Annotated in this window: 56 protein-coding genes (1 of these 56 running past the window's edge); 24 read left to right on the top strand and 32 right to left on the bottom strand. The window is 66.3% G+C overall.

The genetic code is table 11. The features are described from left to right. Positions 1–436 carry the start of an AmpG family muropeptide MFS transporter gene (locus N0K08_RS11780; RefSeq protein ID WP_261500547.1) on the bottom strand. The gene continues 926 nt to the left of window position 1, outside the view, so only the first 436 of its 1,362 coding nucleotides appear in the window; its start codon is at positions 434–436; the stop codon falls past the left edge of the window. A 140-nt stretch (positions 437–576) separates the two neighbouring features. On the opposite strand from N0K08_RS11780, the gene N0K08_RS11775 reads away from it, so the two are divergent. Beyond that, positions 577–1,473 (top strand): M48 family metallopeptidase, encoded by an 897-nt coding sequence (locus N0K08_RS11775; protein ID WP_261500546.1) that lies wholly within the window; start codon positions 577–579, stop codon positions 1,471–1,473. Positions 1,474–1,520: 47 nt separating this feature from the next. On the opposite strand, the gene N0K08_RS11770 is transcribed toward N0K08_RS11775, so the two are convergent. The 4 genes from N0K08_RS11770 to azu all read right to left on the bottom strand — a co-directional run bounded on the left by N0K08_RS11770 (position 1,521) and on the right by azu (position 4,842). Further along, on the bottom strand, positions 1,521–2,159 hold the full coding sequence (locus N0K08_RS11770) for an MBL fold metallo-hydrolase (RefSeq protein ID WP_261500545.1): 639 nt from the start codon (positions 2,157–2,159) through the stop codon (positions 1,521–1,523). Positions 2,160–2,221: 62 nt separating this feature from the next. Continuing rightward, positions 2,222–3,679, bottom strand: coding sequence for a metal-dependent hydrolase family protein (locus N0K08_RS11765; RefSeq protein ID WP_261500544.1), 1,458 nt, complete (start codon positions 3,677–3,679; stop codon positions 2,222–2,224). Between the two features lie 80 nt (positions 3,680–3,759). Then, positions 3,760–4,140 (bottom strand): hypothetical protein, encoded by a 381-nt coding sequence (locus N0K08_RS11760; protein WP_261500543.1) that lies wholly within the window; start codon positions 4,138–4,140, stop codon positions 3,760–3,762. Positions 4,141–4,392: 252 nt separating this feature from the next. Then, positions 4,393–4,842 carry an azurin gene (gene azu / locus N0K08_RS11755; RefSeq protein ID WP_261500542.1) on the bottom strand — a complete coding sequence of 150 codons (450 nt, stop codon included), beginning with the start codon at positions 4,840–4,842 and terminating at the stop codon, positions 4,393–4,395. 375 nt (positions 4,843–5,217) lie between these two features. Here azu and N0K08_RS11750 point away from each other — a divergent pair, with 375 nt between their 5' ends. After that, positions 5,218–6,612, top strand: coding sequence for an SGNH/GDSL hydrolase family protein (locus N0K08_RS11750; protein ID WP_261500541.1), 1,395 nt, complete (start codon positions 5,218–5,220; stop codon positions 6,610–6,612). Between the two features lie 16 nt (positions 6,613–6,628). Here the strand turns inward: N0K08_RS11750 and N0K08_RS11745 are convergent, their stop codons facing one another. The 12 genes from N0K08_RS11745 to N0K08_RS11690 all read right to left on the bottom strand — a co-directional run bounded on the left by N0K08_RS11745 (position 6,629) and on the right by N0K08_RS11690 (position 20,123). Next, positions 6,629–7,906 (bottom strand): aspartate aminotransferase family protein, encoded by a 1,278-nt coding sequence (locus N0K08_RS11745; protein ID WP_261500540.1) that lies wholly within the window; start codon positions 7,904–7,906, stop codon positions 6,629–6,631. After that, positions 7,899–8,999, bottom strand: coding sequence for a phosphotransferase (locus N0K08_RS11740; RefSeq protein WP_261500885.1), 1,101 nt, complete (start codon positions 8,997–8,999; stop codon positions 7,899–7,901). Before N0K08_RS11740 ends, N0K08_RS11745 begins: the two co-directional genes overlap by 8 nt. Then, entirely contained in the window at positions 8,999–10,027 is a 1,029-nt protein-coding gene (locus N0K08_RS11735) for a histone deacetylase family protein (protein ID WP_261500539.1), read from the bottom strand. Before N0K08_RS11735 ends, N0K08_RS11740 begins: the two co-directional genes overlap by 1 nt. A gap of 73 nt (positions 10,028–10,100) precedes the next feature. After that, positions 10,101–10,793: a GntR family transcriptional regulator gene (locus tag N0K08_RS11730; RefSeq protein WP_261500538.1), complete on the bottom strand. Its 693-nt coding sequence runs from the start codon at positions 10,791–10,793 to the stop codon at positions 10,101–10,103. 10 nt (positions 10,794–10,803) lie between these two features. Further along, positions 10,804–12,183 carry an aspartate aminotransferase family protein gene (locus N0K08_RS11725; protein WP_261500537.1) on the bottom strand — a complete coding sequence of 460 codons (1,380 nt, stop codon included), beginning with the start codon at positions 12,181–12,183 and terminating at the stop codon, positions 10,804–10,806. Positions 12,184–12,203: 20 nt separating this feature from the next. Next, the gene (locus N0K08_RS11720; protein ID WP_261500536.1) at positions 12,204–13,115 is read right to left on the bottom strand and encodes a 2-hydroxyacid dehydrogenase; all 912 of its coding nucleotides are present in this window, start codon (positions 13,113–13,115) and stop codon (positions 12,204–12,206) included. Next, complete coding sequence (locus N0K08_RS11715) at positions 13,112–14,752, bottom strand: dipeptide ABC transporter ATP-binding protein (protein ID WP_261500884.1); 1,641 nt, start codon at positions 14,750–14,752, stop codon at positions 13,112–13,114. The genes N0K08_RS11720 and N0K08_RS11715 overlap by 4 nt, the downstream gene beginning before the upstream one ends. Before the next feature lie 2 nt (positions 14,753–14,754). Then, complete coding sequence (locus N0K08_RS11710) at positions 14,755–15,597, bottom strand: ABC transporter permease (RefSeq protein WP_261500535.1); 843 nt, start codon at positions 15,595–15,597, stop codon at positions 14,755–14,757. A 10-nt stretch (positions 15,598–15,607) separates the two neighbouring features. Then, a complete protein-coding gene (locus N0K08_RS11705; RefSeq protein ID WP_261500534.1) occupies positions 15,608–16,582 on the bottom strand; it encodes an ABC transporter permease in 975 nt (324 codons plus the stop codon). 12 nt (positions 16,583–16,594) lie between these two features. Next, positions 16,595–18,157, bottom strand: coding sequence for an ABC transporter substrate-binding protein (locus N0K08_RS11700; RefSeq protein WP_261500533.1), 1,563 nt, complete (start codon positions 18,155–18,157; stop codon positions 16,595–16,597). A 37-nt stretch (positions 18,158–18,194) separates the two neighbouring features. Beyond that, on the bottom strand, positions 18,195–18,989 hold the full coding sequence (locus tag N0K08_RS11695) for a class II aldolase/adducin family protein (protein ID WP_261500883.1): 795 nt from the start codon (positions 18,987–18,989) through the stop codon (positions 18,195–18,197). Positions 18,990–19,319: 330 nt separating this feature from the next. Then, positions 19,320–20,123, bottom strand: coding sequence for an exodeoxyribonuclease III (locus N0K08_RS11690; RefSeq protein ID WP_261500532.1), 804 nt, complete (start codon positions 20,121–20,123; stop codon positions 19,320–19,322). Between the two features lie 10 nt (positions 20,124–20,133). Between N0K08_RS11690 and pyrE the strand changes: the two genes are divergently transcribed. Then, positions 20,134–20,844 carry an orotate phosphoribosyltransferase gene (gene pyrE / locus N0K08_RS11685; RefSeq protein ID WP_261500531.1) on the top strand — a complete coding sequence of 237 codons (711 nt, stop codon included), beginning with the start codon at positions 20,134–20,136 and terminating at the stop codon, positions 20,842–20,844. A gap of 18 nt (positions 20,845–20,862) precedes the next feature. After that, the gene (locus N0K08_RS11680; RefSeq protein ID WP_261500530.1) at positions 20,863–21,504 is read left to right on the top strand and encodes a DUF4124 domain-containing protein; all 642 of its coding nucleotides are present in this window, start codon (positions 20,863–20,865) and stop codon (positions 21,502–21,504) included. Positions 21,505–21,506: 2 nt separating this feature from the next. On the opposite strand, the gene N0K08_RS11675 is transcribed toward N0K08_RS11680, so the two are convergent. The 7 genes from N0K08_RS11675 to gatC form a co-directional block, all read right to left on the bottom strand. Beyond that, positions 21,507–21,869, bottom strand: a complete 363-nt coding sequence (locus tag N0K08_RS11675; protein ID WP_261500529.1) for a hypothetical protein — start codon at positions 21,867–21,869, stop codon at positions 21,507–21,509. Positions 21,870–22,030: 161 nt separating this feature from the next. Beyond that, positions 22,031–23,167: a GTP pyrophosphokinase gene (locus tag N0K08_RS11670; RefSeq protein WP_261500528.1), complete on the bottom strand. Its 1,137-nt coding sequence runs from the start codon at positions 23,165–23,167 to the stop codon at positions 22,031–22,033. Between the two features lie 140 nt (positions 23,168–23,307). Further along, positions 23,308–23,544, bottom strand: a complete 237-nt coding sequence (locus tag N0K08_RS11665) for a hypothetical protein (RefSeq protein ID WP_261500527.1) — start codon at positions 23,542–23,544, stop codon at positions 23,308–23,310. 121 nt (positions 23,545–23,665) lie between these two features. Beyond that, entirely contained in the window at positions 23,666–24,775 is a 1,110-nt protein-coding gene (locus N0K08_RS11660) for an HPP family protein (protein WP_261500526.1), read from the bottom strand. A 168-nt stretch (positions 24,776–24,943) separates the two neighbouring features. Beyond that, a complete protein-coding gene (gene gatB, locus N0K08_RS11655) occupies positions 24,944–26,392 on the bottom strand; it encodes an Asp-tRNA(Asn)/Glu-tRNA(Gln) amidotransferase subunit GatB (RefSeq protein ID WP_261500525.1) in 1,449 nt (482 codons plus the stop codon). Positions 26,393–26,416: 24 nt separating this feature from the next. Continuing rightward, on the bottom strand, positions 26,417–27,919 hold the full coding sequence (gatA, locus tag N0K08_RS11650; RefSeq protein ID WP_261500524.1) for an Asp-tRNA(Asn)/Glu-tRNA(Gln) amidotransferase subunit GatA: 1,503 nt from the start codon (positions 27,917–27,919) through the stop codon (positions 26,417–26,419). Positions 27,920–27,931: 12 nt separating this feature from the next. After that, positions 27,932–28,231, bottom strand: coding sequence for an Asp-tRNA(Asn)/Glu-tRNA(Gln) amidotransferase subunit GatC (gene gatC, locus N0K08_RS11645; protein ID WP_261500523.1), 300 nt, complete (start codon positions 28,229–28,231; stop codon positions 27,932–27,934). 211 nt (positions 28,232–28,442) lie between these two features. Here gatC and N0K08_RS11640 point away from each other — a divergent pair, with 211 nt between their 5' ends. From N0K08_RS11640 to mrdA, 4 genes are all read left to right on the top strand, one after another. Further along, a complete protein-coding gene (locus N0K08_RS11640; RefSeq protein WP_261500522.1) occupies positions 28,443–29,486 on the top strand; it encodes a rod shape-determining protein in 1,044 nt (347 codons plus the stop codon). 101 nt (positions 29,487–29,587) lie between these two features. Beyond that, positions 29,588–30,598: a rod shape-determining protein MreC gene (gene mreC, locus N0K08_RS11635; protein ID WP_261500521.1), complete on the top strand. Its 1,011-nt coding sequence runs from the start codon at positions 29,588–29,590 to the stop codon at positions 30,596–30,598. After that, positions 30,595–31,113, top strand: a complete 519-nt coding sequence (mreD, locus tag N0K08_RS11630) for a rod shape-determining protein MreD (protein WP_261500520.1) — start codon at positions 30,595–30,597, stop codon at positions 31,111–31,113. The genes mreC and mreD overlap by 4 nt, the downstream gene beginning before the upstream one ends. 64 nt (positions 31,114–31,177) lie before the next feature. Then, positions 31,178–33,256, top strand: coding sequence for a penicillin-binding protein 2 (gene mrdA / locus N0K08_RS11625; protein WP_261500519.1), 2,079 nt, complete (start codon positions 31,178–31,180; stop codon positions 33,254–33,256). A gap of 2 nt (positions 33,257–33,258) precedes the next feature. Here the strand turns inward: mrdA and N0K08_RS11620 are convergent, their stop codons facing one another. The 5 genes from N0K08_RS11620 to N0K08_RS11600 form a co-directional block, all read right to left on the bottom strand. Continuing rightward, positions 33,259–34,002, bottom strand: a complete 744-nt coding sequence (locus N0K08_RS11620) for an amino acid ABC transporter ATP-binding protein (protein ID WP_261500518.1) — start codon at positions 34,000–34,002, stop codon at positions 33,259–33,261. Continuing rightward, positions 33,999–34,781, bottom strand: coding sequence for an amino acid ABC transporter permease (locus N0K08_RS11615; protein WP_261500517.1), 783 nt, complete (start codon positions 34,779–34,781; stop codon positions 33,999–34,001). The genes N0K08_RS11620 and N0K08_RS11615 overlap by 4 nt, the downstream gene beginning before the upstream one ends. 15 nt (positions 34,782–34,796) lie before the next feature. Continuing rightward, positions 34,797–35,567 carry an ABC transporter substrate-binding protein gene (locus N0K08_RS11610; RefSeq protein WP_261500516.1) on the bottom strand — a complete coding sequence of 257 codons (771 nt, stop codon included), beginning with the start codon at positions 35,565–35,567 and terminating at the stop codon, positions 34,797–34,799. Between the two features lie 223 nt (positions 35,568–35,790). Then, positions 35,791–36,549 carry a TSUP family transporter gene (locus N0K08_RS11605; RefSeq protein WP_261500515.1) on the bottom strand — a complete coding sequence of 253 codons (759 nt, stop codon included), beginning with the start codon at positions 36,547–36,549 and terminating at the stop codon, positions 35,791–35,793. 316 nt (positions 36,550–36,865) lie between these two features. Then, a complete protein-coding gene (locus tag N0K08_RS11600) occupies positions 36,866–38,626 on the bottom strand; it encodes a GMC family oxidoreductase (RefSeq protein ID WP_261500514.1) in 1,761 nt (586 codons plus the stop codon). Positions 38,627–38,954: 328 nt separating this feature from the next. Here N0K08_RS11600 and N0K08_RS11595 point away from each other — a divergent pair, with 328 nt between their 5' ends. The 6 genes from N0K08_RS11595 to N0K08_RS11570 all read left to right on the top strand — a co-directional run bounded on the left by N0K08_RS11595 (position 38,955) and on the right by N0K08_RS11570 (position 43,268). Further along, positions 38,955–40,076 carry an MlaE family ABC transporter permease gene (locus N0K08_RS11595; protein ID WP_261500513.1) on the top strand — a complete coding sequence of 374 codons (1,122 nt, stop codon included), beginning with the start codon at positions 38,955–38,957 and terminating at the stop codon, positions 40,074–40,076. 4 nt (positions 40,077–40,080) lie between these two features. After that, positions 40,081–40,908, top strand: coding sequence for an ABC transporter ATP-binding protein (locus tag N0K08_RS11590; protein ID WP_261500512.1), 828 nt, complete (start codon positions 40,081–40,083; stop codon positions 40,906–40,908). Then, the gene (locus N0K08_RS11585; protein ID WP_261500511.1) at positions 40,908–41,885 is read left to right on the top strand and encodes an MlaD family protein; all 978 of its coding nucleotides are present in this window, start codon (positions 40,908–40,910) and stop codon (positions 41,883–41,885) included. The genes N0K08_RS11590 and N0K08_RS11585 overlap by 1 nt, the downstream gene beginning before the upstream one ends. A gap of 11 nt (positions 41,886–41,896) precedes the next feature. Then, a complete protein-coding gene (locus tag N0K08_RS11580; protein ID WP_261500510.1) occupies positions 41,897–42,559 on the top strand; it encodes an ABC-type transport auxiliary lipoprotein family protein in 663 nt (220 codons plus the stop codon). A 155-nt stretch (positions 42,560–42,714) separates the two neighbouring features. After that, a complete protein-coding gene (locus N0K08_RS11575) occupies positions 42,715–42,933 on the top strand; it encodes a CsbD family protein (RefSeq protein ID WP_261500509.1) in 219 nt (72 codons plus the stop codon). 77 nt (positions 42,934–43,010) lie between these two features. Further along, complete coding sequence (locus N0K08_RS11570) at positions 43,011–43,268, top strand: hypothetical protein (RefSeq protein WP_261500508.1); 258 nt, start codon at positions 43,011–43,013, stop codon at positions 43,266–43,268. Positions 43,269–43,275: 7 nt separating this feature from the next. Here N0K08_RS11570 and N0K08_RS11565 read toward each other — a convergent pair whose 3' ends face one another. Continuing rightward, complete coding sequence (locus N0K08_RS11565; protein ID WP_261500507.1) at positions 43,276–43,911, bottom strand: MarC family protein; 636 nt, start codon at positions 43,909–43,911, stop codon at positions 43,276–43,278. Positions 43,912–44,109: 198 nt separating this feature from the next. On the opposite strand from N0K08_RS11565, the gene N0K08_RS11560 reads away from it, so the two are divergent. Next, complete coding sequence (locus N0K08_RS11560; protein WP_261500506.1) at positions 44,110–44,799, top strand: dienelactone hydrolase family protein; 690 nt, start codon at positions 44,110–44,112, stop codon at positions 44,797–44,799. Between the two features lie 160 nt (positions 44,800–44,959). On the opposite strand, the gene N0K08_RS11555 is transcribed toward N0K08_RS11560, so the two are convergent. After that, positions 44,960–46,060, bottom strand: a complete 1,101-nt coding sequence (locus tag N0K08_RS11555) for a magnesium transporter CorA family protein (protein WP_261500505.1) — start codon at positions 46,058–46,060, stop codon at positions 44,960–44,962. 188 nt (positions 46,061–46,248) lie between these two features. After that, a complete protein-coding gene (gene hemB, locus N0K08_RS11550; protein WP_261500504.1) occupies positions 46,249–47,262 on the bottom strand; it encodes a porphobilinogen synthase in 1,014 nt (337 codons plus the stop codon). 97 nt (positions 47,263–47,359) lie between these two features. Between hemB and N0K08_RS11545 the strand changes: the two genes are divergently transcribed. From N0K08_RS11545 to N0K08_RS11505, 9 genes are all read left to right on the top strand, one after another. Beyond that, a complete protein-coding gene (locus tag N0K08_RS11545; protein WP_261500503.1) occupies positions 47,360–47,788 on the top strand; it encodes a CopD family protein in 429 nt (142 codons plus the stop codon). 23 nt (positions 47,789–47,811) lie between these two features. Then, positions 47,812–48,909, top strand: a complete 1,098-nt coding sequence (locus N0K08_RS11540; RefSeq protein WP_261500502.1) for a VanZ family protein — start codon at positions 47,812–47,814, stop codon at positions 48,907–48,909. A gap of 11 nt (positions 48,910–48,920) precedes the next feature. Next, positions 48,921–49,277: a (2Fe-2S) ferredoxin domain-containing protein gene (locus tag N0K08_RS11535; protein ID WP_261500501.1), complete on the top strand. Its 357-nt coding sequence runs from the start codon at positions 48,921–48,923 to the stop codon at positions 49,275–49,277. A gap of 10 nt (positions 49,278–49,287) precedes the next feature. Beyond that, complete coding sequence (locus tag N0K08_RS11530) at positions 49,288–49,989, top strand: alpha/beta hydrolase (protein WP_261500882.1); 702 nt, start codon at positions 49,288–49,290, stop codon at positions 49,987–49,989. 90 nt (positions 49,990–50,079) lie between these two features. Further along, complete coding sequence (locus tag N0K08_RS11525) at positions 50,080–51,249, top strand: D-alanyl-D-alanine carboxypeptidase family protein (RefSeq protein WP_261500500.1); 1,170 nt, start codon at positions 50,080–50,082, stop codon at positions 51,247–51,249. 249 nt (positions 51,250–51,498) lie between these two features. Beyond that, entirely contained in the window at positions 51,499–51,876 is a 378-nt protein-coding gene (rpsL, locus tag N0K08_RS11520; protein WP_159911512.1) for a 30S ribosomal protein S12, read from the top strand. 162 nt (positions 51,877–52,038) lie between these two features. Then, complete coding sequence (gene rpsG, locus N0K08_RS11515) at positions 52,039–52,512, top strand: 30S ribosomal protein S7 (protein WP_261500499.1); 474 nt, start codon at positions 52,039–52,041, stop codon at positions 52,510–52,512. Between the two features lie 146 nt (positions 52,513–52,658). Continuing rightward, entirely contained in the window at positions 52,659–54,767 is a 2,109-nt protein-coding gene (gene fusA / locus N0K08_RS11510) for an elongation factor G (RefSeq protein ID WP_261500498.1), read from the top strand. Between the two features lie 152 nt (positions 54,768–54,919). Next, the coding region (locus N0K08_RS11505; RefSeq protein ID WP_261500497.1) for an elongation factor Tu at positions 54,920–55,646 on the top strand (727 nt) is incomplete at its 3' end.

Raw genomic sequence — 55,646 nt, 5'->3', positions numbered from 1 at the left:
AGGCCACGGCCAGTGCGCACCAGACGATGGGCCGCAGGCTGGTCAGCGGATCGTTGAACGCCATGCCGACCAGTCCGGCCATGACCAGCAGCTGCGACAGCAGCAGCCAGCTGCGCCGCCGCCCCAGCCAGCGCGTGAGCAGCGGCAGCGGCAGGTGGTCGACCAGGGGCGACCACAGCCACTTGAAGGCATAGACCAGGCCGACCCAGCTCAGATAACCGATGGTGGCGCGGTCTATGCCGGCTTCGCGCAGCCAGAACGACAGCGTGCCCAGCACCAGCAGCAGCGGCAGTCCGGCCGAAAACCCCAAGGCCAGCATGCGCCAGCTGGCCGGCTCGCGGTAGACGCGCCAGGTGTCACGCCAGCTGCGGCGCGGGGGCGTGTCTTTGGCGGCAGACGGGGCGGATACGGCTTGGGAAGAGGAGATGTGGGTCATTTGAAAGAGGGCAGGCTGCCGGGCCATTATCCGCATGCGACGCATCGGTCCCAGCGATCTTTCCCGGTGTCTTGGGTCGGCGGGGGGGATGGCAACCATGTTCCATGGCAGGAGTGCGCAGAACGGCTAGACTTTTGCGCATGCAGCACACCGATCTTCCCCTCATTCCTTCTGAAAATGCGGGCACCTGCCTGCATTGCCGCAGTGCCGGCGCGGGCGCCTGGCAGGCGCGACGGGCGTTCCTGCGCCTGGGGACGGCGGCCGTGCTGGCCACCGGCGGGGCCTCGGCGCTGGCCCAGGTCAACGTGGGCGGCGGTTCGCGCCTGCGCCAGCTGGTGCCGGCGCAGACGCTGGAAGAGGCGGCCGCCGAGCAATACCAGCAATTGCTGGCCAAGGCCAAGGCCCAGGGCGCGCTGGCCCAGCCCGGCAATCCACAGCTCAGGCGCCTGCACGCCATTGCCCAGCGGCTGATTCCGCACGCCGCCCAGTGGAACGAGCGCGCGCGCTCCTGGCGCTGGGAAGTCAATCTGATCGGCAGCAAGGAAATCAATGCTTTCTGCATGCCCGGCGGCAAGATCGCTTTCTACACCGGCATCCTCGACCAGCTGCAGCTCACGGACGATGAAGCCGCCATGATCATGGGCCACGAAATGGCCCATGCGCTGCGCGAACATTCGCGCGAGCAGCTCGCCAAGAGCCAGGCCACCAACCTGGGCCTGTCGCTGGGCGCGCAATTGCTGGGCCTGGGCGATCTGGGCAATATGGCCGTGAAGATGGGCGCGCAGCTGCTGACGCTGCAGTTCAGCCGCTCCGACGAAAGCGATGCCGACCTGGTGGGCCTGGAACTGGCCGCACGCGCGGGCTACAACCCCCAGGCCGCCGTGAGCCTGTGGCAGAAGATGGGCCGCGCCACCGGCGGCGGCGGCCAGGGCCTGGCCTTCCTATCGACCCATCCCAGCGGCCCGGAGCGGATCCGCGAGCTGGAACGCAACGTGCCCAAGGTCGAGGGCTTGTACCGGCAGGCTGGAGGGCGATAAGCGCCTCTTTGCCCCGTTCATCCTGAGCTTGTCGAAGGAGGGTCTGTTCAGGTCCCGCCCACGTAGGGGTTGCTCAGGCGCTCGCGCCCCAGCGTGCTTTCCGGCCCGTGGCCGGGAATGAACACCGTGCTGCCGCCCATGGGCCACAGGCGCTCGGTGATGCTGGCGATCAGCTGTTCGTGATTGCCCTGGGGGAAGTCGGTGCGGCCAATGCTGCCGGCAAAGATCACGTCACCGACAAACACCCGCCCGATCTGCGGCGCGTGGAACACCACATGGCCGGGCGTGTGGCCCGGGCAGTGGCGCACCTGCAGCGTTTCCTGGCCGATCTGCACCGTGTCGCCGTCGTGCAGCCAGCGCGTGGGCGTGAAGGTCTGCGCGGGCGGAAAGCCGAACATGGCGCTTTGCTGCGGCAGGCCGTCGATCCAGAACTGGTCGCCTTCGTGCGGGCCGATGATGGGCAGGTCCAGCTGCTGCGCCAGCTCGCCCGTGCCGCCGGCATGGTCGATGTGCGCATGGGTCAGCCAGATGGCCTTCAGCGTCAGGCCCAGGCGCTCGATGGCGGCCAGGATGCGCGGCAGATCGCCACCGGGATCGATCACGGCGGCATCGCGGCTTTCGTCGCACCAGACCAGCGAGCAGTTCTGCTGGAAGGCGGTGACGGGGATGGTGAGGTATTCAAGCATGGGGCAGCGAGAGAGGAAGCGAGGAATAAAGTGCCAGAGTGTGCTTCATTCCTGGACACGGCTTACAGCGTGTTCTTGTGAATCTTGCCGTCTTTCATGATCAGGTGCAAATTCCGCTCGGGATCGGCCAGGAAGTCGAGGTTGGCCGCGGGGTTGCCGTCGGCGATCAGCAGGTCGGCCCAGGCGCCGGGAACAATACGCCCCAGCACGCCGGGATAGGGGCTGCGCTCGCCCGACAGCGCCAGCAGTTCCCCATTGGTGCCCGTGGCCTGGCCCAGCAGCGTCAGCGGGTCGTAAAAGCGCGTCAGCTTCGCCAACTGCCGGCCCTGGGTGGCGGTGTTGCGGGGATTGAACAGGATGTCCGTGCCCCAGCCGGTCTTGATGCCGTATTTCTGCGCCAGGGCGTAGGCTTTTTCTGTGCCTTCGGCCACTCTTTTCTGGTTGGCGCGTTGCCCGGGATCGGCGTAGACATTGCTGTCCTCATCCTGCAGGAACGGCTGCAGGCTCCACCACACGCCTTCGTCGCGCATCATGCGCACGCTGGCCTCGTCGGCCAGTTGTCCGTGCTCTATGCATTTCACGCCGGCACGGATGGCCCGCTGTATGCCCTTGGGCGTGTAGACATGCGTCATGACGTAGGTGTTCCAGTCGCTGGCCGCCTCCACGCCGGCCCGCAGCTCGCGCTCGGTGAATTGCGTGCTGTCCAGCGGGTCATACAGCGAAGCCACGCCGCCGCCGGCGAGCATCTTGACCTGCGAGGCGCCGAGCATCAGCTGCTCGCGCACGCGGCGCAGCACTTCGGCCTCGCCATCGGCAATCATCGCCACGCCCAGGCTTTCGGTCAGGCTCAGCGGCCCGTTGGGCGCGCGGGGGATGTCGCTGCGCAGGCGGAAGTCGCCATGGCCCGAAGTCTGTGAAATCATGGCCCCGCTGGGGAAGATGCGGGGTCCGGGGACCAGCCCTTCGTCGATCGCGCGTTTGAGCGCAAAGGCCGGGCCGCCGGCGTCGCGCACCGAAGTGAAGCCGCGCATCAGGGTGCGCTGTGCCTCCTGTGCCGCCACCAGGTAGAGGTAGCCCAGGTCGGCGGAGACGGCGGAAAGCTGCGAGATCGCCGCCAGCATGGTGTGCCAGTGCGTGTCGATCAGGCCGGGCAGGGCCAGCTTGCCCTGGCAGTCGATGACCTGAGCGCCTTCCACCGTGGCTTGCGCGGGCAGCAGGTCGGCAATGCGCTTGCCTTGGACCAGGACTTGCACGCCTTCGCGCACGGCCTTGCCCGAACCGTCAAACAGCCGAAGATTGCGCAGTAGCAGGGGGCGCTGGGCATCGGGCGCGGACGGTGCCGCCACCGCGGGCAGGGCAAACGGGGTCAGCATGGCCGTCACGCCCCCCAGGAAGCGGCGGCGCGTGAGGTCGTCCATCACCCGCTGGTGCAGGCGCTGGCACATGGCGCTGCTGCAGGCACAGGCCTTGGCGCGTATGGGCCCCAGGCGCCATGGAAAGGAATTGGACGAAGAAGCCATGAAGACATCCTGGTTGGCAGAGCGTGACGGGCACAGGGCCGACGCCGCGACGTGCGGCGGCCGCGGGGCTTCTGAGGGGTTTATTCCAGGCCGCTGATCTTCCAGCTGCCGTCGGCCTGCTGGCAGAACCACAGCTTCCACTGGTGCGCCGTGCGGCTCTGGCTGACCTGGGCAGACAGCAGGCGGCACTGTCCGGCGGACTGGGTTTCGACCTTGGCGCCGGGATTGAGCAGCACCTTGACCGGGAACTTGCCTGGCCGCGCGGTGCTGCTCCATTCGGCCACCGTGCCCGCCGGGCCTTCGTTCAGGGTCTGGCCCACAAAGGACTTGAAGCTGGGCACATCCTGTGCCGGGATGTGGAGCAGTGCCGACTGGTTCAGCCGCGCCAGGGGCAGGGCGTGGACAGCGAACGGCAGCAGCAGGGCAGTGCAGGCTGCGAGGCGAAGAAGGGCTTTTTGCATGGTAAACACAGTGTTACATGAAAGCCGATTTTTCGTAAATCGCACTAAGGGCGTGCGCTTTGTTGTCTTCAGTGGCGCCCATGAAAAAGCCTCCGCTGCTTTCGCAGGGGAGGCTTTGGGTGCAACTGGGGGGCTATGCCCCCCAGCGCGGCTACGCGCAGCGAGCCAGCGTGGGGGCCATGTTTTGCCGCCGGGCCGCCCCAAGGCAAAACGCGCCCCCTTGGGGGGCAGCGAACCAGCGTGGGGGCTATGTTACGCGCCCAGCTTCAGCGCACCCTTCATGATGCCGGCGTGGCCGGGGAAGGAGCAGAAGAAGCTGTAGTCGGTGCCGGCGGCGATCTTGGCGACAGGAATCTCGATGGTGGTGCTTTCGCCGCCGCCGATGACCTTGGTGTGGGCGATCACGCGGGCATCGTCCTTCTTCACGAAGTCAGAGGCCGCGCCGGCCTTCATGCCGTCGGCATTGACGGCCGTCATGTCGGCAGCCGTGGTCACGACCAGGTTGTGGCCCATGGCGGTCTTGGGCATCTTGCCCACATGTTTCAAGGTCACGCTGAAGCTCTTGCAGGCCTTGGGTACGGTGATGCTCTTGGTGTTGAACTGCATCATGTCGTTGGCTTCGACCGTGGTGGCGCAGTCGGCGGCAAAAGCCGGAGCTGCAGCGGTGGCGCAAAAAGCCAAGGTAGCGAGAAGTTTCTTCATGATCCCAATCCTTTTAGAAAGTCGATGTCCAGGCGCCGCACCGCTGCGTGGATCGCAGTCCAAGGCACGAACCTAGTACAAACCCTAGTGTAGACACAAGTGAAGTGTCGGACCCACTCTGCCAGAAAAAAGCATGGCGCAAGTGGCGTCTCTCGCTGGCCGCCCCCATCGCGCCGGCCGGAGCCACTTCTTTCGGCGCCATGCTCCAGCCAAGCTTGACAGAGTCAGTAACGAAATAGAACTTTAGTTACAGTGGCGCAAGGCCGTGTTGATGCATGTCATCAAGCAACACCTCTGCGCTTTCCTGGCACCGTGCCACGGCGACGTGGGATCGCGGCTTTCCGGTGTACCGCCCATCCAGAAAACGGAGATTCCATGCGTCATGTTTTCCTGCCAGTCTTGCTGGCCGCGGCCTTGTTGAGTGCCTGCAATGGCGATGACAATTCGCCAGCGCCGGTCCCGGTGCCACCGGTGGAACCCGCCCCCAAGCCCCACTTCAGCGCCCAGATTTCATTTGGCGACAGCTTGTCGGATGTCGGGACCTATGCGGTCGGCGCGCTCAAGGCCCTGGGCGGCGGAAAGTTCACCATCAATGGCGACAACACGCGGCTCAATCCCGCATTCACCGGCCTGACCTGGATCGAAGTCATGGCGGCCCGGCTGGGCCTGCCTGCGCCCTGCGCGGCGCAGACCGGCCTGGACGGTAATGCCGCCCAGGGCTTTTCGGTGCGGGTGCAAAACCACGCCGGCTGCTTTGGCTACGGCCAGGGCGGCTCCCGCGTCACCCATCCGGTCGGACCGAACAACAAGCTGACCGGCAGCGCGCTGGGCGCCTTGACCGTGCCGGTGAAGACGCAGATTGCCAACCACCTGGCGCAGTCGGGTGGAAAGTTCAAGCCAGACGATCTGGTCCTGGTGATGGCGGGCGGCAATGACATGCTGTTCCAGCTGGGTGCGCTGCAGGCCGGGGCCACGGCGGCGGGTCAGGCCGCGGGTGCCAGGCAATATTTCGACAGTCTGGTCCCCTTGCTGGCGTCCGGGGCCATCGCCCCGAGCACCGCGGCGGTGGCGATCTTCTCGGCGGTGAGCGCCGAGCTCGCCAGGCCGGGGAGCTCGCAAGCGAGCGCGACCATCGCAGCCGTAGGGGCTGCGGCCGGTCAGCCCGGCAATGCGGCGGTGGCTAGCATGGCCGTATACGGCCCCATGGTGGCGGCCGCTCAGGCCGATGCCGCGACGGCCGGGGCCGCCGCGGGCAACAAGTACGCCGCGGACCAGGGGCCGAATCTCGTGACCGCGCTGACCCTGGCGGGCGCCGAACTGGCCACGCTGGTGAAAAGCCAGGTGCTTGCCAACGGCGCCCGGTATGTCGTGGTCAACAACCTGCCGGACGTTGCGCAGACCCCGGCCGGCCGCTCCAAGCCCGCGGAGACACAGGCCTTGATGGCCGCCATGGCCCAGGCCTTCAACGCGCAGCTGAGCAGCGCCCTGTCGGCCGAGACCGACGTGTTGCTGGTGGACGTGTATGCCTTGACCCAGCAAGCCGCGACGAACCCCAGCGCGTTCGGCTTGACCAATGTGACCGAGACGGCCTGCGACCTGAGCTCCGTGAAGAATCCCCTGCTCAGTTCGCTGGCCTGCAATGGCACGAATCTGAAAGCGGGCGATGTCAGCCGCTATGCCTATGCCGACGACGTGCATCCGACGCCGTATTTCTACGCGCAGCTGGCCACCCAGGTGGAGGAAAGAATGGTGCAGCAGGGCTGGCGCTAGGCCCCGCAGCCGGCCATTACTGCGCAATGGCCGTCAGCACCTCGTCCAGCCGCTGCACCAGCAGGTCGGCATGCTCCCGTGTGAACACCAGCGGCGGCCGGATCTTGAGGATGTTGGCGTGCTCGCCCGTGGCGCTGAGCAGCACCTGCCGTGCGCGCAGGCCGTTGACCACGCGCGCGGCCTGGGCCGTTGCCGGAGTGCGCGCCGCGCGGTCGGTGACCAGCTCCACACCCAGGAACAGGCCGGCGCCGCGCACTTCGCCCACCAGCGCATGGCGCGGGGCCAGCGCCGCCAGGCGCTCGCGCAGGTAGGTGCCGACTTCCAGGGCGTTGCGCTGCAGGTCCTGCTGCTCGATCACGTCCAGCACGGCCGAGGCCGCGGCCATGGAGACGGGGTTGCCGCCGAACGTGTTGAAGTAGCGACAGGCCTTGCCGAAGGCCTGCATGACTTCGGGCTTCACGGCCAGGCCGGCGACCGGGTGGCCGTTGCCCATGGGCTTGCCCATGGTCACGATGTCGGGCACCACGCCGTGGCGCTGAAAGCCCCAGAAAGTCTCGCCCGTGCGGCCGAAGCCGGGCTGCACTTCGTCGGCGATGAAGACGCCGCCGGCCGCGTGGATGGCCTCCACGGCCTCGCGCAGCAGGCCCGCCGGTCCCGTGAATACGCCGTCGCTGGAGAACACCGTGTCGACCATCAGCGCGGCCGGCGCGATGCCGTGGGCGCGCAGGTCGGCAATCGCGGCGCGCACGCCCTCGGCGAAGCGGTGGCCGGCGCCGGCATCGCCGCCGCTGGGCGCATCCACCAGGCGCACATGCGCGCCCAGCTGCACGAACTGGCCCAGCGAAGGCGAGGCGCAGGCGATGGCCGAAGTCACGCCGTGGTAGGCGAAGCGCGTGACGATCAGGCCGGCGCCGCCGGTATGGGCCGTGGCGATGCGCATGGCCAGGTCGTTGGCTTCGCTGCCGGTACAGGTGAACGTGGCATGGCCCAGTTCGGGGGGCATGGTGGCCAGCAGGCGCTCGGCATAGTCGAGGATGCCGTCGTGCAGATAGCGGGTATGCGTGTTCAGCGTGGCGGCCTGGCGCGCGATGGCCTCGACCACCTGCGGGTGGGCATGGCCCACGCAGACCACGTTGTTGTAGGCGTCGAGGTAGGGCTGGCCGGCCGCGTCATACAGCCACACGCCTTCGCCGCGCACGGGCTGGAAGGGCTGCTCGTAGAACAGACGGTAGGCCGGGCCCAGAAGGCGTGCGCGGCGCGCGAGCATTTCGGCGGTGGGGGTGGATTCAGGCATGGAGTGGCTCCGGGGTGGACAGGCGGCAGGCCGCGTGGATGGCCGACTGCACCTGCTCGGGCGTCAGCGCGGCGCAGGCCGCGAGCCGGGCCCAGGAAACGGCGTTGTTGCGCAGCAAATAGGGGGCGTTGTCAGGTTCGCGCGCGGCGCGCCAGCCGCTGATGGCGACCACCATGGACAGCCGCGCGCGCACCAGGTCCAGCAGCAGGGCCGTCTCGGCCGCCTGCAGCGGCGAGACCGCGTGGTAGGCCGCGGCGAACGCAGCGATCGAGGCCAGCGCATCGCTGCTCTCGTCGATCTGGTAGGACGCGGCCACGGCCAGATCGTTGACCAGCGGCCCCTGCACCATGTCGCCGAAGTCCAGGATGCCGGCGACGCACTCGGTCGCCGCCGGGTCGACCAGCAGGTTGTAGAGGTTGAAGTCGTTGTGTATGGGCTGGCGGCGCAGCGTCGCCAATCGGGGCTTGGCGCGCTGCTCGAAACCGTCGAGCGCGGCCTCGGCCAGCGCGCGCCGCGCCGGGTCGGTCACATGCACCAGCAGGGGACGCACGCGGTCGGCGCGCTGGATGTCCCAGGGCAGTTCGCGCGCGCCGGCGGGGTGCTGGAGGCCGGCCAGCGCCATGTCCAGCCGCGCCAGCATGCGGGCCACGTTCAGGCGCTGCGCGGACGAGCGCGGCGCCTGCGGCATGGGCAGGCCTTCGATGTAGCTGAACACGCGGGCCACGCGCGTGCGGCCCGCGGCGTCCTGGATCCGCACCGAGGCCGCGCCCTGGCGGTCGGGCAGCAGGCGCTGCACCGGCAGGTCCGGGTCGGTGGCGGCCAGGTGCAGCAGGGCCTGGGTCTGGAAATCGGCGACCAGCGGGTCCTCGTCCGGGTGCGAGAGCTTGAGCATGCAGCGCGCGCCGCCGCCCGCGGGCGCCAGCAGAAAGTTCGCGTCGCGCTCGCCGCTCAGCGGCTGCAGCTGGCCGGTCAGTCCGTAGTGCTGGCGCAGCAGGTCGGCGGCCTCATCGGGCTGCACGGGCGCCGGGGGTGCGCTCAGTACCGCGGCTTCGGGCAGGGCCGCGCGGATGGCGGCGTCCAGGTCGTGGGCCATCATGCGGCTTTCTCGAAACCGCCCAGGGCGCTGGCCAGGTTCGGTCCCAGGTCTTCCGACAGATAGCCGCCTTCCTGCACCAGCACGGTGGGCAGGCCCAGGCGGGCGATTTCGCCGAGGATGCGCGCGAAGCCCGCAGTGCTGACGGCCAGCGCCTGGTAGGGGTCGTTCTCGTGCGCGTCCAGGCCCATGGCCACGACCAGCGCGCCGGGCGCGAAGGCGCGGATGGTGGCCAGGGCCGTGGCCAGCGCCGCCAGAAAGCCCTCGTCCTGCGTGCCGCGCGCCAGCGGCAGGTTCAGGTTGTAGCCCAGGCCTTCGCCTTCGCCGATCTCGTGTGCATGGCCGGTGAAGAAAGGCGTGCAGAAATGCGGGTCGCCGTGCAGCGAGATCGTCAGCACGTCCTTGCGGCGCCAGAAGATGCCTTGCGTGCCGTTGCCGTGGTGCACGTCGATGTCCAGGATGGCCACGCGGTCGTGCTTCTGGCGCAGATGCTGGGCCGCGATGGCGGCGTTGTTCAGGTAGGTGAAGCCGTTGGCGCGGTCGGCATAGGCATGGTGGCCCGGCGGGCGGCACAGCGCATAGGCCGCGCGCTCGCCCTCCAGCACCAGTTGCGCGGCGTGCGTGGCCACATGGGCCGACCAGGTGACGGCCTGCCAGGTGTGGCGGCCGATGGAGCAGGCCATGTCACCCATGTGGTAGCCCGCCTGGCCGACCAGGCTGTCGGGGTAGGTGAAGGGCTGGCCCGGGAAGGGGTGCACGTTGGGAATGACTTCCTCGGACGCGCCGTCGAGCTGCTGCCAGCGCTCCCAGACCGTTTCCAGAAAGCGCAGGTACTGCGGCGTGTGAATGGCCGCGCGCGGACCCGGGCCGTGGTCATCGGGCGCCACGATGCTGTGGCCCTGCTGGCGGGCGGCGTTGAGCAGCAGCGTGCCGCGCTCAGGCTGCTCGTTGCTGCGTTTCATGCGCCCGCGCACGATGAAGTGCTGGGGGTCATGGCCGGTGTGCTGGTCGCTGTAGATGACTTTCATGGGGGGGCGCTCGGGTTCGGTGGGAAGGGTCGACGGTCGAGTGGATGGGGATTTGCGCGGCGCGCGGCCGGGCTCAGTTCTTCGAGAACAGGCCGCAGGCGTGGGCCTTGGCGTCTTCCAGGTGGAAGCGCAGCGCCTGCTGCACGGCGTCCACGTCGCGCCGCGCCATGGCGTGGGCGATGGGGCGATGCGTTTCGGCCAGGGCCTTGAGGTCGCCGTGGGTGCCTTCGCTGAGCGCGAGGAACATGCGCACTTCGGTCTGCAGGTTGTCGAAGAGACGGTGCAGGTAGTGGTTGCCCGACAGCGCGCTGATGGTGAAGTGGAAGTCCAGGTCCAGCGCCACGCGCTCCTGGGAGGTCAGCGTCTCGGCGCGCGCCACCATGTCGTCCACGCGTGCATCGAGCTGGGCCAGTTCGGCGTCGCTGGCGTGCTGGCAGGCCAGCGCGGCGCCCAGCAGTTCGAGCTGGGTGCGGACTTCGTACAGGTCGTTGACCTGCTTGTGCGAGACGGTGCGCACCGTGAAGCCGTGGCGCGGGCGCGAGACCAGCAGGCCCAGGCTTTCCAGACGGCGCGCGGCTTCGCGCACGGGAGCGCGGCTCACGCCCATCTGCCGGGCCAGTTCGGCTTCGATGATGCGGCCGCCGGGGGCGATGCGGCCCGACAGGATGGCTTCTTGCAGTTGCGCCTCGACCACGCCGACCAGGTCGGGGACCTGGATCGACGTGAAGGCGGAGACAGGCGCGGATTCGGTCCGGCGGGATGTCATGGTGTCTTCCTTACTGTTGCAGCTCGGCCTGGAAGCGCTCCATCGCCCGGGCCAGGCGCGCGAACAGGTCGTCCAGCTCGGTGCGGGTGATGATCAGCGGCGGGCACAGACCGATGCTGTCGCCCATGGCGCGCACGATCAGGCCTTCCTCCAGCGCCAGCTGCGCCAGCCGGTAGCCGGCCTTGTGCTCGGCGGCGAACGGCGTGCGTGTGGTCTTGTCGGCCATGAGCTCGATGGCGCCGATGAGGCCCACGCCGCGCACGTTGCCGACACAGGGCTGGTCGGCGAAGGCCTGCAGTCCGGCCAGGAAGGCGGGGGCCAGCGCGCGCACATGCTCGAGGATGTGCTGGTCTTCGTAGACCTTCAGCGTCTCCAGCGCCACGGCGCAGGCGACGGGGTGGCCCGAGTAGGTGTAGCCGTGGCCGAAGCTGCCGAGCTTGCCGCTGTGGGCGGCGATGGCGCTGTGCACCTTGTCGTTGACCATCACGGCCGAGATGGGCACGTAGCCCGAGGACAGGGCCTTGGCGCAGGTCAGGATGTCGGGCTGGATGCCGAAGGTGGTCGAGCCGAACATGTTGCCGGTGCGTCCGAAGCCGCAGATCACTTCGTCGGCGATCATCAGCACGTCGTACTTGCGCAGCACGGCCTGCACTTTCTCGAAATAGCCCGCGGGCGGCACCAGCACGCCGCCCGCGCCCATCACGGGTTCGGCGATGAAGGCGGCCACGGTTTCCGGGCCCTCGGCCAGGATGCGTTCTTCGAGCTGCGCGGCCAGGCGCGAGGAGAAGTCCTGCTCGGTCTCGCCGGGCTCGGCGTAGCGGTAGTGGTGGGGGCAGTCCACGTGCAGGAAGCGCGCGGGCGCGGTGGCCAGGGGCAGGTCGAAGTCACGGTGGTTGCCGTCCAGCCCGCCCATGCTGGCCGCGGCCACGGTGACGCCATGGTAGGCATTGCGCCGCGCGATGATCTTCTTCTTGGCCGGTTTGCCGATGGCATTGTGGTAGTACCAGACCATCTTGGCCGCGCTGTCGTTGGCCTCGGAACCCGAGTTGGCGAAGAACACGCGCGCCATGGGGACGGGCGCCAGCGCCAGCAGCCGCTCGGCCAGATCGGCCACGGCCACGTTGGTGCGCTGGTTGAAGGTATGGTAGTAGGGCAGGGTCTGCAAGGCCTTGGCGCCGGCGTCGGCCAGCCGCTGGTTGGAGAAGCCCAGCGAGGCGCACCACAGGCCCGACATGCCTTCGACATAGCGCCGGCCCTGGTCGTCGACGACGTGGATGCCGTCGCCCTGGACGATGACCAGCGGCGGCGTCTGCGGCAGCGCGGCGAGGTTGGTATAGGAGTGCAGGTGGGTGGCGACGTCCTTGTCGGCGGTGCTGCGGTGTTCTGTCATGGGATGTTTTCCTTGGGGTGTCAGGCGCGGCTGAGCCGGGCCAGGTTGTCGTGGGTCAGCTGCGCAATGGTCTGCGGGCCGGTGCGGGTGGCGATGTGCGGCGTGACGGTGATGGCCGGGTGCTGCCAGAACGGGTGGCCGGGTGGCAGCGGCTCTTCGACGAAGGCGTCGAGCACGGCCGAGGCGAGCTGGCCGCTGTCGAGCGCCGCCAGCAGGTCGTCCTGGACCAGGTGCGCGCCGCGGCCGACGTTGACCAGGCGGGCGCCCCGTGGCAACTGGGCGAACAGTTCGGCGTTGAGCAGGCCGCGCGTGTCCTCGGTCAAGGGCAGCAGGCAGACCAGCGTGTCGCAGCCGGCCAGGAACTCGGCACGCGCGGCCTCGCCGTGGAAGGCGGTGATGCCCGCGGGCAGATCGTCCTTGGGGCTGCGGCTCCAGCCGCGCACCGCGTAGCCGATGGCGGCGAGCGCGCGCGCGGCGGATTGGCCCAGCACGCCCAGCCCGGCGATGCCCACGCGGTGCCGGCCCGGCGGCACGATGGGCGCTTCTTTCCAGGTGCTGAGGCGCTGGTGGTCGAGATAGCGGCCCATGTGGCGCTGCCCGTGCACGACGGCCCAGGCGACGTAGGCGTTCATGCCGGCCGCCATCTCGGGGTCGATGATGCGGCAGACCGGGACGTCGGGCAGCGTGGCGTCGCGCGTGATGTGGTCGGTGCCGGCGCCTACCGACTGCACCAGGCGCAGGCGCGGCATGCGCGCCAGCAGCCCTGGCGGCGGCGACCAGCAGACCACGGCGTCTATGTCTTCCAGCGCGCCGAGCTGCTGTACCTGGGTGTCGGCCCGGCGCAACTCGGCGGAGGGGAACTGCGCGCGGAAGGCCGGCAGCAGGTAGTCCATGGCGATCTGGTCGGAGACCAGTGCAATGCAGGGCTTCATGCCGTCACCTCCATCGTCTGTACGGCGTCGGAGGTCAGCCGCGGCTGGGCCTCGATCAGGGTGCGGGTGTAGGCGTGCTGCGGGTTGGCCAGCACCTTGGCGGTCTCGCCGTATTCGACGATCTGGCCGCGCTGCATGACGGCGATGTGGTCGCACATCTCGCCGGCCACGCGCAGGTCGTGGGTGATGAAGACCATGGCCAGCTGGAAGCGCTGGCGCACTTCGGCGAACAGCTTCAGGACCTGTGCCTGGACCGAGACGTCGAGCGCGGAGACGGGCTCGTCGGCCACCAGCAGCTGGGGCTCCATGGCCAGTGCGCGCGCGATGCCTATGCGCTGGCGCTGGCCGCCGGAGAACTCGTGGGGAAAGCGGTTCGCGGCCTCCGGTCCCAGGCCCACCAGTTGCAGCAGCTCGATGGCGCGGGCCATGGCCTGGTCCTTGGGCAGGCCTTGCGCGATCGGCCCCTGGGCGATGGCCGCGCCTATGCGGTGGCGCGGATTCAGCGAAGCGTAGGGGTCCTGGAACACCATCTGTATCTTGCCTTGCGACTGCGCGCGGAACTGCGCACCCGACTGCAAGGCGCGGCCCTGGAACAGCACGCGTCCGCTGTCGAACGGCGTCAAGCCGACGATGCAGCGGCCCACGGTGGACTTGCCCGAACCGGACTCGCCGACCAGGCCCAGGGTCTCGCCGCGGCGCAGATCGAACGTCAGGTCCCGGGCCGCCTCGACGCGCCGCCCCTTGCGCAGCAGGCTGCCGCCGGTGACATAGGTCTTGCGCAGGTTTTCGACCTGCAGCACGCGGTGCGCATCGCGCTCGGCGGCCCGCTCGGGCATGCGGCCTTGCGGAATGGCGCCGATCAGCTTGCGCGTGTAGGCATGCTGGGGCCGCGCCAGCACGGCCGCGGCCGGGCCGGCCTCGACGATCTGGCCGGTCTGCATGACTACGACGTGGTCGGCGATCTCGGAGACCACGCCGAAGTCGTGGGTGATGAACAGCACGGCCGTGCCCTTGCGCTGCTGCAGCTCGCGGATCAGCTTCAGGATCTGTGCCTGCGTGGTCACGTCCAGCGCGGTCGTGGGCTCGTCGCAGATCAGCAGGGCCGGCTCCATGACCAGCGCGCAGGCGATGACCACGCGCTGGCGCTGGCCGCCGGACAGGCGGAACGGGTAGGAGTCGATCAGCAGCTCGGGGTCGGGCAGGCCGACGTCGGCCAGCGCCGCGAGAATGCGCTGGCGCTTTTCGGCGGCCGGCAGGCGCACATGGGCGTCGAACACTTCGGCGATCTGTTCGCCGATGCGCATGACCGGGTTCAGCGCGGCCATGGGCTCCTGGAAGACCATGCCCATGCGCCGGCCGCGCAGCGTGCGCAGCTGTTGCTCGTTCAACTGCAGCAGGTCCTGGCCGTCGAGCAGGATGCGGCCGGCCACCGGCTCCACATGCGGGCGCGGCAGCAGGCCCATGATGGCGTTGGCGATCATGGACTTGCCCGAGCCCGATTCGCCGACCACGCACAGCGTCTGGCCCGGCATCAGCTGCAGCGAGGCGCCCTGCACGGCCAGGGCGCGGTCGGCGCCCGCGGGCAGGCGGATGTCCAGTCCTTCGATTTCCAGCACGGGTGTTGGCAGGTGTTCCATCTTCATTTGCCTCTCCCGTCGGCGCGTGCGTTCAATCCATCGTTCAGGCCTTCGCCCACCAGGTTCAGCGCCAGCACGGTCATCAGGATGGCCACGCCCGGAAACACGGCCATCCACCAGGCCTGGCGCAGCACCGAGCGCGCCGAGCCGACCATATAGCCCCAGCTCATCTGGTTCGGGTCGCCCAGGCCCATGAAGCTCAGGCTCGACTCGAGCAGGATGGCCGTGGCGATCATCAGCGAGGCCATGACCACGATGGGCGAGGCCGCGTTGGGCAGGATTTGCGTCAGGATGATGCGCGGCGTGGACTGGCCCGCGAGCTCGGCGGCGGCCACGAAATCGCGTTGGCGCAGCGTCAGGAATTCACTGCGCACCAGCCGTGCGACCGGCGGCCACGAGACGATGGCGATGGCCACGACGATGGAGCCTATCGAGGGCTGGAAGATCGCCACCAGCACGATGGCCAGCGCAAAGCTGGGCACGGCCTGGAACAGCTCGGTGAAGCGCATCAGCAGCGCATCGACCCAGCCGCCGAAGTAGCCTGCCACCGCGCCCACGCTGACACCGATCAGCAGCGACACCAGGGTGGAGACCACGCCGATCAACAGCGAGACGCGCGCACCGGCGACGATGCCCGACAGGATGTCGCGGCCCATGGTGTCGGTGCCCAGGAGCATGCCGGGCTCGGCCATCGGGGCCTGGAAAGGCGCGCCCACCATGTCCCAGGGATCGAACTGCGCGATCCATGGGCCGACGGCCACGAGCAGCGCTACCAGCGCCAGCACGATGAGGCCGAACACGGCGCCCTTGTTGCGGCAAAAGCGCCGCCAGAAGTTGCTTTTCATGAAGGGCTCCTCAGCTCAATTCAATGCGTGGATCGACCACCGTGTAGACGAAATCGGTGATCAGGTTGAACAGCACCGCCATCGCCGCCGTGAACAGGAAGCAGCCCAGCAGCAGGTTGTAGTCGCGCTGCACCAGGGCATCGAACATCAAGCGCCCTATGCCGGGCCAGGAGAACACGGTCTCGGTCAGCACGGCGCCGCCGATCATTCCGCCGGCCTGGATGCCGGCCAGCGTGACCACCGGCAGCAGCGCGTTGCGCAGGATGTGCTTGCGCTGGATGCGGCTGGGGTGCACGCCCTTGGCGCGCGCCGTCTTCACGAAGTCCATCTGCGCGACTTCGAGCATGGAGGCGCGCGTCATGCGCGCATAGACCGCCATGTAGAACAGCGCCAGCGTCAGCGCGGGCAGCAGCAGGTGCTGGGCGATGTCGAGCACCTTGTCCATGCCGTGCAGGTCGGCGCCGACGGTGAAGAAACCGAAGGCCGGCAGCCAGTCGAGCTGCACGGTGAAGACCAGCACGGCCATCATCGCCAGCCAATACAGCGGCGTGGCGTAGAACACCAGCGCCACCACGGTGATGACGCTGTCCACGGCCTTGCCCGCGTGGCGGCTGGCCAGCGCGCCCAGGCCGACGCCGAAGACCAGCGACAGCACGAAGGCGGTGCCGGTCAGCAGCAGCGTGGCGGGCAGCCTCTCGAGAATGAGGTCGACCACGGGCTGCTGTTGGCGGTAGGAAAAACCCAGGTCCAGCTGCAGCACATGGCCCAGGTAGTTGGCCAACTGCGTGGGCAGCGGCTTGTCCAGGCCGAACTGCTCGCGCAACTGGGCCACGAACTGCGGGTCGGAGGCCCCCGCTTCGCCCGCCATGATGGACACCGGATCGCCCGGCGCCGCACGCACCAGCATGAAGTTGACGGTCGCGATCAGCAGCAGGGCCAGCAGGCCTTGCAGGATTCGCACGGACATGAACTGGAGACGTTTCATGGCGGACCCCGTTCAGCTGAGCTTCACGCGGCCCAGACCGTCGTTCAGGCCGATGCCCGAGCTCATGAGGTTCTGGATCTTGTTGCGGTACAGCGTGGGGAAGTTGATCTCGTGCAGCCAGACCACGGGCACCTCGTCCACGAGGATCTTCTGCACCTCCTGGTAGATGGCGCGGCGCTTGGTCTGGTCGCTCTCGCGCGCACCGGCGGCGAACAGCTCGTCGACCTTGGGGTTGACGTAGCCGCCCACGTTGTTGAAAGGCGAACCCTTGGCGATGTTGTGGCTGGTGTAGTTGCGGCCCACGCCCAGTGCCGGGTCGCCGTACTGGTAGACGTAGGTGAAGGCCAGGTCGAAGTCCCACTCGTTGCAGCGCTGGTTCCATCCGGCCACGTCGGTGGCGACCATCTCGACCTTGATGCCGGCCTGCGTCAGGTTCTGGCGCACGATCTCGGCCTGGCGCTGCCAGGACTCGCCGTAGGGCAGGGGCAGCAGGCGCAGGGTCTCGCCCTTGTAGCCCGACTCGGCCAGCAGCTTCTTGGCCTTGGCCAGGTCACGCGGGTACTTGGCGACATCGCTGCTGTAGTGCGCGATGTGGCTGTTGAACGGACCGGTGGCGGGCTTGGCGAAGCCATGCCAGGCGATCTTGGCCATGGCCTCGCGGTCGATGGCGGTCCACAGAGCCTGGCGGAACTTGAGGTTGTTCATGGGCGCCGAGCGGTTGTTGATCCACAGCCAGCTGTGCGGCGCGAAGAACTCCCAGCCCTTGGTGGTCACGGCCGCGCCCGGCAGCTTGGACAGACGGGCCACGTCGAAGTATTCGACCGTGCCGCCCGGTGCGATGTCGACCTTGCCCGATTCGAAGGCGGCGGCGCGCGAGGCGGCGTCCGGGATCACGTGGAAGTACACGCTGTCCACGGTGACGGCGCCGTCCACGTGGTACTGCGGGTTGCCGATCAGGTGGATGTACGAGCCCTTGACCCACTCCTTGAACTTCAGCGGGCCTGTGCCTATGGGCGTGGCATTGGCCGGGTTGGTCGCGAAGTCCGTGCCCTCGTAGATGTGCTTGGGCACCATGGGCATGGTGCCGTTCTCGAAGAGGCCCATGAAGGGGCCGAAGGGCTGCTTGAGCTTGAACTCCACGGTCAGCGGGTCCAGCGCCTTGACGGATTCGAGCTGCTCCAGGCTGGCGCGAAAGCGCGCATGCGTCTTGCGCAGGAACACGTCAGACGAGAACACCACGTCGGCCGCGGTGAAGGGCTTGCCGTCATGCCACTTCACGTTGGGCTTGAGCTTGAAGACGTAGGTCTTGCTGTCCGGGCTGACGGTCCAGGAAACGGCCAGCTGGGGCTGGGGCTCGAGCTTCTCGTCGTAGCGCAGCAGGCCTTCGTAGATGTTGCCGGAGATCAGCTGGGTCGGGCCGTTCTGCACGATGCCCAGCATCAGGCCGGACGGTTCGGGCTGGACCAGCACGTTGACCACGCCCTTCTTGGCCTGGGACAGCGCATGCAAAGGGACTCCGGCGATCGACAGACCGAGGGCGGCGGAGCCGGCTTGAATCAGGTGGCGGCGTTTCATGGGGGCAGTCCTTAGAGGTGGGATGTGGGGCGGGCGATCAGGCGCGGAACGAGGTGGCGGTGGGCGGATCCAGCCGCTGCAGCAAGGCGCGCCATTCGCGGGCGTAGGGATCTGTGGGGGCGGATGCCAGGCGGTTGGTGTCGCCGCTGGCGTACTGGCGGGCGGTCAGCTCGCAGACGGCCTCCGGCACGGGGTTCACGGGCTGGCCCATGCCCTGGACGGCCACCTGCACGCGGCAGGCGCGCTCCAGGTTGTGCATCAGGATGAAAGCCTCGGCCACGCTGCGGCCCAGCGTCACCAGGCCGTGGTTGCGCAGGATCAGCGCGCGCTGCGTCGGGCCCAGGTCGGCCACCAGGCGCTCGCGCTCGGCGTGGTCCAGCGCGATGCCCTCGAAGGCGTGGTACGCCACGCGGTTGTGGAATTGCAGCGCCCACTGGTTGCAGGGCTGCAGCCCGTCGCTCAGCGAGGACACGGCCACGCCCGCCACGGTGTGGGTGTGGAGCACGCAGACCGCGTCATGCCGGGCCGCATGCACGGCGCTGTGGATGGTGAAACCCGCGGGGTTGACGTCGTAGGGGCTGTGGCCGACCACATTGCCGTCCAGATCGATCTTGACCAGCGACGAGGCCGTGATGTCGCGAAACAACATGCCGAAGGGGTTGATCAGGAACTGGTCCTGCGTGCCCGGCACGCGCGCCGAGATGTGCGTATAGATGCTGTCGTCCATACCGTACAAGGCGACCAGCCGGTAGGCGGCCGCCAGGTCTTCACGCATTGCGCGCTCGGCGGGGGAGATGGCGGCATCCGCGCTGGAAAGCGCGTGCAGGGGAATACTTCGTTGGGCTGATGTCACGGTCTGCTCCAGTGTGTTCTGTCATCTGTCGACAGAATGCATCTTGCAGATTGCGTGCCAGGTCGAGCATCGGCAGAAACCCGGTAATTGCGATCAAAAGGGGGGTGATAAGTGCTAAAAACGCACCAAACACGGGCGACGAGGCCTGATCGCTGTGCGGGGAGATGTTGCTGCGCACCATGGCGTGGCGCGGGAAACCCCCGTATGGCCCCTGTTCGTCAGTGATTCATGGTGGCCAGGCCATGCATCACCGACCTGGGCCCTGTCCAGGGCCCAGATTTTTTGCGCGCCGCTGGGGCGCCGCGGCCATCAGAGCTGGAAGTCGTAGCCGATGGTGATGGGCGCGTGGTCCGAGAACTTCACGTCCTTGTAAATGCTTTCGGCGCGCGCCAGTGCGGCCATCGCCGGCGTCGCCAGGTGGTAGTCCAGCCGCCATCCGACATTGTTGGCATAGGCCTGGCCGCGGTTGCTCCACCAGGTGTAGCAAGCGTCGGTGGTGTCGGGGCAAAGGTGACGGTAAACGTCGACCAGGCCGCCGGTGTGCTCGCTGGTGTGCAACAAAGTTGTCATCCAGGCGCGCTCTTCGGGTGTGAAGCCGCTGTTTTTCTGGTTGCTGCGCCAGTTTTTCAAGTCGATGTTCTGGTGGGCGATATTGATGTCGCCGCACAGGATGAACTCGCGCTCGCCCTTCATGCGCATCAGATGGCTGTGCATTTCGGCCAGGAAGCGGAACTTGGCGCCCTGGCGCAGTTCGCCCGACGAGCCGCTGGGGAAGTAGGCGCTGATGACGGACAGCTTGCGCGTGGGCGTGTCGAAGCGCGCCTCGACATAGCGGCCTTCGGCGTCGAATTCGTGCGAGCCGAAACCGACCACCACGTCGCTGGGTTCGCGGCGACTGTAGATGCCCACGCCCGAATAGCCCTTTTTCTCGGCAAAATGGAAGTGCCCGCGCAGCTCGGCGAGGACTTCAAAGCGTCCGGCTATATCGCCGGCCTGGGCCTTGACTTCCTGCACGCAAATACAATCCGGCGCAGTGGCCGCGATCCAGGACTCGACGCCTTTGGACGTGGCGGAGCGGATGCCGTTGAGGTTGAGGCTGGTTAATTTGAACAAGGATGGATCCATGGTGGTAAGTAACGTGCGACAGGAAGACAAGAATCTTTTGGCGCAGGAATTTGTGCGGTTCGCCGTGGACGCAGGCGTGCTGCGTTTCGGCGAGTTCAAGACCAAGGCCGGGCGCATCAGCCCGTACTTCTTCAATGCGGGTCTGTTCGATGACGGCGCCAAGATGTGCCGTCTGGCAGAATTCTATGCAAAAGCGATCCTGGCCAGCGGCGTCGAGTTCGACATGGTCTTTGGTCCGGCCTACAAAGGCATTCCGCTCGCGGCCACCGTGGCGGTGGAACTGGCGCGCCAGGGCCGCAACGTGCCGTTTGCCTACAACCGCAAGGAAGCCAAGGACCACGGCGAAGGCGGCAGCCTGGTCGGTGCGCCCCTCAAGGGTCGGGTGCTGATCATTGATGACGTGATGTCGGCCGGCACGGCCGCGCGCGAGTCCATTGCCTTGATCAACGCGGCGGGCGCGCAGCCCCACGCCGTGGCGATTGCGCTGGACCGCCAGGAAATGGCCACCGAGAATGGTCAGGACGTGGCGCACAGCGCGGTGCAGTATGTGCGTAACCAGTTGGGCATGCAGGTCTGTACCATTGCCAACCTGGCCGACTTATTGCTATATCTCGAGCAAGGCGGTGGTGGTGCGGAGCAGTCTCTGCAAGACCACCATGCCCGCGTGCTGGCGTATCGTCAGCGTTACGGAGTCAACGAAAAAGGCTAGGCGCGTTCAATGCAATGGATGTCGAACATCGGTGTGGTCACAGGACTGGCGCTCGCCTTGGCGGGCGTGCCGGCCGTGGCCCAGGCCCAGGCGGGCAAGGCCGATACAGGCATCTATAGCTGTACCGACGCCCAGGGCCGGCGCTTGACCGCCGACCGGCCGATCGCCGACTGCCTGGACCGTGAGCAACGCGTGCTCGGGCCCACGGGCGTCGAGCGCCGGCGTGTGGGCCCCACCTTGACGGAAGTCGAGCGTGCCGCGCTCGACGTTCGGCGACGCCAGCAGTTCCAGGCGCAGCAGCGCGACAGGGACGAGGCCCGGCGCCTGCGTGCCCTGGCCAGCCGCTACCCCGACAAGGCGGCCCACGACGTCGAGCGCGCGGAGGCGGTTGCCCAGGTCGAGGAGGTCTCCACCCTGGCGCGCAATCGCTTGGACGTTCTGCGCGCGGAGCGCAAGAAATTGGACACCGAAATGGAGTTCTACGCCAAGGACCCGATGCGGGCGCCACCCCCGCTGCGCCGCCAACTGGCGCAAAGCGATGAATCGCTGGCCGAGCAAGGCCGTTTTTTGGCGGCGCAAGAGCAGGAAAAGCGGCGCGTGCACCAGCGCTTCGATGTCGAGCTGGCGCAGTTGCGCGTCTTGTGGGGCTCGGGCAGCTGAGTTCAGCCCTGGCGTTGCTGCTCGGTCTTGAGCAGGCGCAGCACCAGTTGCACCATGAAGGCCGCGGCCCAGGCAATGGCGGCTATGAACAAGGCCATGGAGATCAGTGTGTCCGGGAGCACGAACTGCGCGAGCGCCGGCGTGCTCAGGAAGCGGCCATAGCCCGCATACCCGGCGTACCCCAGCCAGACCAGCGCACCCGCGGCGTACAGCCACGCCAGCCGCCTGGCCGTGCGGCCCTGGCGTGAGGCCGATGGCACGGCAGCGGCCGCGCGCAGCACCCGCCAGATGGCGGCCAGCGTGAGGAGCAGCGCGGCGAGCAGGGAGGCGCAGAGCCCGAAGAAAGGGTGGTTGACGAAATCCATGGCGCCGAGCATAAACGCCCGGCGCTGGTAGCTCCTGAATCAGTAGCCCCTCGCGCAGTCCGCAGCCCACGCGACGGGCGCGGCCCAGCGTGGGGACACCGAGCAAGGGCCGCCCCGCAGCGATGGTGTCGTCCCCCTCAGGGGGAAGCGGCGTAAGCCGCTCAGGGGGTGTGCGTAGTTTCTTGCGCGCTCAGCCACAGCTCGAAGGCCTGGCGCATGTCGGCATCCAGCAGGTGCTGGTAGCTTTGTCGGTCGCTGAGGTACATGCAGTGGCGGATCACGTCATAGGGGGTCATGGTGTCGCCGGGGTGCAGCAGCTCGAACTGTTTCTTGTAGTCCTTGACGGTGCTGATGTGCGTGCGCATGCACTGGTTGAAACCGGTACGCGTGAGGCCGGGGCGGTAGCTGTTGAGCTCCTGCGTGAAGCTGTCCACCTTGTGCGGCTCGAACTCGTAGTCGTTGAAGAAGTGGTTGGCAATGCGCAGAAAGCCGAAGGCATTGAGCTGGTGGCCGCGCTCGCTCGGTGCGGCGGCCAGCGTAGGGGTCGAGCCTTCGCCCTGGGCCGTGCTGGTGTGCAGCGGCGGGGTGCTGGGCTGCTCCTCGGCTTCGAGTTCCTGGTAGGCGTTGGGACTTTCGGCTTCGGCCAGTTCCTGGGCCGTGGCATCGCGAATTTCGCGGAACTCGCGGTCGGCCAGCTCGAACAGCGCGGCCAGGGTGTTGATGCGGCGCTTGAGGCTGCCGGGAATGGATTTCTTGTACTTGATCTGGTGGTCCAGCACGCTCCACGAGTCCTGGATGATGGTCCGGATCTGTACTTCCACCCGCCAGTCGGCATAGGCCGCGTACTCGGGCAGGCTGCGGCGCTCCGCGCCCAGGCGCAGGTCCAGGTGCAGGCCCTTGTAGCCAAATTCGCCTTCGGTGCTTTCCAGCGAGGCCGACTTGTCGGTGGTGTCTATGACTTCGAAGTGCTCGGACAGCACTTTCTTGATGCGGTGCACTTCGTCTTCATAGAGGCAGACGATGCGCAGCCCGATCAAATCGGTGACATGTTCCTGGATGGAGTAGGGCTGCTGCGCGCTTTCCAGTGGCAACAGGTACTTGCCCTGGAACTTGCGAATGCATTCTTCGCGGTCCTTGATGCGCGCTTCGATCTTCGACAGCTGCAAGCCAGGGACCTGCTTGAGCAGCGAGCGCGCGAGGGCCGCAAAAGTCTCCTTCGCCTCCTCCAGCGACTCGAGGTGCTGGTCGTAGAACTGGCGAAAGAGCTTTTTCTCAAGCTTGAAATCCAAAGAGGGCATGGTGAAACGGGGATTCAAAAAAATAGGTGTCCAGTGGGCGTGACCGGGGGTCACAACAATTCAGCCGCAATGCGGCGGGTGCCGGCGTTCGTGCCGGCAGGTTGAGGGAAAAATGGGCGGCTGCGGCACGGGGCCGGCCTTCAGACCGCGCGCCAGACGGTGGCTGCGCCACTGATGGGTGCGGCCAGGGCTTGTATGCCCAGCACCGGGGCATGGCGCTGGAGCAGCTCTTCGAACTGGGCCACGACTTCGTCCGGAGCGGCTTCGCCGTGGCCGTATTCACTGGCGACCAGCGCGGCGGTGAATGAGTAGGCGTCGAACTTCTGCACGATGTTGCGCAGCTTGTCGAGATCGATCTGGGCAATGGTGGCGCTCATGGCTTGTCCCTTTCTGTCATCGAAACCCAACCCGTCGTCGGCCCGGCACAGCCGGGTCTGACCCATAGTGTAGCCACTGCGGCGGGGGAGAGACCAGGGGGCCGGACCCAGGTGCCGGCGTTCAGCGCAGCGTCAGCAGCGTGCGGATCACGTCCGTGCGGGTGATCAGTCCAGCCAGCTGCGGGCCGCGCAGCACCGGGATGAAGGGCACGCGGTGCTGGGCCAGCGTGGCCAGCAGTTCTCCCAGCGGCGTGGAGGCTTCCACGCAGATTTCGGGTTTGCGCATCAGGCTGGCGGCGGTGGCGGCGCTGGGGTGGCGCCCTTGCAACAGCTGGCGCCAGCGGCTGCGGCGGTGGCCTTCCCAAAGCCAGTCGAACAGGTCCGAGCGCAGCAGCAGGCCCAGCAGTTCGCCTTGCGGGCCGACCACGGGCAGGCTTTTGACCAGGTGCGTGTGGAACAGGTCGGCCACGGTTTCCAGCGAATCGCCAGGCGCCACCGTCAGCAGCTTGGCCGACATGACTTCACCGCAGGTGACGGCGGCAAAGCGGCGCTGGATGGCTTGCTCCTCGGCCGCGGCCAGCAGGTCGCCCAGATCTTCGGGGCTGAGGTTGTACGACTGGTCGAAGCGGGTGAGCAGGGCGGCGAGGTCGTCGCTGCTCAAGGCCAGCCGCCCGGCGGCAGGCTGGCGCGCCTGACTGGGCGCCGCGTGGCGCAGCGGGTAGTGGCGCCCGGTGGCGCGGTGGTAGGCCAGGCCGGCCAGCACCAGGCTCAAGGTCAGCAGGAAGACGGTTTCCACCAGCCGCCAGCCCAGGGGGGCGAGCGTTTGCGCCCCGAGTGCCACCAGCAGGGCCATGGCCCCGCCAGGCGGGTGCAGGGCGCGGCACAGCAGCATGGCGGCGATGGCGCCGGCCACGGCCAGCGCTTCGGGCCAGGGGCTGGGCAGGCCGGGCAGGGCCCATAGCAGCGCCAGCGCCCACAGGGCCGAAATGGTATTGCCCATGACGGCCGACCAGGGCTGCGCCAGCGGGCTGTTGGGCACGGCAAACACCAGCACGGCGCTGGCACCCAGCGGTGCAAACAGGAACAGCAGGTGGCCCGGCTGGACCCAGACCAGCAGCCCGGCCACGACCAGGCCCAGGCCCGCGCCCAGGGAGCTGTGCAGCAGGTCGTGCCTGGAGGGATGCTGGGCGATGGGCCCCCAGCTGCGCAGCAGGGAAGTGAGAAAGTGCATGCGGTGTTAGTTGTAGTTATCCATAGCGCTCGCTTCATCCCTAGCCTATGAAACTGGCACGCCCCAGCTCAGGGGCAGCGAGGAAGGGCCGCCCCGCACCGAGGCTGCCGTCCCCCTCCACCGAAGGATGAGAGGGGGAAGCGTGGGTGGCCCGTGCCACGCAGACGCTCAGGGGGTCAATTTCAATTTCAGCAGCTCGTTGACCTGGCCGGGGTTGGCCTTGCCCTTGGAGGCTTTCATCACCTGGCCGACCAGGGCGTTGAAGGCCTTGTCCTTGCCGGCGCGGTACTGCTCGACGTTGCCGGGGTTGGCGGCAATCACTTCGTCGATGATGGCTTCGAGCGCGCCGCTGTCGTTCATCTGCTTGAGGCCCTTGGCTTCGATGATGGCGTCGACGTCGTCGGCTTCACCGCTCCAGAGCACTTCGAACACCTGGCGCGCGGCGTTGTTGCTGATGGTGCCGTCGGCGATGCGGGCAATCATCAGCGCCAGCTGGGCGCTGCCCACCTTGGCGTCGGCAATGCCGATTTCCTCGGTGTTCAGGCGGCGCGAGATCTCGCCCATGATCCAGTTCGAGGCCAGCTTGGCCTGGCCGCAGGCCTGGGCCGCGGCTTCGAAGTAGCTGGCCATGTCCTGGCTCTGGGTCAGGGTGGTGGCGTCGTACTCGGGCAGGCCGTAGTCGGCGACAAAGCGCGCGGCGCGCTGGCGCGGCAGCTCGGGCATGCCGGCGCGCACTTCCTCGACCCAGCTCTGCGCGACCACCAGCGGCGGCAGGTCCGGGTCGGGGAAGTAGCGGTAGTCGGCCGCATCTTCCTTGGTGCGCATGGCGCGCGTCTCACCCGTGTCGGGGTTGAACAGCACGGTGGCCTGCTGGATGGTGCGGCCGTCCTCGATCTCCTCGATCTGCCAGCGGATCTCGTAGTCGATCGCCTGCTGCATGTTCTTGAAGCTGTTGAGGTTCTTGATTTCGCGGCGCGTGCCCAGCGGTCCGCCGGGCTTGCGCACGGAGACGTTGGCATCGCAGCGGAAACTGCCTTCCTGCATGTTGCCGTCGCAGATACCGATCCAGGTCACGACCTTGTGCAGCTCGCGCGCATAGGCCACGGCTTCCTCGGACGAACGCATGTCGGGCTGGGTGACGATTTCCAGCAGCGGCGTGCCGGCGCGGTTCAGGTCGATGCCCGACTGGCCGATGAAGTCTTCGTGCAGCGACTTGCCCGCGTCTTCTTCCAGGTGGGCGCGTTCCAGGCGCACGGTCTTCTTTTCCTCGCCGAGGAAGAACGACACTTCGCCGCCCTGCACAACGGGAATTTCAAACTGGCTGATCTGGTAGCCCTTGGGCAGATCGGGGTAGAAGTAGTTCTTGCGCGCGAAGACGCTGCGCGGCGCAATGTGCGAGCCCAGGGCCAGGCCCAGCTTGATCGCGCATTCCACGGCCTTCTTGTTCATCACCGGCAGGGTGCCGGGCAGGGCCATGTCGACCGCGCAGGCCTGGGTGTTGGGCTCGGCGCCGAAGGCGGTGGGGGCGCGGCTGAAGATCTTGGACTGTGTCGCCAGCTGGGCGTGGGTTTCGAAGCCGATGACGACTTCGTAGCCGTGAATGAGTTTGGCAGTCATGGGTAAGAGTTTTTCCCTGCGTGATTACTGGGTCATGCCGGCCGGCTGGCGCAGGTGGAAGTCGGTGGCTTGCTGGAAGCGGTGGGCGGCGCCCAGCAGCTGGCCTTCGCGGAAGTAGTTGCCGATCAGCTGCAGGCCCACGGGCATGCCGCCTTCGCCAAAGCCCGCGGGCAGGCTCATGCCGGGCAGACCGGCCAGCGATGCCGGCAGGGTGTAGATGTCGGCCAGGTAGTTGGCCAGCGGGTCGCTCTTGCCGCCGAGCTGCCAGGCGACCGTGGGCGCGGCCGGGCCGGCGATCACGTCGCAGTGCTGGAACGCGGCCTGGAAGTCGTCGGCGATCATGCGGCGGATCTTTTGCGCCTGCAGGTAGTAGGCGTCGTAATAGCCTTCGCTGAGCACATAGGCGCCGATCATGATGCGGCGCTTGACTTCGTCGCCAAAGCCTTCGGCGCGGGTCTTCTTGTACATGTCGACCAGGTCGGTGTAGTCCTTGGCGCGGTGGCCGAACTTCACGCCGTCGAAGCGCGACAGGTTGGAAGAGGCTTCGGCCGGCGCGAGGATGTAGTACACCGGAATCGACAGCTCGGTGCGCGGCAGCTGGATGGGCACCAGCGTCGCGCCGAGCTTCACGTATTCCTGCAGCGCGGCATCCACGGCCGCGCGCACGTCGGGCGACAGGCCGTCGCCGAAGAACTCGGCGGGAACACCGATGCGCAGGCCGGCGACGCCGTCATTCAGCGAGGCGCTGAAGTTTTCCGCGGGGCGGTCCAGCGAAGTCGAGTCGCGGTCCGGGTCGGGGCCGCACATTTCGCTCAGCAGCAGGGCGCAGTCTTCGGCGCTGCGCGCCATCGGGCCGGCCTGGTCCAGGCTGGAGGCGAAAGCGATCATGCCGTAGCGCGAAGCCCGGCCATAGGTGGGCTTGATGCCGGTGATGCCGCAGAACGAGGCGGGCTGGCGGATCGAGCCGCCGGTGTCGGTACCGGTCACGGCGGGCGCCAGGCGCGCGGCCACGGCCACGGCCGAGCCACCCGACGAGCCGCCGGGCACGCGCGACAGGTCCCAGGGGTTGCGCACGGGCGCGGGAGCGTCAAAGCCCACGGGGGCCACGGCCGAGTTCTCGTTGGCCGAGCCCATGGCGAATTCGTCGCAGTTGAGCTTGCCCAGCGTCACGGCGCCGGCATCGGCCAGGCGGGTGACCACGGTGGCGTCGAAGGGCGACTGGTAGCCGGCCAGCATCTTGGAGCCGGCGGTGGTCGGGAACGCGCGGGTGACGAAGATGTCCTTGTGCGCGATCGGCACGCCGGTCAGCGCGCCGGCCTGGCCGGACGCGAGCTGCGCATCGGCGGCGCGGGCCTGGGCCAGGGTGGCTTCTTCGTTGAGCGCCACATAGGCGCCCAGGTGCTGGTGCGCCTTGGCGCGGGCCAGGAAGTGCTCAGCGGTTTCAACAGCGGAGACCTGGCGGTCGCGCAGCTGGGCGGCCAGGGCGGTGACGCTCAGGTCGTGCAAATCGGTGGAATGCGAAGTCATGCGGGGAACGCCTTACTCAATCACTTTGGGAACCAGGAACAGGCCGCGCTCGACGGCGGGTGCATTGAGCTGGTTGGCTTCGCGGTTATTCGGCTCGCTGGCGATGTCCTCGCGCAGGCGCAACTGGATGTCCTGGATGGCGGCCACGGGGTGCGCCAGGGGCGTGATTCCCGAAGTATCCACAGCCTGCATTTTCTCGACGATGCCGAAAAAACCGTTCAGTTGCGCGAGCATGCGCTCACTTTCAGGGAGGGATAGTTCGAGCCGCGCCAGGTTGGCGATGCGCTCGATGTCGAGAGAGGTCAGTGCCATAGGTTTTTTTTGGGGGGAAACCAGATGTAAAGCTGTGAGTGGGGTCGGATGGGAAGACGTTATTCACAGGGGATACGGTATTATCCCGGCTTTGCCGCAATACCATCTTTTGGAGCAGTATTTGCGGCATTGAGCCAATTTACACTCCCTCCCCCCCTGAATACCTGGCGACGGTCGGCCGACGTGCATGCCGTGCCTGAGAGGACCTTGAATGTTCGGAGCTTTTCGTCGGTACTTCTCCACCGACCTGGCCATTGATCTTGGCACAGCAAATACCCTCATTTTCGCCCGCGACAAAGGCATTGTCCTGGACGAACCCTCCGTAGTTGCCATTCGCCACGAAGGTGGCCCCCATGGCAAGAAGGTGATTCAAGCCGTGGGCCGCGAGGCCAAGGCCATGCTGGGCAAGGTGCCCGGCAACATCGAAGCCATCCGCCCGATGAAGGACGGCGTGATTGCCGACTTCGTCATCACCGAGCAGATGATCAAGCAATTCATCAAGATGGTGCACCCGCGGACGCTGTTCTCGCCCAGCCCGCGCATCATCATCTGCGTGCCCTGCGGTTCGACCCAGGTCGAACGCCGCGCCATCAAGGATGCGGCCGAAGCAGCCGGTGCGCGCACGGTGCACCTGATCGAAGAACCCATGGCCGCGGGCATTGGCGCCGGTCTGCCGGTGTCGGAAGCCTCGGGCTCCATGGTGGTCGACATCGGCGGCGGCACGACCGAAGTCGGCGTGATCTCGCTGGGCGGCATGGTCTACAAGGGCTCGGTGCGTGTGGGCGGCGACAAGTTCGACGAAAGCATCATCAGCTACATCCGCCGCAACTACGGCATGTTGATCGGTGAGCCCACGGCGGAACTGATCAAGAAGCAGATCGGCTCGGCCTTCCCAGGCTCCGAAGTGCGCGAAATCGAAGTCAAGGGCCGCAATCTGTCCGAAGGCGTGCCCCGCAGCTTCACGATCTCGAGCAACGAAGTCCTCGAAGCCCTGACCGAACCGCTGAACCAGATCGTCTCGGCCGTGAAGAACGCGCTGGAGCAGACGCCGCCTGAACTGGGCGCCGATATCGCCGAGCGCGGCATGATGCTCACCGGTGGTGGCGCCTTGCTGCGCGACCTCGACCGTCTGCTGGCCGAGGAAACCGGCCTGCCCGTGCTGGTGGCGGAAGAGCCGCTGACCTGCGTGGTGCGCGGCTGCGGCATGGCGCTCGAAACCCTGGACCGTCAAGGCAGCATTTTCACCAGCGAGTGAGCGCCAGGCGCTACGGACTGCGGTGAGGGGCGAGAAGTGAAACACATGCCTGTGCAAGATGAATCACTGCATGCGGCGCATGCAGCGATGGGGCTCGCCTGATGCCTTTGGGAACTCTGGACCGACGCGTACCGTCCCTGTTTAGGCAGGGACCGTCGGCGCTGTCGCAACTGGCCTTCTACAGCGCTTTGGCGCTGTTTCTGATGGTGGCCGACGCACGCTTCAAGATCACCGAACCGGTGCGCCAGGTCGTGGCCAGCGTGCTGTACCCGGTGCAGTGGCTGATGATCCAGCCCGTGGCGCTGACCAATGAAGGCGCGAACTATCTGCAGTCGTTGGAACAGGCCCAGGCCCAGGCCCGCGAGGCCGACCTGCGGCTGGTGAAGATGTCGCAGCGCGCCAATCTGTCGGACGAGCTGCTGCAGGAAAACGGCCATTTGCGTGCCCTGCTGGCGTTGCGTGAGCACCTGACCAGCCCGGGCCAGGCGGCCGAAGTGATTTTCGACACGCCCGACCCCTATACCCGCCGCGTGGTGATAGACCGCGGCCAGACTTCGCAGATTGCGCTGGGCTCGCCGGTGCTCGACGCCCACGGCGTACTGGGCCAGGTGACGCGGGTCTATCCGCTGCGCAGCGAAGTCACCCTGTTGATCGACCGTGACCAGGTGATTCCCGTGTTCAACCCGCGCACCGGCGCGCGCAGCGTGGCCTATGGCGATCCCGCGCCCGGCGGAGGCGGCAGCATGGAGCTGCGCTTCATGCCCAGCAACGCGGACGTGGAGCCCGGCGACGTGCTGACCACCAGCGGCGTGGACGGGGTTTATCCTCCGGGCATGCCCGTGGCCAAGGTGCTGCGCGTCGAACGCCGCGCCGATTCGGCGTTTGCCCGCATTTATTGCGAGCCCATGGCCAAGGTCCAGCAGGCCCGCCATGTGATCGTGCTGACGCCGCTGAATCTTCTGGCTGTCGAAGAGCCGCCGCCACAGGCGGCTCCCGTTGCCGCGGCCAAGGCGCCGGCCGCCGCGGCCAAGGCCCCCGCCAGGCCCGCCGAAAAAACACCCAAACCGGCCGCCGCGCCGGCCGCCAGCCCACGCAAGGAGAGCCCGCGATGATCATGCCGCGCGGCCAACCGCTGTTATTGCCGGTCAACCCGGTGTTCATGGGCGTGAGCCTGATGGCGGCACTGGCCTTGAATCTGTTGCCGCTGGGCCGTGTGGTCTGGATGCCCGATCTGCTGATGCTGTTGCTGGCTTTCTGGGGCGTGCACCAGCCGCAGCGCATGGGCCTGGGCCTGGCCTTCGTGCTCGGACTGTGCATGGACGTGCAGCACAGCGCGCTGCTGGGCCAGCATGCCCTGGCCTATTCGCTGTTGATGTTCGCCGCCTTGACGGCCAGCCGACGCCTGCTGTGGTTCAGCACGCCGGTACAGGCCTTGCAGATGCTGCCCCTGTTCTTCATCGCCCATGCCGTGTCCTTGCTGGTGCGGCTGGCCAGTGGCGGCGTCTTCCCTGGCTGGAGCATGTTGATTGCTCCGGTGATAGAAGCTTTGTTGTGGCCGCTGATCAGCGGGCTGCTGCTGGCGCCGCAACGGCGCGCGCCGGACTCCGACGAAAATCGGCCCCTGTGAGTGTGTTGCCCATGTCGGCCTGTCTTGACCTGAATTGCGCGCGGCGCGGCCGGAGGGCAGCCGCATGATGGAAGTCCTCGACACGGAAGCCGCGCTGTCGCGCTTTCGGCTGCGGGTGCTGGTGGTCGCGGCCGTGGTGTTTCTGGCGTTTTCCGTGCTGGTCTGGCGGCTGGTGGTGCTGCAGGTGGTGCGCCATGAAGACCTGGCCGAGCGCGCCGAAAGCAACCGCACGGCGGTGGTGCCCATCGTGCCCAACCGCGGCCAGATCCTCGACCGCAACGGGGTGGTGCTGGCGACCAATTACTCGGCCTATACGCTGGAACTCACCCGCTCCAAGATTCCTGACCTCGAAGCCACCATCGACGAACTCTCCGCCCTGGTGGAAATCACGCCGCGCGACCGGCGCAAGTTCAAGCGCCTGGTCGATGACTCCAAGAATTTCGAGTCCCTGCCCATTCGCACCAGGCTGAGCGAAGAGGAAGTCGCGCGTTTCGCGGCCCAGCGTTACCGCTTTCCGGGTGTGGACATCAAGGCCCGGCTGTTTCGTACCTATCCGCTCGAAGACGCGGCCAGCCATGTGATCGGCTACATCGGCCGGATCAACCAGCGCGAGAAAGAACAGATCGACGATTCCGAGGACGCCGCCAACTACCGTGGCACCGACGTCATCGGCAAGCTGGGCATAGAGCAAAGCTACGAGAAGGACTTGCACGGCCAGACAGGCTGGGAGCAGCTCGAGACTTCGGCCGGAGGCTACGCGGTGCGCAAGCTCGGCAGCCGCGCCGCCACGCCGGGCGACAGCCTGGTGCTGTCGCTGGATATCCGCTTGCAGCGCATGATCGAAGAGCTCTACGGCAAGCGCCGCGGAGCGCTGGTGGCCATCGACCCGCGCAACGGCGAAGTGCTGGCCATGGTCAGCCGCCCGACCTTCGATCTGAACCTGTTCGTCGACGGCATCGACCAGGAAAGCTGGGCCCATCTCAATGAGTCCCTGGACCGGCCCATGCTCAACCGCGCCCTGCGCGGCACCTATCCGCCGGGCTCGACCTACAAGCCTTTCATGGCGCTGGGCGCGCTGGAGCTGGGCAAGCGCAAGACCAGCACCATCGTCCAGGACAACGGCAGCTGGACCTTCGGCGGCCATACCTTCCGCAGCGGCCACCCCAACGGCCCGGTGGACATGCACCGCGCCATCGTCAAGTCGAGCAACGTCTATTTCTACCAGCTGGCCAACGACATGGGCGTCGATGCCATGCACGATTTCATGAAGCCGCTGGGCTTCGGCCAGATCACGGGCCTGGATGTGCGCGGCGAAGTGCGCGGCGTGCTGCCCAGCCAGGAGTGGAAGCGCAACACCTACAAGCGGCCCGAGCAAAAGAAATGGTACGCGGGCGAAACCATTTCCCTGGGCATCGGCCAGGGCTACAACAACTTCACCCTGCTGCAGCTCTCGCACGCCATGGCCACGCTGGCCAACAGCGGCGTCAAGCACCAGCCGCACCTGGGCGTGGGCAAGGTCGATGCGCTGACGCGGCGCTACCAGCAACTGCCCCAGCCCGCGGGCATCAACATGGGCTACCGGCCCGAGAACGTCGAGGCCGTGCGCCGGGCCGTGGCGGCCGTCACGGTCGAAGGCACGGCGCGGGGCATTTTTGCGGGTGCGCCCTACACTTCGGCCGGCAAGACCGGCACGGCCCAGGCGGTGGGCGTGGGCCAGAAGGAAAAATACAATGCTTCGCGGCTGACCGAATACCAGCGCGACCATTCGCTGTACATGGCCTACGCGCCGGCCGAGAACCCGACGATTGCCCTGGCGCTGATCGTCGAGAACGCGGGTTTTGGCGCGGTGGCCGCGGGGCCCATCGCCCGCCGGGTGTTTGACTACTGGCTGCTGGGCCAGTACCCCAGCGAGGAAGACATTGCCGCCGTGCGCTCCGGGCAGTCGGGCCGGCCCATCGGCCAGCCCCGCCGCGCCAACGACATTGTCATGCCCGCGGAAAGCGTGAACCTCGAAGGCCTGCCGCGCAAGATACTGCCCGATCCCGGTGCATCGGCGACCTCGTCAAGGACGGCGCTGCCCACCGCGGCGGTGATCGACCCGCCGAGCCCGGCTTCGAACGCCGCGTGGATTCCTGACGACTGAGCCTAGTCCCCACCCAAGCGGCCGATGAAGGCGCGTATGCGTTCATTGGCCGGCTGGCCGAAGAATTCGGCCGGCGGTGCTTCATGGGCGATGCGTCCCTGGTCGAAGAACAGCACGCGGTCGGCGACTTCGCGCGCAAAGCCCATTTCGTGGGTGACGATGACCATGGTCATGCCCGCGCACGCGAGCTGGCGCATCACGTCCAGCACTTCCTGGACCATTTCCGGATCGAGCGCCGAAGTCGGCTCGTCAAACAGCATCACCTTGGGGTTCATGGCCAGCGCGCGCGCAATCGCCACGCGCTGCTGCTGCCCGCCCGACAGCTGCCAGGGATACTTGTGGCTGTGCTCTTCCAGGCCCACGCGGTGCAGCAAGGCCATGGCCTGGTCGTTGGCCTGGGCGCGTGGCGTCCGGTGGATGCGCCTCGGCGCCAGCGTCAGGTTGTCGAGCACGGTCATGTGGCCGAACAGGTTGAACTGCTGGAACACCATGCCGACGTCGGTGCGCTGGCGCTGCAGCGTGGCCTCGTTGTCGCTCACGGGCACGCCGTCGATGGTGATCGTGCCGCTGTCATGGGGCGTCAGCCGGTTGATGGCGCGCAGCAGCGTCGATTTGCCCGAGCCCGACGCGCCGATGATGACGCTGACTTCGCCGCAGCAAAACTGCGTCGAGACGTCGCGCAGCACCGGCTGCTGGCCAAAGGATTTGCAGACATGGTCGACGACGATGTAGGGCGCGGCTTTCATTGCGATCGGCCTTCCACGTCAAAGCGGTATTCGAGGGCCTGGGTCAGTTGGGTGACCAGCGTGGTCAGCACCAGGTAGGTCAGGGCCACCGTGGTCAGCGTGGCAATCGGCTGGAAGGTCGTGGCCTGCAGGCGGTTGCCGACGTTGGTCAGCTCGACCACGCCGATGGCATAGGCCAGCGACGAGTCCTTGAGCAGGGCCACGAAGTTGCTCACCAGCGGCGGCAGCGCAATCTTGAAGGCCTGGGGCAGGACCACGTCGAGGAACACGTGGCGCCGGCCCAGGCCCAGGGCGCGCGCGGCCTCGGTCTGCCCCTGCGGCACGGCCAGCAGGCCGGCGCGTATGGATTCGCTGTTGTAGGCGCCGGCATTGAGCCCCAGCGCCAGCGTGGCGGCGGCGAACTCCGGCAGGTTCAGGCCGGGCACCAGCAGCGGCAGCGCGAAATAGGCGAACAGGATTTGCACCAGCAGCGGCGTGCCGCGGATCACCCAGAGGTAGGCGCGCGCCGTCCAGCGCAGCAGTGCCCAGCGCGAGAGGCGCGCCAGGGCCGTGGCCGTGCCCAGCACCAGACCGGCGGCGCCGCTGACCAGCGTCAGCCACAGCGTGGTGCGCGCGCCGGTCGCGAACTCGCCGGCGCTCGAGCCTATGGGCTCGGGCAGCCAGGACAAGAGCCAGCCCAGCGAGGACAGGACCAGCACCATCAGCACCAGGGCCGTGACCAGCGTGGCATTGCTGCGCTGCTGGCGGCTCCAGTGCGCGGGCCAGAGGGCATTGGGCATGGGCGGCGCTCCCGGTCAGCGGCTTTCAGGGCAGCGAATGTCTTCCTGAAAGTACTTTTGGGAGATCCTGGCATAGCTGCCGTCGGCCATCACGGCCTTGAGCGCCTGCGACCAGGCATCGGCCAGGCTGGTATTGCCCAGCGCCACGGCGGCGGCGATGCGCTCGACGGTGACCATCCCGCCCAGCTGAAAGCCCGACTGGGGCGATCTGCGCAGCAGCTCCTTGGCGACGAAGCGGTCGGTGATCATGGCATCCACGCGTTTGGCGAGCAGGGCGCTGCGCGCATCGGTGTCGGTGGGGAAGTTCTTCACGGCCTTGATGCCCGGCAGGTGTTGCACCTCGGCGAGATAGGTGGTGCCGGTCTGCACGGCCACCACCTTGCCCGCGAGATCCTTGCCGCTGCGCAGCGCGGGCGCCAGCGATACGATGGTGCCGCCCGAGCAGTAATGCGGCAGGGTGAAGGTCACGGCCTTGGCGCGCTCGTCGGTGATGGCGTGCGACGCGATGACCAGATCCCAGCGGTCCTGCTGCAGGCCCGTGAGCAGGGCGTCGAAGCCCAGGGCTTTCCATTCGGGTTTCAGGCCCATTTGGCGTGCCACCCGTTCGGCCACTTCGACTTCGAAGCCGGTGAGCTGCTTGCCCTGGAAGAAGTTGAACGGTGCGTACTGGCCTTCGGTGGCGATGCGCAGCGTGCCGTCCTGACGGATGGCGTCCAGCGGCCGGGCCTGGAGGGCGGTGGCGGCGCACAAGGCCGCCACGATCATGAGGGATTGCAAGATTTTCATGCGCATCTCCTGTGGAAACACGCCGTACCTGGCATGCCGCCGGGTGGCATCGACGCGTGTCTGTCACCATGATGGGACGCCGCTGTGTTGCCGCGCAAGACGGCCAAACCCGCATATGCTGGCAGCCCGCTGGACAGCTGCAGACACTTGGAAACCAATGAGCTGTACTGCTTGCAACTGTTGCAAGCAATTGCTTACTTACGGGGGGTGCGCAGACACCGCTTCAGCGCAGGAAAGCGTCGTAACCCGTCTTGAGGATCAGCGCGCTCACCACCAGGATGAAGATTCCGCGCACAAAACCCGTGCCGTGGCGCAGGGCCATGTAGGTGCCCAGCAGGCTGCCCGCCACATTCGCCAGCGCCAGTGGAATGGCGAAATGCCACCACACATGGCCTTTCATGGTGAACAGGATCAGCGCCGCCACATTGGTCGCGATGTTGAGCAGCTTGGCCGAGACCGAGGCATTCAGAAAGTCATAGCCCAGCAGGCGCACGAACAGGAAGACGAAGAAGCTGCCCGTGCCGGGGCCGAAGAACCCGTCGTAGAAGCCGATCACCAGGCCGATCATGCAGGCTGCAATGGCTTCGGCGCGGCCGGTGTAGCGCGGTGCATGGTGGCGGCCCATGTCCTTCTTGAGCAGCGTATAGGCCAGCACGAAGACCAGCACCAGGGGCAGCAGCTTGCGCAGGAAGTCGGAGGAGATGGCGGTGACGGCCCAGGCGCCGGCAAACGAGCCGACAAAGCTCACGGCGATGGCCGGCGTGATGGCGGCCCAGGGAATGCTCACCCGGCGGCTGTACTGCCAGGCCGACATGGTGGTGCCCCAGACCGAGGCGCTTTTGTTGGTGCCCAGCAGCGTGGCTGGAGGGGCCTGCGGAAAGGCCGCAAACATCGCCGGTAGAAGGATCAGTCCGCCGCCGCCCACGATTGCATCGATAAACCCGGCCAGCAGCGAGGCCAGCGAAACAAAGAGCCATTCCATATGGGGGTCGATTGTCGCATTGCCCCGTGGGCTGTCCGGGCGCTCAGGGCATAAAAGCCGAGCGCCAATAAAAAAGCGCCGGACTTGGCCGGCGCTTGGGAAAAGGCATCTCGTTGTATGCTTTTTATATATAGGTCTGGTTCTGTGGCGAGTCGTCTCCTCGGCCCCTCTTCGTCGCACCGAGGTGCGCTTGAGTGCATGGAATGTACTGCTTGCACCCGCTTGGTGCATTGGGGGTTTCCCGAGGGTGTCTGCCGATGGATGACAGGGGTGTGACGGTTTTGGGCCTGTTGTGGCCCGCAGACGGTCCTTTTGCTCAGGCGCCGACCAGGGGCGCGACCGGTTCGCGCGCCGCCGCCGTGGGGGCGGTCGCGTGCATTTCGGTCGCTGCCGGCCGGGGTTGGGCCTTGCGAATCCATTCGGCCACCTTCTCGGCCATCATCAGCGTGGGGGAATTGGTGTTGCCGCTGGTGATGGTCGGCATGGCGCCGGCGTCGACCACGCGCAGCCCGGCGATGCCGCGCACGCGCAGCTGGCTGTCGAGCACGGCCATGGGGTCGGCATCGGGGCCGTCCACACGGCCCATCTTGGTCGTGCCCACGGGATGGAAGATGGTGGTGGCGATGTCGCCCGCCAGCCGGGCCAGCTCTTCGTCGCTCTGGAACTGCACGCCGGGCTTGAATTCCTCGGGCATGAAGCGCGCGAGCGCCGGCTGGGCCACGATGCGGCGCGTGAGCCGCAGGCTGTCGGCCGCGACCTGGCGGTCTTCGGCCGTGCTCAGGTAGTTGGGCGCGATGGCCGGCGCGACGCGGTAATCCGGGCTCTGGATCTGCACCGTGCCGCGGCTGGTCGGGTTGAGGTTGCAGACGCTGGCCGTGAAGGCCGGGAAGGAATGCAGGGGCTCGCCAAACGCGTCCAGCGACAGCGGCTGCACGTGGTACTCGAGGTTGGGATGCACCAGATCGGGGCGGCTGCGCGTGAAAGCGCCCAGCTGCGAGGGCGCCATGCTCATCGGGCCGCTGCGCTTGAAGGCGTATTCCAGGCCTATCCTGGCCTTGCCCAGAAAGCTCGCGGAAAGGGTGTTGAGCGTGGGCGTGTCCTGCACCTTGAACACCGTGCGGATCTGTAAATGGTCTTGCAGGTTGGCGCCGACGCCGGGCAGGTCCTGGATGACGGGAATGCCATGCCGCTGCAGCAGCGCCGCCGGGCCTATGCCCGACAGTTGCAGCAGCTGCGGCGAGTTGATGGCGCCGGCGCAGACCAGCACTTCGCCGGTGGCGTGCACGATGTCCAGGCCGTCACTGGTCGCGACTTCCACGCCGGTGCAGCGCTGGCTGCCGTCGGCCTGGGGCTCGACGATCAGCCGCGTGGCCTGGGCCATGGTCCACATCTCGAAATTGGCGCGGCCGTAGCAGGTGGGGCGCAGAAAGGCTTTGGCCGTGTTCCAGCGCCAGCCGGCTTTCTGGTTGACTTCGAAGTAGCCCACGCCTTCGTTGTTGCCGCCATTGAAGTCGTCCGTGGCCGGAATGCCCGTCTGCTGAGCGGCCTGGGAAAAAGCGTCCAGGATGTCCCAGCGCAGGCGCTGCTTTTCCACGCGCCACTCGCCGGTGCTGCCCGTGGCCTTGTTGCCGTGCAGATGCTTGAACCGCGGGTCCGCGCCCGCGGGCTGGTCGAGCCGCCAATGGTCTTCGTGGCGCATGAAGTGGGGCAGGCTGTTGTCCCAGCGCCAGGCATCGTCGCCCGTGAGCTGCGCCCACTGGTCGTAGTCGCGCGCCTGGCCGCGCATGTAGATCATGCCGTTGATGCTGCTGCAGCCGCCCAGCGTCTTGCCGCGCGGGTAGCGCAGGCGTCGGCCGTTGAGCCCGGCCTCGGCTTCGGTCTGGTAGAGCCAGTCGGTGCGCGGGTTGCCTATGCAGTAGAGGTAGCCCACGGGAATGTGGATCCAGTGGTAGTCGTCCTTGCGTCCGGCCTCGATCAGCAGCACGCGCTTGCTGCGGTCGGCGCTCAGGCGGTTGCACAGCAGGGCGCCGGCGGTGCCGCCGCCAATGATGATGTAGTCGAAAGTGGTGTCGCTCATGGGGGCCGATCGCGCGTGGCGGTGGTCTGCAGGCCCGCGCGCACTGGATGCAGGGTGGATACGCAGTCCATTGTGCGGATAGGCTTTGCGCTGTCGATAGGGAAAGCGCTGGGGGCGGCGATTTTCTGGGCATTTCTTTGTGCCGGGGCGGGGCGGCGCGGCGCGTGCGCTGCTTCCACACCCTCGGGGGCAGCGCGCCACACGCAGTGGGCAAGCGTGGGGCTCATTTTTTCCGCATGGGCGCCTGATGCGCTAGAGTGCAGTTCAGGCTGGCCCAACCGGGCGCAGTCATCCCTGGCCTTTGCTTTCGTTGCCCTCCCGTCCCTCCATGCCGCCTTCGTCTGCTCCTTCCGTCGTGCTCGACTCCGTTCCCCTGCGCTGCGCCAAGCCGCAAGGCGATTGGGCGGCTGCGGCGTTTGCCGACCAGTCGGTCTGGCGCCGGTTGCAGCGTGAATTGCAGGCGGCGGGCGCGGCCACGGCCTGGGACCTCGCGGGAATCGGGCGTCTGGACTATGTCGGCGCCCAGGTGCTGTGGCGGCAATGGGGCGGGCAGTGGCCTGCCAGCCTGGAATCGAGCGCCGCGCAGCGCGAAATCCTCGAGCGCGTGGCGCAGCTGAGCGAAGTCGCCGTGCCCGCGGTCAAGCCTTGGTGTCTCACCGACCAGATCGATCAGCTCGGCGTGCTGGTGCTCGCCGGCTGTAGCCATCTGGTGGAATTGGTGGAGCTGGTCGGCCAACTGCTGCTCGACTTCGGCCGGCTGCTGCGCAAGCCGCGGCGCGGGCCCTGGCGCGACGTCTCGGGCCATCTCTACAGCATGGGCGCGACGGCCCTGCCCATCACCGCGCTGGTGGGCTTTCTGATCGGCGTGGTGCTGGCCTATCTGATGGCCTTGCAACTGCGCCAGTTCGGTGCCGAATCGTTCATTGTCAACATTCTGGGCATTTCACTGATCCGCGAGCTGGGCCCCATGCTGGCCGCGATCCTGGTCGCGGGCCGTTCGGGCTCGGCCATCACGGCGCAGATCGGTGTGATGCGCGTGACCGAGGAGCTCGATGCGATGCGCGTCATGGGCATTCCGCACGGTTTTCGGCTGGTGCTGCCGCGTGCGCTGGCGCTGGCCGTGGCCATGCCGCTGATCGCGGTATGGACCACGCTGGCCGCGCTGGCTGGCGGCATGCTCGCGGCCGATGTCACCATGGGCATCACGCCCGCCTATTTCGCCCAGGCGCTGCCTGCGGCGGTGGATGCGGCCAACCTCGGCCTGGCCATGGGCAAGTCCATGGTGTTCGGCGTCATGATTGCACTCATAGGCTGCCACTGGGGCCTGCGCGTGGAGCCCAATACCCAGAGCCTTGGGCGGGGCACGACGGCTTCGGTGGTCTCGGCCATCACCATGGTGATCATCGTCGACGCCATCTTCGCCATCGTTTTCAAAGATGTGGGGATCTGACGCCATGACATCCCCTGTCCTTTCCTCTTCGGCGCCCGCTCAGGCGCCCGTGGTGCGCGTAGAGGGGTTGTGGAGCGTGTTCGGCAAAGGCGAAAACGCTTTCGCCGTGCACCAGGACCTGGAGCTGGAGGTCGAGCGCGGCGAAATGCTGTCCATCGTCGGCGGCTCGGGCACGGGCAAGACCGTGCTGCTGCGCCAGATGCTGGGGCTGCTGCAGCCCAGCAAGGGCCGGGTGGAAGTGCTCGGGCGCCCGGCCGCCGAAATGGGGCGTGAAGGCGCGGCCAGCCGCGTGGGCATGTTGTTCCAGCATGGCGCGCTGTTTTCGGCCTTCAATGTGCTCGACAACATCGCTTTCGCGCTGCACGAGCAGGGCAGCCTGCCCGCTGACCTGGTGCGCGATGCGGCCATGGTCAAACTGCAGATGGTGGGCCTCAAGCCCGAGCATGCCGTGCGCATGCCGGCCGATCTGTCGGGCGGCATGATCAAGCGCGTGGCGCTGGCCCGGGCGCTGATCATGGACCCGCCTCTGCTGCTGCTCGACGAGCCCACGGCCGGGCTGGACCCGACCAGCGCCGACGAGTTCTGCGCGCTGCTGCGCGAGCTGCACGCGGCGCTGGGGCTGACCCTGGTCATGGTGACCCATGACCTCGATACCTTGTTCGCACTGTCTTCGCGCGTGGCGGTGCTGGCGGAAAAGAAAGTACTGGTCACAGGCGCGCCGCGTGAAGTCGCGGCCTATGACCACCCGTTCGTGGAAACATTTTTCCGGGGTGAACGTGGCCGACGTGCCATGGCGCCCCTGAGCAGCGGCCAGGCCGCGGGAGAAACCTGATGGAAAACAAGTCACATGCCATGGCGGCGGGGCTGTTCGTGGTGCTGGTGGCGGCCTTGCTGGCGGGATTGGCCGTGTGGCTGACCCGCGATCACAGCCAGTACAACGAGTACGAGCTATCGACTTCGGACGGTATCAGCGGCCTGCAGCCGCAGGCCGCCGTGCGCTACAAGGGCGTGCCCGTGGGCAAGGTCATACGCATAGGCTTCGATTCGCAGACCAGCGGCAATGTGCTGATCCGCATCGCCGTGGGCACGGAAACGCCGATTTCGCCGACTACTTTCGCGGTGCTGGGCTACCAGGGCGTGACGGGGCTGGCCCATGTGCAGCTCGACGACGGCGACAAGCCCCTGCCCGAGCTGCCGCCAGGCCCCAGCGGGCTGCCGCGTCTGCTGCTCAAGTCCTCGCCGTTGAGCATGCTTGCCGACCAGGGGCCGGTGCTGCTGGGCCGGGTGGATGAAGTGACCCGGCGGCTCAATGACATGCTCAATGACGCCAACCAGCAGCGCGTGAGCAGCGCGCTGGAAAACATCGCCGGCGCGGCGCAGGCGGTGCGCGGCCTGACCGAAGGCCTGCAGCAGACACTGGCGCAGAAAATCGATCCGGCGCTGACCGAGGTGCCGGCGCTGGCGGCCGATGCGCGCAAGGCCTTGCAGTCGCTGGAGCGGGCCAGCCAGAGCGCCACCGCGGTGACGACCGGCCTGGGCCAGACCGTGGAGCGCATCAATGCGCCCGGTGGGCCGCTGGAGCAGATCGCCACCGGCACCCAGGCGCTGGCGCGCGCCGCCGACGGCCTGGGCCGCACCACCTTGCCCCATGTGAGCCGCGCGGCCGACGACGTTTCGCGCGCCGCGCGCAAGATGGGCGCGGCGGCCGGAGGCTTCAGCGACAACCCGCAGTCGGTGATTTACGGCAGCGGCCGCGCCGTGCCCGGCCCCGGTGAACCCGGCTTTGTGGCCCCGACACCCCAGCCTTGAGGAATTCATCCATGTCCGCTTCTTTTTTCCAGTCGGCCCGCGTCCGTGCGCTGCAGGCCGCAGGCGCCGCGGCCTTTTTTTGGCTGGCCGGCTGCTCCGTGCTGCCCCAGCCGCCGGCGCAGGCCGTGCGCTACGACTTCGGCCCCGAGCTGCCGGTGGCAGCCGCCCCCGCGCTGTCGCAGCCACCGATTGCCCTGGCCGATGTGGACGCGCCCGGTCTCAAGGATGCCGATACGTCCGTGCTGTACCGCTTGGCCTATGCCGACGCCCAGGTGGTGCGGCCCTACCAGCTCGCGCGCTGGACGCTGCCACCCGAGCAGTTGGTGCAACAGCGCCTGAGCAGCCGCCTGGGCCGCGAGCGCAGCGTGCTCTATGGCGGCGACGGGGTGGTGCAGCCCAGGGTGCAAGGCAAGGTGCCGGCCCTGCTGCGCATCGAGCTCGAAGAGTTCAGCCATGTGTTCCTGTCCGCAAGCGACAGCGTGGGCTGGGTGCGCCTGCGCGCCACGCTGGTGGAACGCCAGCCCCAGGGCGATGTGCTGCTGGGCCAGAAGACGTTCGTGGTGCAGCAACCGGCGGACAGTGCGACCGCGGCCAGTGGCGTGCGCGCCTTGACCCAGGCCACCGACCAGTCCATCGCCGCACTGCAGGAATGGCTGCAGCAATTGGGGCGTTGACCTGCGGTCGGAGTCGGTTTGGGCTGACTGGGGTTGACCAGCGTCAACCTACGCCCACGGGAAGTGCTGTCTTTTAAAGTGAAATCCTGATTTTTCGCTGCAGATGGGGTCAACAAGATCCGCGCGAAAAGCGATTCACTGCATAAAGGACAGGTATGAACAAAGACCGTATCCAAGGCCGATGGCGGCAACTCAAGGGCAGGCTGCGCGAGCACTGGGGCCGGCTCATCGGCGATGACTTCGAGGCCATCGCCGGCAAGCGCGAGCAATTCCTGGGCCGGCTGCAGGAGCGCCACGGCATGCTCCGGGACCAGCTCGAGAAGCCGCAGGCTGAAAGGCAGGTCCGTTCTCCCGACTTCCGTTTTGAGGATTGATGGCTGTGCCGCTTTGCCCGCAGCCGCGAATGCCCTGGGCATTTGCACATCGTCCCGGATGATCAAGGAGTGACAATATGCGATCCCTCTATAGCGTGCTGGCCTTGTTGAGCGCCAGCGTTCTGGCTTCCACGGCAGTCCTGGCCATGAGCGCTACCGACCAGATGGCCGCCAAGCGGCGCATTTCCCTCGAATACCGGCACCGCATGGAGCTGTGCAAAAACCTGCCCGGTGATGCCGCGGAGATTTGCGAGCAGCAAGCCAAGGGGCAGGCCGAGATGGCCAGGGCCGCGCTCGCGAGTCGGCGCAAGCCCGTGGGCCGAAGCCCCCTGTAGCTGCGCGTCAGCGCATCGCCAGCACGGGGAAGATCTTTATCAGCCCGCCGGCCATCACTTCCACGGCCAGCGCGGCCAGGATCAGTCCCATCAAGCGGGTCATGACGTTGATGCCGGTCTTGCCCAGCACGCGCGCAATGGGCTGGGCCAGCGAAAAGCAGATCGCCGTGGCCAGCGCCACCACCACGCCATAGCCGACCAGCGCCAGGTGCTGCCAGATGTTGCGCGCCTGGTCGGCATAAATCACCACCGTGGACATGGCCGCGGGCCCGGTCAGCAGGGGAATGGTCAGGGGCACGACGGCAATGCTGTGGCCCATGGCCGCTTTTTCCGCACCGGCTTCCAGTGCCGACTCGCTGGGTCGGTCTTCGGCCGGCCGGGCGTTGAGCATGTTCATGGCGCTGATCAGCAGCAGCAGGCCGCCGCCGACCTGGAAGCTCTGCAGCGAGATGTTGAAGAATTCCAGCACCTGCAGGCCGATCAGGGCGCAGGCCGAAATCACGCAGAACGCGCTGAACGCGGCCGTGCGTATGGTGTCGCGCCGCTGTGCCGCGCTGAAACCTTCGGTGTAGTGGATGAAAAACGGGATGATGGCCAGCGGGTTGACGATGGCCACCAGCGTGATCAGCGGTTTGAGATCCATCAGTCAAGGTCTCCAGGCAGGACTGCCGTTGGCCGGGTAGGGGGAAGAACCGCTTGGTGCGTCATGCTGTCTCCTGTGAGAATGCACATCGGTCGTGCATTTGCTGCGACATTAGAACCTTAAACCGGTTCTTAGCATCTGTAGCCCGCGCTGACCGCACGGGTGAACACCACTCAACCGGAAAAGCGAGGAGACAGCATGGGTAATTTCGTGAATTTGACTTCTGCCGATGGCTTCACTGCACCCGCCTGGGTGGCCGTGCCCGAAGGGCCGGTGCGCGGCGCCATCGTCGTGCTGCAGGAAATCTTTGGCGTCAACTCCCACATCCAGGCCGTGGCCGATCGTTTTGCGGCGCGCGGCTACGTGGCCGTGGCACCGTCGATGTTCGCGCGCGTGCAAGCCGATGTGAACCTGGGCTATACGTCGCAAGACATGGGCAGCGGCATGGCCCTCAAGGCGGCCACCGAAGCGCTGCCGGCGCCGGGTGCCATGGCCGAAGTGCAGGCCGCGATCGTCCATGCTGCGGCCATCAGCGGCGGCAAGGTCGGCATCGTCGGCTTCTGCTGGGGCGGTCTGATGACCTGGCGCGCGGCCTGCACGCTGCCCGGTCTGTCGGCGGCCGTGAGCTATTACGGCGGCGGCATCACCTCGGACGAGGAAGTGGCACGCCAGCCGAAATGCCCGGTGATGGCCCATTTCGCTCGCCTGGACCACTGGATTCCTGTGGACGGGGCCGAAGCTTTTGGCCGGGCCCATCCCGAAGTGCAACTGCATTTCTACGACGCCGACCACGGTTTCAACTGCGACCAGCGCGGCAGCTACGACGAAGCCAGCGCCATGAAAGCGCGCGACCGCTCGCTGGCGTTCTTCGACCAGCACTTGGCCTGAGGGCGGCTGTTGCTGCGGTGTGGGGGTTTTTTTAGCGCTGCGCGTCATCAGCAGCCTACGAACTTGGCGTGCCCCAGCCCAGCGGCAGCGAGGAAGGGCCGCCCCGCACCGAGGCTGCCGTCCCCCTCGGGGGGAAGCGGCGTCAGCCGCTCAGGGGGGGCTATTGATTGTGGTCTATGCGCTCGATGTAGCGCTTGCGCCAGAAGTAGGAAAGCAGCGTCAGCGACACCAGGCCCATGCCGCCCATGGCCCACCAGAAGCCGCCCTGCTTGTGCACCAGCGGGATGAACTCGAAATTCATGCCGAACACGGCGGCAATCAGGTTCAGCGGCAGGAACACGGCGGTGATGGTGGTCAGCGTGCGCATGATGTCGTTGGCGCGGTTGCTCTGCACGGAAAAATGCATTTGCACGGCAGTCTCGGCGCTTTGTTCGAGGCGGCGCACATGGTGGACCACGCGCTCGATGTGCTCGAGCACGTCGCGTGAGCGCACTTTGAGCAATTCACGTTCGCGCTGGGACTGGGGCAGGCTCTCTGGCGGCCAGCCGTCCAGCGCCTCTATCCATTCCTGCATGGCGGCGCGCTGGTCCTCGCAGATCTCGTCGAGCTGGTGCAGGGCCAGGCGCGCGTCCAGAATGGCACTCCAGTTCGAAATCCGCGCCTTGGGTCGGAGCAGGGCGTACTGCCAATGGTCCAGCTGGCGCGTGAGTTCGCGGCGCAGCTCCAGATAGCTGTCGACCATGTGGTTGACCAGGCGCAGCATCAGGTCGGCCGGGCTGGAAGCCCGCTTGGGGACGCGGATGTCGGTGGGTTGGACCGACAGCAGGCGCTGCAGGAAATACGTGCGCACCGGGCATTCTTCGGGATGCACCGTGAGCAGCAGGTGGTCGAACACCGCCAGGCCCACCGGCCGGGTGACGATACGCGCCAGCACCGGGTCGCGGCGCTGCGGCTTGACCTGTGCCGGCGGCGCGCTGTCCTGCTTGGTCGAGACCAGGCGCTGGAACACCAGCAGGTCGTATTGCGAGGTGTAGTCGTAGTTCGACGGCAGATGGGCGTTGAGCAGGTCGGAGACATGCAGGTCCAGCAAGGGCATGCCGCACAGCTGCAGCAGCATGGCCTGCAGCGCCGGCAACTGGGCCTCGAATTCGGCACGGCTGCACGAGACCCAGTAAAAGCCGTCGGCGGCGGGCGCCGTGGGCAGCTCATGGCCCAGGTCATGGGTTTGTGCGGTAGCGGTGGCGATGTGGATGGTGCGCATGGCCTTGGTCTCAGAGGGGGAGGCGGGGGGCCGCCCAAGCGGCGACAGCCGCCAGGAGTACGTTGTTTTAGTTCACCGCCTGTGAAACTGGCGTGCCCCAACTAAGGGGCGCCGAGCAAGGGCCGCCCCGCAGCGATGGTGCCGTCCCCCTCCACCGGAGGTTGAGAGGGGGAAGCGGCGGCAGCCGCTCAGGGGGTGTTGCGCAATTTCCGCGCGGCGTCCATGGCGAAGTAGGTCAGCACGCCGTCGGCACCTGCCCGCTTGAAGGCCAGCAGGCTTTCCATCATCACCGCGTCGTGGTCCAGCCAGCCATTGGCCGCAGCCGCCTTGATCATCGCGTATTCACCCGACACCTGGTAGGCGAAGGTCGGCACCTTGAACTCGTCCTTGACGCGGCGCACGATGTCCAGATACGGCATGCCGGGCTTGACCATCACCATGTCCGCGCCTTCGGCCAGGTCGAGGGCCACTTCACGCAAGGCCTCGTCGCTGTTGCCCGGGTCCATCTGGTAGACATTCTTGTCGGCCTTGCCCAGTGCGCCACGCGTGCCCACGGCGTCGCGGAACGGCCCATAGAAGGCGCTGGCGTACTTGGCGCTGTAGGCCATGATGCGGGTGTGGATGTGGCCGTGGCTTTCGAGCGCTTCGCGGATGGCGCCTATGCGCCCGTCCATCATGTCGCTGGGCGCGACCATGTCCACGCCCGCTTCGGCATGGGTCAGTGCCTGGCCGACCAGGATTTCCACGGTCTCATCGTTGATGATGTAGCCGGTGGCGTCGAGCACGCCGTCCTGGCCGTGGCTGGTATAGGGGTCCAGCGCCACATCGGTCATCACGCCCAGGTCGGGAAATTCCTTTTTCAGCGCGCGCACTACGCGCGGGATCAGGCCGTCGGGGTTGAGCGCTTCCTTGCCGTCGGGCGTCTTGAGCGCGGCATCGATGGCCGGGAACAGCGCCAGCACCGGGATGCCCAGCTTCACGCATTCCTCGGCCACGGGCAGCAGCAGGTCCAGGCTCAGCCGGTCCACGCCGGGCATGGACGGCACGGCCTCGCGCCGCTGCTGGCCTTCGTGCACAAACACCGGATAGATCAGGTCGTGGGCCGTCACCGCGTTCTCGCGCACCAGATTGCGCGTGAACGGGTCGCGGCGCAGGCGACGTGGACGGTTGTGGGGAAAGGGGGTGGGGCTGGAGAGATGCATGGGGAAAATTGTGCCCCATTCGCGATGTCGCAGGGGCCGACCGCAGTTTGCGCACTGTTTTGCGGCGTGGTCCGCCCCTGGCCCGTACACTGGGGGCATGCTATGGGTTAAAGCTTTTCACATCGTGTTCGTTGCGAGTTGGTTCGCCGGACTGTTCTATCTTCCACGTATCTTCGTGAATCTGGCCATGGTCACGCCTGGCTCGGTCGCCGAGCGCGAGCGCTTGATCCTGATGGCGCGCAAGCTGATGCGCTTCACCACCTTGCTGGCCGTGCCGGCATTGCTGCTGGGCCTGTGGTTGTGGCTGGGCTACGGCATAGGCCGGGGTCCGGGCAACGGCTGGATGCATGCCAAGCTGCTGGTCGTGCTGCTGGTGCTGGGCTACCACCATGCCTGCGGCCGCGTGCTGCGCCAGTTCGTCGCGGACACCAACCAGCGCAGCCACCGCTGGTACCGCTGGTTCAATGAAGTGCCGGTAGTACTGCTGCTGATTGCCGTGGTGCTGGTGGTCGTCAAGCCGTTCTGAGCGTGCAAGGGAGAGCGGGCACAGTGCACAAGACTTCTGCCTGGCCGCTGGCGCTGGTGTATGCGGCGCTGATCGTTTTTGCCAGCCTGTTTCCATTTTCGGGCTGGCGTGCCCAGGGCATCAACCCCTGGGTCTTCGCCTCGGCGGCGATTCCGCCGCCTTACTGGACCTGGTTCGACGTCAACACCAACATCGTCGGCTACGGGCCGCTGGGCTTCCTGTTGGCGCTGGCGCTGCTGCGTTCGGGCGCACCGCGCGCGGCCGTGCCCCTGGCGGCCCTGGCCGGGGCCTTGCTGTCGGCGGGCATGGAGTTTCTGCAGATCTACCTGCCGCGGCGCGTGCCGTCGAACATGGACCTGGTGCTCAATGCCGCGGGCACGCTGATCGGCGCCTTGCTGGCGCTGCTGCTCGAACGCCTGGGCGCCATTGACCGCTGGAGTGCGTTTCGCGCGCGCTGGTTTGGCACGGATGCGCGCGGCGCCATCGTGCTGCTGGTGCTGTGGCCCGTGGCGCTGCTGTTTCCGGCGGCCGTGCCGTTCAGCCTGGGCCAGGTGCTCGAGCGTGTGGAATCGGCGCTGGAGGATGCGCTGGACGGCACGCCGTTCATGGCCTGGCTGCCGTTGCGCGAAACCCCGCTGACCCCCTTGTCGCCCGGCAGCGAACTGCTGTGCGAAGTGCTGGGCCTGTTGGCCCCTTGCCTGCTGGCGTATTGCATCGTGCCCCACATCGGGCGCCGCGCCGTGCTGGCGGCGCTGGGCGTGGGGCTGGGCATTGCGGCCACGGCGCTGTCTGCCGCGCTCAGTTACGGCCCGGCCCATGCCTGGGAATGGCTGGGCGCGCCGGCCCATGTGGCGATCTGGGTGGCGCTGGGCCTGGCCGGCGCGCTGATCGCGCTGCCCCGGCGCGCCTGCGCGGCCGCGCTGCTGGTGGTGCTGATGTGGCAGCTGAGCCTGCTCAATCAGGCCCCCACCAGCGCCTATTTCGCGCAGACGCTGCAGACCTGGGAGCAGGGGCGCTTCATCCGTTTCTACGGCCTGGGGCAGTGGCTGGGCTGGCTCTGGCCCTATGCGGCCCTGCTCTATGTGCTGCGCAAAGTCTCGCGGCGCGATACCCCCTCCTAGAATAGGTGCCTATGAGCGACAACATTTCCGAACCCGGCGCAGGCCAGTACTACGCCCGCCATATCTTCTTTTGCCTCAATGAGCGTCCTGGAGGAGAGGACTGCTGCGCGCTGCACGGTGCCAAAGCCGGCTTCGACCGTTGCAAGGCCCAGATCAAGGCCGCGGGTCTGTCCGGTCCCGGCAAGGTGCGCGTCAACAAGGCTGGCTGCCTGGACCGCTGCGCGGCCGGCCCGGTGGCCGTGGTCTACCCCGAAGGCACCTGGTACACCTTCATCGATGACAGCGACATCGACGAAATCGTCGAGTCGCATCTCAAGAACGGGAAAATCGTCGAGCGCCTGCTGACGCCGCCGGAACTCGGCCGCTGAAACGCGGTCTATCCGCAAGAGCTTTTTACGGCGGGCGCAGCATCTCCCGCCATCCCCATGGAATCGCAACGTGAATGCCCAGACTGAACGCTTGACCCTGACAGGCGCCGCCGGCGCCATCGAAGCCCTGCGCGACGCCGCCCAACTGGCCGAAGGCCAGGCGCCGCGCGGCGTGGCCATCATCGCCCACCCCCATCCGCTGTTTGGCGGCAGCATGGACAACAAAGTGGTGCAGACCCTGGCGCGGGCCTTTGTGCACAGCGGCTTCACGGCCGTGCGCTTCAATTTCCGCGGCGTGGGCGCGAGTGCCGGCGTGCACGACGCGGGCCAGGGCGAACTGCAAGACCTGCTGGCCGTGGTGCAGCAGGTCGCTCCCGAAGGCCCGATCGCGTTGGCGGGCTTCTCGTTCGGCGCCTTCGTGACCAGCCATGCGCTGGCGCAACTGTGGCCCGAGGGCCGGGTCGAGCGCGCGGTACTGGTCGGCACGGCCACCAGCCGCTTTGCTGTCGCTGACGTGCCGGCCGAGGCGCAGCAGCGCACCCTGGTCATCCATGGCGAAGCCGATGACACCGTGCCCCTGGCCTCGGTCATGGACTGGGCGCGGCCCCAGATACTCCCTGTGACAGTTGTCCCTGGGGGTGGACATTTCTTTCACGGACAATTACCCCTGCTCAAGAGCCTGGTGGCTCGCCACCTGTTGCCGGGTCTGTGACACAGACCCGGGGCAGCATCGCCGCCGGCCCCGTTTCGCTGCCCGCTGCCTTGGCGGGCGCTTTTTCTGCTTTATCCCCCCAAGCCTTACATGAACCCGATTTTCAACACCCTGCGTGTTATTGCCGTTACCGTGGCTGTGGCGCCAACGTTCGCCCTGGCCCAGGTCAGCGCTCCCCAGCCCCCGGAAATCGCCGCCCGCAACTACCTGCTGGTGGACGTGACGTCCCGCCAGGTGCTGGGCGCCAAGGACATCGACGCGCCCATCGAGCAGGCCTCGCTGACCAAGCTGATGACCGGCTACCTGGTGTTTGATGCGCTGCGGTCCAAGAAGATCACGCTGGAGCAGCGCTTCCCGGTCAGCGAGCGCGCCTGGAAGATGCCCGGCTCGCGCATGTTCATCGACCCCAAGATGCAGGTGCCCGTCGACGACCTGATCAAGGGCATGATCGTCCAGTCGGGCAACGACGCCACCATGGCGCTGGCCGAAGGCGTGGGCGGTTCGCAGGAAAACTTCGTGCGCCTGATGAACGAGCAGGCCAAGGCCCTGGGCATGAAGGGCACGAGCTACAAGAACCCCGAAGGCCTGACCGAGCCCGGCCACCTGACCACGGCGCGCGACCTGGCGGTGCTGTCCCAGCGCCTGATGCAGGAATTCCCCGAGTACATGCATTACTACTCGACCAAGCAGTACCACTATGAAGGCACGCCCGCGTCGAACGGTACCAACCGCAATACCCTGCTGTTCCGCGACCCCACGGTCGACGGCCTGAAGACCGGCCACACGGCCGCCGCCGGCTACTGCCTGGTGTCCACGGCCAAGCGCACCATGCCCCAGGTCGGCGAGCGCCGCCTGCTGTCCATCGTGCTCGGCACCTCGAGCGCCAATGCCCGCGCCACCGAAAGCCAGAAGCTGCTGAACTGGGGCTATACGGCCTTTGATTCGGTCAAGCTGTTCGATGTCGGTCAGCCCGTGGCCACGCCCGAAGTCTGGAAAGGCCAGGCCAGCAGCATCAACATCGGTCAGCCCAACGCCATCGTGGTGACCGTGCCCGCGGGCTCGGCCGGCAAGCTCAAGACCGAAGTCGTGCGCCAGGATCCGCTGATTGCCCCGTTCGCCAAGGGCCAGTCCATGGGGACGCTCAAGGTGACGCTGGACGGCCAGGTTGTTGCCGAAGTGCCACTCGTGGCGTTGGAAGCAGTCGAGCAGGCAGGCTTCTTCGGCCGCCTGTGGGACGCGATCCGCCTCTGGATCAAATAACTGGCTCCCCACGCTTGCTCGCTTCGCGTAGCTGCGCTGCCCCTCCAGGAGGGGCCCTCGCGGCTTGGGGCGGCCCGGCGCCGCTCGTTCAAGCATTCGCCCGGTCCTGTGGCACCTCTTTACATATGAGGTGAGCAGGGCTGCTAGCAGACCGGCTTGCTTTGACACGCCCAAGCTGCTACAGTCGAATGCTTTTCGGAAATTCCGAAGGGATTCACGTTTTCGTTTTTTACGTTTAGGGACGTATACATGCCAACCATTAACCAGCTCGTTCGTCAGGGGCGCTCGGTCGAAACGATCAAGTCCAAGAGCCCTGCGATGGAAAACTCTCCACAGCGCCGCGGCGTGTGCACACGTGTGTACACCACGACGCCTAAGAAGCCTAACTCCGCTCTGCGTAAGGTCGCCAAGGTGCGCCTGACCAACGGTTTTGAGGTCATTTCGTACATTGGCGGTGAAGGCCACAACCTGCAAGAACACAGCGTCGTGCTGGTTCGCGGCGGTCGTGTCAAGGATTTGCCAGGTGTGCGTTACCACATCGTCCGTGGTTCGCTCGACTTGCAAGGCGTCAAGGATCGCAAGCAATCGCGCTCCAAGTACGGTGCCAAGCGTCCCAAGAAGGCCTAAGCCTTTTTGTAGACAAAATTTTCGGTGTTTGCCTGCCAGGCAGGTAGTGCAAACGTAGTGACCCCAAGCGCAAGTGTTTTGCGTGGGTCGAGTAAGTGGGAGTCCTTTTGACCCCCGCGGTATCTGAAAAGATGCCAACTGAAGCAAAGATAGAGGTAAAAAATGCCACGTCGTCGCGAAGTCCCCAAACGTGAAATTCTGCCGGATCCTAAGTTCGGCAACGTAGAGCTGTCCAAATTCATGAACGTGATCATGGAAGGCGGCAAGAAGGCAGTTGCAGAGCGCATCATTTATGGCGCCCTGGAACTGATCCACAAGAAGCACCCCGATAAGGATCCTCTGGAAGCCTTCGTGGTTGCTATCAACAACGTGAAGCCCATGGTGGAAGTCAAGTCCCGCCGCGTGGGTGGTGCGAACTACCAAGTGCCTGTTGAAGTGCGCCCTGTCCGTCGCCTGGCTCTGTCCATGCGTTGGCTCAAGGAAGCCGCTCGCAAGCGCGGTGAAAAGTCCATGGCCCAGCGCCTGGCCAACGAGCTGCTGGAAGCGACCGAAGGTCGTGGCGGCGCGATGAAGAAGCGTGACGAAGTGCACCGCATGGCAGAAGCCAACAAGGCCTTCAGCCACTTCCGCTTCTAATCGGCGTTAGCGCTTTTTGACACGGGGCCGCTCGCAAGTTTTTGCCTGCGGCCTTGTCTCGATTTAGAGCGCCCCCAAATTAACTGCTGCCCACAGTGTTTCGGGTTGGCAGACCCCATCTCCATACGATCAATTAAGGATCAACCATGGCTCGCAAGACTCCCATTGAGCGCTACCGCAATATCGGTATTTCCGCTCACATCGACGCAGGTAAGACAACCACCACCGAGCGTATCCTGTTCTATACCGGCGTGAACCACAAGCTGGGTGAAGTGCACGATGGCGCTGCCACCATGGACTGGATGGAGCAAGAGCAAGAGCGTGGCATCACGATCACTTCTGCTGCAACGACCTGCTTCTGGTCGGGCATGGACCACTCGTTCCCCGAGCACCGCTTCAACATCATTGACACCCCCGGCCACGTCGACTTCACGATTGAAGTCGAGCGCTCGATGCGCGTGCTGGATGCTGCTTGCATGGTGTATTGCGCAGTGGGTGGCGTGCAGCCCCAGTCTGAAACCGTGTGGCGTCAGGCCAACAAGTACAAGGTCCCCCGTCTGGCCTTCGTGAACAAGATGGACCGTACCGGTGCCAACTTCTTCAAGGTGGTTGAGCAGATGAAGTTGCGCCTGAAGGCCAACCCTGTGCCAATCGTCGTGCCAATCGGCGCCGAAGACAAGTTCGAAGGCGTGGTTGATCTGGTCAAGATGAAGGCCATCTTCTGGGACGAAAAGTCGCAGGGCATGAAGTTCGAATACCGCGAAATCCCAGCTGACCTGGTGGACGTGGCGAACGAATGGCGCGAAAAGATGGTGGAAGCTGCGGCTGAAGCCAGCGAAGAGCTGATGAACAAGTACTTGGAAGAGGGCACGCTCTCCGAAGAAGAAATCATGAGCGGCCTGCGTACGCGTACCCTGGCTGTCGAAATCCAGCCCATGCTGTGCGGCTCGGCTTTCAAGAACAAGGGCGTGCAGCGCATGCTGGACGCCGTGATCCAGTTCCTGCCCGCTCCCGTGGAAGTGGCTGCCATCGAAGGCACCGATCCTGACGACGAAGAAAAGAAGCTGACGCGCAAGGCAGACGACAGCGAAAAGTTCGCTGCGTTGGCTTTCAAGCTGATGACCGACCCCTTCGTGGGCCAGCTGACCTTCGTGCGCGTTTACTCGGGCGTTTTGACCAAGGGCGATACCGTCCTGAATGCGGTCAAGGGCAAGAAAGAGCGTATCGGTCGTATCGTGCAGATGCACGCCAACGAACGCCTGGAAGTCGAAGAAATTCGCGCCGGTGACATCGCTGCTTGCGTGGGCCTGAAGGACGTGACGACGGGCGAAACCCTGTCCGACCTGAACTTCCCCATCATCCTGGAACGCATGGTCTTCCCCGAGCCCGTGATTGCCCAGGCTGTGGAACCCAAGACCAAGGCTGACCAGGAAAAGATGGGCATCGCCCTGTCGCGCCTGGCCGCTGAAGATCCATCGTTCCGCGTGCGTTCCGACGAAGAATCGGGCCAGACCATCATCGCCGGTATGGGCGAGCTGCACCTGGAAATCATTGTCGATCGCATGAAGCGCGAATTCGGCGTGGAAGCCAACGTTGGCAAGCCACAAGTGGCTTACCGCGAAACCATCCGCAAGACCGTCGAAGATGCCGAAGGCAAGTTCGTGCGTCAGTCGGGCGGTAAGGGTCAGTACGGCCACGTGGTGCTGAAGATCGAACCCAATGAACCCGGTAAGGGCATTCAGTTCGTCGACGCCATCAAGGGCGGTGTGGTTCCTCGCGAATACATCCCCGCGGTGGAAAAGGGTATCAACGAAGCCGTCACGCAAGGCGTGCTGGCTGGCTACCCCGTGGTCGACGTCAAGGTCACGCTGCACTTCGGTTCGTACCACGATGTGGACTCGAACGAACTGGCGTTCAAGATGGCTGCCATCTTCGGTTTCAAGGAAGGTTGCCGCAAGGCCAACCCCGTGATTCTGGAACCCATGATGTCCGTGGAAGTGGAAACGCCTGAAGACTACGCCGGCTCCGTGATGGGCGATCTGTCCTCGCGTCGCGGCATGGTCCAGGGTATGGACGACATGGTTGGTGGCGGCAAGGCCATCAAGGCAGAAGTGCCTTTGTCGGAAATGTTCGGCTACGCCACGTCGCTGCGCTCGGCAACGCAAGGTCGCGCTACCTACACGATGGAATTCAAGCACTACGCTGAAGCCCCTCGCAACGTGTCGGAAGCCATCATGGCTGCCCGTACGAAGTAAAATAGGTTTTTGCCCGCAGGCTGTCCGCAAGGATGGTCTGCGGGCTTGCCATGTCTGCGATTGAGTGCCCCCCTGTTTCCTGTGCGGGGGGAATCAGCAATTCGGTGCAGACGTTAAACATCACACAGGTTTTGCTCTTTTGGAGAAATCTCATGGCAAAAGGTAAGTTCGAACGCACCAAGCCCCACGTCAACGTGGGCACCATCGGTCACGTTGACCACGGTAAGACAACCCTGACGGCTGCTATCGCTACCGTTCTGTCGGCCAAGTTTGGCGGCGAAGCCAAGAAGTACGACGAAATCGACAAGGCCCCTGAAGAGAAGGCCCGCGGTATTACCATCAATACCTCGCACGTCGAATACGAAACCGCTAACCGTCACTACGCTCACGTTGACTGCCCCGGTCACGCTGACTATGTGAAGAACATGATCACCGGCGCCGCTCAGATGGACGGCGCTATCCTGGTTTGCTCGGCCGCTGACGGCCCAATGCCCCAGACCCGCGAGCACATCCTGCTGGCCCGTCAGGTTGGCGTTCCTTACATCATCGTGTTCCTGAACAAGTGCGACATGGTGGATGACGAAGAGCTGCTGGAACTGGTCGAAATGGAAGTCCGCGAGCTGCTGGACAAGTACAACTTCCCTGGCGACGACACCCCGATCATTCGTGGTTCGGCCAAGCTGGCTCTGGAAGGCGACAAGGGTCCTCTGGGCGAAGAAGCCATCAACAAGCTGGCTGATGCTCTGGACAGCTACATCCCCACGCCTGAGCGCGCTGTGGACGGTGCTTTCCTGATGCCTGTGGAAGACGTGTTCTCGATCTCCGGTCGTGGTACCGTGGTGACGGGCCGTATCGAACGCGGTATCGTCAAGGTCGGCG

The organism is Acidovorax bellezanensis (assembly GCF_025421555.1).
GTDB lineage: Bacteria > Pseudomonadota > Gammaproteobacteria > Burkholderiales > Burkholderiaceae_C > Comamonas > Comamonas bellezanensis.
The sequence above is the reverse complement of the archived record's forward strand: the minus strand, read 5'-3'. Positions and strand labels throughout refer to the sequence as shown.

Bases quoted from the DNA above. Each gene is read 5' to 3' on its own strand.
- N0K08_RS11775 (WP_261500546.1), top strand. From the start codon at position 577: ATGCAGCACACCGATCTTCCCCTCATTCCTTCTGAAAATGCGGGCACC.
- N0K08_RS11770 (WP_261500545.1), bottom strand. From the start codon at position 2,159: ATGCTTGAATACCTCACCATCCCCGTCACCGCCTTCCAGCAGAACTGC.
- N0K08_RS11765 (WP_261500544.1), bottom strand. From the start codon at position 3,679: ATGGCTTCTTCGTCCAATTCCTTTCCATGGCGCCTGGGGCCCATACGC.
- N0K08_RS11760 (WP_261500543.1), bottom strand. From the start codon at position 4,140: ATGCAAAAAGCCCTTCTTCGCCTCGCAGCCTGCACTGCCCTGCTGCTG.
- azu (WP_261500542.1), bottom strand. From the start codon at position 4,842: ATGAAGAAACTTCTCGCTACCTTGGCTTTTTGCGCCACCGCTGCAGCT.
- N0K08_RS11750 (WP_261500541.1), top strand. From the start codon at position 5,218: ATGCGTCATGTTTTCCTGCCAGTCTTGCTGGCCGCGGCCTTGTTGAGT.
- N0K08_RS11745 (WP_261500540.1), bottom strand. From the start codon at position 7,906: ATGCCTGAATCCACCCCCACCGCCGAAATGCTCGCGCGCCGCGCACGC.
- N0K08_RS11740 (WP_261500885.1), bottom strand. From the start codon at position 8,999: ATGGCCCACGACCTGGACGCCGCCATCCGCGCGGCCCTGCCCGAAGCC.
- N0K08_RS11735 (WP_261500539.1), bottom strand. From the start codon at position 10,027: ATGAAAGTCATCTACAGCGACCAGCACACCGGCCATGACCCCCAGCAC.
- N0K08_RS11730 (WP_261500538.1), bottom strand. From the start codon at position 10,793: ATGACATCCCGCCGGACCGAATCCGCGCCTGTCTCCGCCTTCACGTCG.
- N0K08_RS11725 (WP_261500537.1), bottom strand. From the start codon at position 12,183: ATGACAGAACACCGCAGCACCGCCGACAAGGACGTCGCCACCCACCTG.
- N0K08_RS11720 (WP_261500536.1), bottom strand. From the start codon at position 13,115: ATGAAGCCCTGCATTGCACTGGTCTCCGACCAGATCGCCATGGACTAC.
- N0K08_RS11715 (WP_261500884.1), bottom strand. From the start codon at position 14,752: ATGGAACACCTGCCAACACCCGTGCTGGAAATCGAAGGACTGGACATC.
- N0K08_RS11710 (WP_261500535.1), bottom strand. From the start codon at position 15,597: ATGAAAAGCAACTTCTGGCGGCGCTTTTGCCGCAACAAGGGCGCCGTG.
- N0K08_RS11705 (WP_261500534.1), bottom strand. From the start codon at position 16,582: ATGAAACGTCTCCAGTTCATGTCCGTGCGAATCCTGCAAGGCCTGCTG.
- N0K08_RS11700 (WP_261500533.1), bottom strand. From the start codon at position 18,157: ATGAAACGCCGCCACCTGATTCAAGCCGGCTCCGCCGCCCTCGGTCTG.
- pyrE (WP_261500531.1), top strand. From the start codon at position 20,134: ATGGTGGTAAGTAACGTGCGACAGGAAGACAAGAATCTTTTGGCGCAG.
- N0K08_RS11680 (WP_261500530.1), top strand. From the start codon at position 20,863: ATGTCGAACATCGGTGTGGTCACAGGACTGGCGCTCGCCTTGGCGGGC.
- N0K08_RS11675 (WP_261500529.1), bottom strand. From the start codon at position 21,869: ATGGATTTCGTCAACCACCCTTTCTTCGGGCTCTGCGCCTCCCTGCTC.
- N0K08_RS11670 (WP_261500528.1), bottom strand. From the start codon at position 23,167: ATGCCCTCTTTGGATTTCAAGCTTGAGAAAAAGCTCTTTCGCCAGTTC.
- N0K08_RS11665 (WP_261500527.1), bottom strand. From the start codon at position 23,544: ATGAGCGCCACCATTGCCCAGATCGATCTCGACAAGCTGCGCAACATC.
- N0K08_RS11660 (WP_261500526.1), bottom strand. From the start codon at position 24,775: ATGCACTTTCTCACTTCCCTGCTGCGCAGCTGGGGGCCCATCGCCCAG.
- gatB (WP_261500525.1), bottom strand. From the start codon at position 26,392: ATGACTGCCAAACTCATTCACGGCTACGAAGTCGTCATCGGCTTCGAA.
- gatA (WP_261500524.1), bottom strand. From the start codon at position 27,919: ATGACTTCGCATTCCACCGATTTGCACGACCTGAGCGTCACCGCCCTG.
- gatC (WP_261500523.1), bottom strand. From the start codon at position 28,231: ATGGCACTGACCTCTCTCGACATCGAGCGCATCGCCAACCTGGCGCGG.
- N0K08_RS11640 (WP_261500522.1), top strand. From the start codon at position 28,443: ATGTTCGGAGCTTTTCGTCGGTACTTCTCCACCGACCTGGCCATTGAT.
- mreC (WP_261500521.1), top strand. From the start codon at position 29,588: ATGCCTTTGGGAACTCTGGACCGACGCGTACCGTCCCTGTTTAGGCAG.
- mreD (WP_261500520.1), top strand. From the start codon at position 30,595: ATGATCATGCCGCGCGGCCAACCGCTGTTATTGCCGGTCAACCCGGTG.
- mrdA (WP_261500519.1), top strand. From the start codon at position 31,178: ATGATGGAAGTCCTCGACACGGAAGCCGCGCTGTCGCGCTTTCGGCTG.
- N0K08_RS11620 (WP_261500518.1), bottom strand. From the start codon at position 34,002: ATGAAAGCCGCGCCCTACATCGTCGTCGACCATGTCTGCAAATCCTTT.
- N0K08_RS11615 (WP_261500517.1), bottom strand. From the start codon at position 34,781: ATGCCCAATGCCCTCTGGCCCGCGCACTGGAGCCGCCAGCAGCGCAGC.
- N0K08_RS11610 (WP_261500516.1), bottom strand. From the start codon at position 35,567: ATGAAAATCTTGCAATCCCTCATGATCGTGGCGGCCTTGTGCGCCGCC.
- N0K08_RS11605 (WP_261500515.1), bottom strand. From the start codon at position 36,549: ATGGAATGGCTCTTTGTTTCGCTGGCCTCGCTGCTGGCCGGGTTTATC.
- N0K08_RS11600 (WP_261500514.1), bottom strand. From the start codon at position 38,626: ATGAGCGACACCACTTTCGACTACATCATCATTGGCGGCGGCACCGCC.
- N0K08_RS11595 (WP_261500513.1), top strand. From the start codon at position 38,955: ATGCCGCCTTCGTCTGCTCCTTCCGTCGTGCTCGACTCCGTTCCCCTG.
- N0K08_RS11590 (WP_261500512.1), top strand. From the start codon at position 40,081: ATGACATCCCCTGTCCTTTCCTCTTCGGCGCCCGCTCAGGCGCCCGTG.
- N0K08_RS11585 (WP_261500511.1), top strand. From the start codon at position 40,908: ATGGAAAACAAGTCACATGCCATGGCGGCGGGGCTGTTCGTGGTGCTG.
- N0K08_RS11580 (WP_261500510.1), top strand. From the start codon at position 41,897: ATGTCCGCTTCTTTTTTCCAGTCGGCCCGCGTCCGTGCGCTGCAGGCC.
- N0K08_RS11575 (WP_261500509.1), top strand. From the start codon at position 42,715: ATGAACAAAGACCGTATCCAAGGCCGATGGCGGCAACTCAAGGGCAGG.
- N0K08_RS11570 (WP_261500508.1), top strand. From the start codon at position 43,011: ATGCGATCCCTCTATAGCGTGCTGGCCTTGTTGAGCGCCAGCGTTCTG.
- N0K08_RS11565 (WP_261500507.1), bottom strand. From the start codon at position 43,911: ATGGATCTCAAACCGCTGATCACGCTGGTGGCCATCGTCAACCCGCTG.
- N0K08_RS11560 (WP_261500506.1), top strand. From the start codon at position 44,110: ATGGGTAATTTCGTGAATTTGACTTCTGCCGATGGCTTCACTGCACCC.
- N0K08_RS11555 (WP_261500505.1), bottom strand. From the start codon at position 46,060: ATGCGCACCATCCACATCGCCACCGCTACCGCACAAACCCATGACCTG.
- hemB (WP_261500504.1), bottom strand. From the start codon at position 47,262: ATGCATCTCTCCAGCCCCACCCCCTTTCCCCACAACCGTCCACGTCGC.
- N0K08_RS11545 (WP_261500503.1), top strand. From the start codon at position 47,360: ATGCTATGGGTTAAAGCTTTTCACATCGTGTTCGTTGCGAGTTGGTTC.
- N0K08_RS11535 (WP_261500501.1), top strand. From the start codon at position 48,921: ATGAGCGACAACATTTCCGAACCCGGCGCAGGCCAGTACTACGCCCGC.
- N0K08_RS11525 (WP_261500500.1), top strand. From the start codon at position 50,080: ATGAACCCGATTTTCAACACCCTGCGTGTTATTGCCGTTACCGTGGCT.
- rpsL (WP_159911512.1), top strand. From the start codon at position 51,499: ATGCCAACCATTAACCAGCTCGTTCGTCAGGGGCGCTCGGTCGAAACG.
- rpsG (WP_261500499.1), top strand. From the start codon at position 52,039: ATGCCACGTCGTCGCGAAGTCCCCAAACGTGAAATTCTGCCGGATCCT.
- fusA (WP_261500498.1), top strand. From the start codon at position 52,659: ATGGCTCGCAAGACTCCCATTGAGCGCTACCGCAATATCGGTATTTCC.